Raw genomic sequence first — 54460 nt, 5'->3', positions numbered from 1 at the left:
AGTGCCAGCTTTTCCGGGGTAATGAACCCGCGCACAGTGGATGCGCAATTGGGAGTTGATGGCCGTCTCGCCGAAGATGGCAGGATAGAATTTGCATTGAACCGTGCTGCAAAGGCTAGCGGTGATTTCTCTGGACTGGCGGTGGCCAATCCGATCCGCAGGGGCACCGGGGAACTCGATCGGCTATGGCTCCGCTGGCGTGGGCCGCTTGGCCTTGCATGGCGGCAATCGACAAAGCAGAGCGAGCAAAGTGTTGCGATTGTGCCCAATATTTCAGCGGTCCGCAGCCCGACTGTCCAGATGTTCCTGCGCGATTCCATCTTCGGCTTGCTGGCGCGTAAATTTCGCGGCGAGGGTAGCGAGTTTGAAGCGCTGGCAGAGTACCAACCAGGCATGGACCGGCGCAGTATCGACTGGAAGGGATCGGCGCGGCATAGCAAGTTGCTCGCCAAGGAATATGATACCGAGCGCAACAACCAGATTGTTTTTGCGCTCGATAGCGGGTCGGCGATGTGCGAGCCGATTGATGGCCTGCCCCGCATTGATCGCGCCGTCTCGGCAGCTTTGCTGACCGCTTACATCACGCTCAAATCCGGTGACAAAACCAGCCTGTTCAGTTTCGCCGCCAAGCCGGAACTCTCGACGCCGTTTCTGGCCGGTAGTCGAAATTTTCATCGGTTGCAGAGCGAGGCGGCGACAATCGATTACCGCCATCAGGAAAGCAATTACACATTAGCGCTCTCGACACTGGCAAGCCGGCTGAAGCGGCGTTCGTTGATCATTATTTTTACCGACTTTACCGACCCGACGGCAGCGGATCTGATGCTTGAAGCAGCAGCGCGGTTGATTGACAAGCATCTGGTGCTGTTTGTCGTGCTGGAAGACATGGAGCTAGCAGGAATTATCAATAGCGTTCCTGAAACTGCGCGGGATGTCAGCCGCAGCGTCACTGCACAAAGCTTGCTTGACCAGAAGAAGATGGTGGTCACCCGGCTCCAGCATATGGGCATAGATGTCATTGAAGGCGCGCATGATGTCATCGGCACGCGGCTGATCAACAGCTATCTCAAAATCAAGCGGCGGGGGGCATTGTGACCGATATCGCGTCTGAAAACCTCAACATCGCGGTCGCCGCGCTGCGCAGTGACCGGTTCCGGCTGGAGCGCGAGGCGGACTGGACGCGGCTGGAAACTATTGTCACCCAAATGGAGAAGGGCAAATCAAAACGCCTCTCCGATGAAGACGTGCTGGCGCTGCCGACGCTGTACCGCACCTTGCTTTCGAGTCTTTCCATAGCGCGGGAAAACTCGCTTGATGCGGGACTGATCGATTATCTCGAAGGCCTGTCGCTGCGCAGCTATTTTCTGGTCTATGGCACCCAGACCAGCTTTGGTCGCTGGCTGAAGGAATTTTTTGGCGGTGGATGGAGCCGAGCGGTGCGGGCGATTGGTCCGGAAATCTGGATCGCACTATTTGTCATGATTGCCGGAACGCTGATCGGCTATATTCTCGTCGCGAGCGATAGCGACTGGTTTTACGCTCTGGTGCCGGGCGGTTTTGCTGATGCGCGGGTGCCGGGCGCGTCCGAGGCAGCACTGCGCGAGACACTGTTTGGCACAGAAGAAAATGATGGCCTTGGCGTTTTCGCGGCATTCCTGTTCAGCAATAACGCGCAAGTTGCGATCCTCGCTTTTGCGCTTGGTTTTGCTTTCGCAGTGCCAAGTATCTTGCTGCTGATACACAATATGGCTTTGCTTGGCGCGATGCTGTGGGTGTTCGCCCAGCGTAGTCTGACAGTGGATTTCATTGGCTGGCTCTCGATCCACGGGACCACGGAACTATTCGCGATATTGCTGGCGGGGGCCGCGGGCATACACGTGGGCCGATCCATCGCATTTCCGGGCAACAAATCCCATCTGGCAGCGGCGAGCGCAGCGGGCAAACGCGCCGCCCTGGTGATGGCAGGGGTGGTCATCATGCTCATCTGCGCTGGATTGCTGGAGGGATATGCCCGGCAACTGATTAACAATACCGCGGGGCGATATGCGGTGGGTGGCAGCATGATGCTCTTCTGGCTGATCTATTTCTGCGGTTTTGGCAGGCGCCATAAAGGCGATGTGATATGACCGATAGCACCGCAGCTGATCCCTGGATCCGGCGCTCGGCCAATCCCAAGCTCGACCGCATCATGGTTACGCCCGAGGGCGTACCGCTCAATGTGACGGTGGCGGCAGCGGGCGCGCGCGCAGGCGCTTTGGCACTGGATATTGTGATAATTCTCAGCATGATTGTCGGTATTACCCTGCTCGGGCTGCTGGTGCTTTGGGCATTGGGGACAACGCTGGGTGATAGTGCTGTCGATCCGTCCGGACCTTTGGGCTTTCTGGCGATAATCTGGATCATCACGATGTTCCTGTTGCGCAATGCCTATTTTCTCTATTTCGAATTGGGTGACCGGGCTGCGACATGGGGAAAGCGAGCGGTTGGTATCCGCGTTGCGGCACGTGATGGCGGGCGGCTGTCGGCAGAGGCAGTAATCGCGCGTAATATTGTGCGCGATGTTGAGCTGTTCCTGCCACTGATGTTTCTGTCCGCCGGTGGTGCGCAAGGCAATATGTCAAGCTTTGCTGCCTGGGCCGGGTTTCTGTGGGTGTTGATGTTTCTGTTGTTTCCGTTGTTCAATAAAGACCGTCTGCGCGGTGGTGATCTTATTGCCGGAACCTGGGTGATCCAGAATGTGAAACGCGGGCTGGGAGATATTGTCGCACCCACGGCCGCGGCGCAATCTGCCGATGCTTCCCATCCCGGTGGTCGATACCAGTTTTCCGACGAGGAACTTTCGGTTTACGGCGAATATGAATTGCAAACATTGGAGAACGTACTGCGCACCGGTAGCGACGACGCGCTTGAAACCGTCGCAGCGTCAATCTGCACAAAAATCGGCTGGGAACCGGGCGCTGGCGAAGAGAGATTATTTCTTGAAGCTTATTATACCGCGCTCAGGGCACGTCTGGAACGCGGCATGAGATTCGGCAAGCGGCGCAAGGACAAGTTTTCCGGCTCGGAATAGGTCGGGACAGGCCAGGAATGGAATTGACGCAGCCGTGCCGTAGCGTCACCTTGCACGTTACTTTAACTGGACGGTTAAACTGCTTGTTTCCGGCCATTTTCGGCGTATAGTCCGGTCAAAATTAACAAGGATCAAATTTCCAAAGGAGACGCCCCATGAACTTGGAGTTCACCGTAGAAGAAAATGCATTTCGTGACGAAGTGCGTGAATTTATTGCAAATAATCATCCCAAAAATATCGATATGAACGCCCTGCGTGATGAAGTCACGCCGGAAGACATGGTCGCTTGGCACAAAATTTTGGGCAAAAAGGGGTGGTCGGTTCCGGCGTGGCCAACAGAATATGGCGGCACCGGCTGGACGCCGACGCAACGCTATATCTGGGGTGAAGAAAATGCGCGTGCTAACACGATCATGCCGCTGCCCTTTGGTGTGGCGATGGTTGGACCGGTTATCTATACATTTGGCAATGAAGAGCAAAAGGCAGAGCATCTCCCCGGTATCAAGTCCGGCGATGTGTGGTGGTGTCAGGGTTATTCAGAACCCGGCGCCGGCTCCGATCTGGCTTCGCTGAAAACAACCGCTGTTCGCGATGGCGATGATTATATTCTCAATGGCCAGAAAACCTGGACCACCTTGGCCCAGCATGCCGATTGGGGTTTCTTCCTCTGTCGCACCGATTCCGATGCACCAAAACCGCAAATGGGCATCAGCTTCATTCTGGTTGATATGAAAACACCGGGCATTGAAGTGCGCCCTATCAAGCTGATCGACGGCGGCTATGAGGTCAACGAAGTCTGGCTCACCGATGTGCGGGTTCCGGCCAAAAACCTGATCGGTGAAGAGAATAAGGGCTGGACCTATGCCAAATTCCTGCTTGCGCATGAGCGTTCCGGCATTGCTGGTGTCGCCCGGTCCAAGCGCGGCGTAGAAAAGTTGCAGGAAATTGCAAAATCCGAAATGCTCGACGGCAAGCCGCTAATTGAGGATATGGGTTTCGCGCGCAAAATCAGCCAGCTGGAGATTGATCTCGCGGCGCTGGAAATCACCGAGTTGCGGACTCTGGCCGGCGAGCAGGCGGGTAAAGGCCCGGGGCCGGAAAGCTCCTTGCTGAAAATCAAAGGCACCGAAATCCAGCAGCGGATTACCGAACTGACGTTGGAAGCGGTCGGCTATTATGGCACGCCTGATTTCCGCAGCTTCCCGGATGATGGTTCGAATGATTTTCCGATTGGACCGGATTATGCGCATCACGCAGCGCCAACTTATTTCAACATGCGTAAAACATCGATTTACGGGGGCTCCAACGAGATCCAGCGCAATATTATCACCAAAATGATCCTCGGCCTTTAATCAGACCGACACAGGGGAAACCAAAATGGATTTCGATTTTACCGACGAACAAAACATGGTGCGCGATGGTATTTCGCGCTTGATCCGCGAAGAATATGACTGGGATACGCGCCGCAGCGTGATTGAGAGTGATGCCGGCTGGCGTCCCGAGCTTTGGGCACAATTGGCGGAGTTGGGCATGCTCGCAGCGCCCTTCAGCGAAGAAGATGGCGGCTTTGGCGGTGCGACCGAAGCGATGATCATCATGGAAGAATTCGGCAAGGGACTTGCGGTCGAGCCGTTTGTCCCGAGCGTTATCTGTGCGGGTGGTTTTCTGAAACATGGCGGCAGCGCAGAGCAGAAAGAAGAATATATCGGCGGGATTATTTCCGGCGAGATGATCTTTGCCTTTGCCTACGCAGAACCGCGCGGTCGCTATGATCTGGCGGACTTGCAAACGACCGCAAGGAAAGACGGCAGCGATTATGTCATCAACGGCCATAAAGCGGTCGTGATCGGCGCGCCTTGGGCAACGCATTTTGTCGTGACGGCGCGGACTTCCGGAGACCAGCGCGATGCTGCCGGTGTCTCTGTCTTTGTTGTGGCGCGCGATGCCGACGGCGTGAGTCAGCGCGACTATGGCACGGTTGATGGCCGCCGCGCGTCTGAAGTCTATTTCGAGAATGTTAAAGTCTCCAGCGATGCGCTGATTGGTGAAGCTGACAATGGCCTGCCGCTGATCGAAAAAGTGGTTGATGAAGCCACTGCCGCAGTCTGCGCCGAAGCAGCAGGCGTAATGCAAGTGACCAATGCCATGACGCTGGATTATTCGCGCCAGCGGAAGCAATTTGGCACGCCGATTGGTTCATTTCAGGTATTGCAGCATCGCATGGCCGATATGCTGATGGAGCATGAGCAGTCGGTTTCGATGATGTATCTGGCGACAATCAAACTCGATGAAGATGAAGCGACCCGCAAGAAGAACGTATCTGCTGCAAAGGTTCGCATTGGCCAAGCGGCACGCTTCGTTGGCCAGTCGGCAATCCAGACTCACGGCGGTATGGGTATGACGGACGAGTTGGCAGTAGGCAGCTACTTCAAACGGCTTTCGATCATTGAAGGCGAGTTTGGTAGCGTTGACCATCACATGAGGCGGCATATCAAACTGAGCGCGGCATAATCTAGCGCTGGCGGTATTACCGTTCGGGCTGAGCTTGTCGAAGTCAGTCTCTTTGAGGCAACCAGTCCTTCGACAGGCTCAGGATCAGCGGACAGGAGGTCGGCCTTCACCCTATCACTAAAGCGAGGGCGGAGCCGCTGGCTCTGCCCTTTTTTTCTGTCTACATCTGTCAGTATCTCTTGGAGGGGATGCGCGATGTTATGATGCGACAAGACATCATGGTAAGCGATGGTCGGACATCTGGTGGTGTCTACCGCTATTATGTTTTGGTCTTGCTGATGCTGACTTTCATGTTCAACATCGCCGATCGGTTGGTGATGTCGATCCTGATTGAGGATATCAAAGCTGAATTTGTGTTGAGCGATACACAAATTGGCTTGCTTGCAGGGACCGCCTTTACAGTTTTCTATCTGATTTTGGGCGTTCCGGCCGGGCGACTGGCGGATCGGACGAACAGGAAGAACATGGTCGCCATTGCTTTAGCGCTGTGGAGCCTGATGTCAGCCTTGTGCGGCGCGGCGTTGGGATTCTGGACATTGCTTCTGGCGCGTCTGGGTGTCGGTGTCGGAGAAGCGGGCGGCGGCCCGCCGTCGGTTTCGATTATCACCGACTATTTCGCGCCGCACGAACTGTCGCGGGCCATGGGGATATTCGCCGTAGGTGCCGTGTTGGGGCCGGTGCTGGGCTATATGGCCGGTGGTCTGATCGCAGAAGCCTATGGCTGGCGCTGGACGTTCGTTATTCTGGGGGTGCCGGGAATACTGCTGGGTATCATCCTCTTTCTCACGATCCGGGAACCGAAACGCGGCCGCTATTTCACGCCCGAAGCGAAGCCAACCGGGGCAGACAAGGGAGCGGAAAAACAAGAGCCTTTCATGACCACAATGGGCTCGTTGTGGACCAACAGTGTTTTCTTCCGCGTCGTACTGGCCAATTCCTTCACCAATATTCCTTCCTTCGCTTTTGCGATCTGGCTGGCCCCCATGCTGATGCGCAATTTTGACGTCGGCTCAGGAGAAGTGGGTGTTTATCTGGGTACGGTTTTGTTTTTTGGCGGTGTGCCCGGAATGATCTTGGGGGGTTTTCTCGCCGATTATCTGGCGAAGAAAAACCCGAAATGGCGACCTTGGTATTGCAGCGTTGCGGTGCTGCTGGTCTTGCCGTTCTGGACCCTCTGCCTTTTATCTGACAGTCTCGAAATGACTCTCTTTCTATATATTAGCGGCTATGTCCTCCTGGTTTCGACGCAAGGCGCAGCCATCTCCATGGTGCAATCAGCGGTCCTGCCGACAGAACGCGGCACGGCATCATCAATCAGCAGCTTGTCGATCAACCTGCTCGGCTACGGCATTGGCCCGGCGCTAATCGGGCTGATGAGCGACAATTGGGCGGATGCCTATGGCACTATGTCGCTCAGCTATGCGGTGATTGTGACGGTCGTTTTTAGTCTGGCCATAGCGACGTTTCTGTTCTGGTGGACCGGCAAGGCTGTCAATTCCGGATTGGCCAAAGTCTGATCTACAGCAGTAAACCACCGTCTGCGATTATTGTCTGTCCGACAATATAGCTAGCCAGCGGCGAACAAAGAAACAGCGACAGACCCGCCATATCATCCGGGTCGCCAATCCGCCCGACCGGTATCGAGCGAATTGTCGCCTCGCGCCGTTTGGGATGTTCTGTCGTCACCTTGGTCATTTTGGTCGCGATCAGCCCGGGCGCAATGCCGTTGACACGTATACCATCGGGTGCCCAGGCCTTGCCCAAGGTGCGAGTGAGACCCATCGCGCCCGTTTTGGAAGCGTTATAGGCAGGGTTACCCACTGTCGCATGAAAAGCGGCGGTCGAACTGATGATGATCAACGAGCCTTGTGCTTCTTTTAGCAGATCGTGAAATTGTCCGGCACAGGTCATCAGGCTGTTTAAATTGACTTGAATGACCTTGGCGAAATTTTCCGGTTCAAACTCAGCACGTTTATACATGACCATACCCTGAGAGCAGATCAGCACGTCCAATTTTTCAAACTTCTGCCGAAGCGCGATGATCGCTCCATCATCGGCGGCATCCAATTGGTGATAGGTCAGTCCTGCAAAATCGGAACCATCTTCCATTTTATACTCGCTGTGATCGGCACGCGTGCCCGTGACGTGGACTTCTGCGCCACACTTTCGAAAGGCCTGTGCGGTCGCATTGCCAATTCCTGCTGAGCCGCCAACTACGCAAACGATCTTGCCGTTATAGTCGAGAGAGGTGTCGATCATGATTTATCCCTTGTTTGAGAAACGTTTGAGAAACCCTATGCAAAGCGATATTGGCCGAGCGGGTAGCGATCGTCTAGGCTCGATTTTAGTAACTGTGGAGATATCTGAATATGGAAACCCCTTTCTCGCTTGCCGGACGAACTGCATTCGTTGCTGGCGCATCATCTGGCCTTGGTGCGCGTTTTGCCGAATTATTTGCCAAGGCGGGAGCCAATATCGTCCTTGGGGCACGCCGGACGGACCGGACGGCAGAATTGGTCGCGAAGATTGAACGTCAGGGTGGCAAGGCGCTAGCTGTGCCGCTGGACGTCACGGATGAAGCCTCGATAATCGCTGCATATGACGCGGCTGAGGAGAGGTTTGGAACGGTGCATAGTATCGTCGCGAATGCAGGTGTTGCTGCGACGGGACGTTCGACCGATGTCGCGATAGATCGCGTCCAAACCTTGCTCGATACCAATTTCAAGGGGGTATATCTGGTCGCTCGCGAAGGCGCAAAACGGCTGATTGCCAGTGGCAGCCGCGAGAAAGAAAACGGGCGGATCACAATCATTGGATCAATTACATCGCGGCTCACCGGCGAAGGCGATAGCGTATATGCTGCAAGCAAGGCTGGTGTAACCCACCTTGCGCGCAATCTTGCGCGCGAATGGGTGCGACAAGGTGTGAATGTCAACACCATCCATCCCGGCTATATCCCGACCGAAATTCAGGGCGACTGGTATGATACCGATGGCGGCAAGGCACAAATTGCCGGTTTTCATCGCCGCCGGTTACAGGATATCGCCTCGCTCGATGCGATGATGCTTTATTTCGCGTCTGATGCCTCGCGTTGCGTGACTGGTTCCGATATTATTGTGGACGACGGGCAATCTCTCTAGAATTTTGCAGTTGAAAGGGCGTGAATTTTTCCGCTCACCCTGAGTTTGTCGAAGGATGGTTCAAGATCATAGCCGTCCTTCGAGAGACTCGGGATGAGCCTCGCGGGCCGAACCCGATATTCATACCAACACCCTAATTAAAGAGAGGGTCCCGACGCATCCATCTGCATGGCATAGCGGATCCATGGAAGACGCAGCCTCTGGCAAGCCCGCTTTGGAAGTGACTCGCTCACCAGCGCCATCACGACAAACCAATTATGCGCTTGGCGTGCTTTTCGTTGTCACCATGCTTAATTTTCTGGACCGGCAGATTATTTCAATCGTGGCGGAACCGATCAAGCAGGATCTCGGCCTGACGGACACCCAGCTTGGTTTAATGACCGGCTTGTCTTTCGCGATTTTTTATACGACTTTGGCGATCCCTGTCGCCGCTCTGGCCGATCGCTGGAACCGCAGCAGGATCATCGCCATTGCAATCGCGACATGGTCGGCGATGACTGTGGCTTGCGGTTTGTCGGCTAATTTCATCCAGTTGTTTTTGGCGCGTGTCGGGGTCGGTATCGGCGAAGCTGGCTCTGCTCCTGCATCCCATTCCTTAATTGCGGATTTATTTCCGCCAGACCGGCGCTCGGGCGCGCTTGGCATATTGGGAATGTCGGTGCCGATTGGCGCCTTTCTGGCATATGCTGGCGGGGGCTGGATCACCGAAAACCTTGATTGGCGTTCCGCATTTTTGATTGCCGGTTTGCCCGGAATTATTATCGCGATCGTTATCTGGTTTACGGTTCCTGATCCGCGCGGGAAAATTCCGTTATCAGCGGCTTTCAAAGCCAAACCGAATGAAATTACGTTCAAGGATGCGTTCAAGGAACTCTCATCGAAACCCGCTTATTGGCATTTGGTCGCGGCCGGAGTTCTGGTGCAATTTGTGTCCTATGGGCTTGCCAGTTTTTATGGCGGTCTGTTTGTTCGCGTGCATGGGATCGGCTATGGTGAACTCGGATGGAAATTGGGTGTAATGGTTGGTCTGTCGGGCGGGTTTGGCGCGTGGTTTGGTGGAAAGATTGGCGACATATTGGGCAAGGGCAATCCGCGCTTGCCGCTACTATTGAGCGGCTTGATGCTGGTGATCGCTGCCCCGGGCATGATTTGGGCGATTTACGCTGATAATGTGAATGTTGCGATTGCCTTGCTCGCTTTCCCAACTTTTGGGGCGACGTTTTATTATGGTCCGAGTTTTGCTGCTATTCAGGCGCTGGCCAATGATCGTACTCGGGCTATGGCGGTTGCGATCTATCTTTTGGTCGCGGGGCTGATCGGCCTGGGTATCGGGCCGGTTTTTGTCGGCGGTCTATCTGATTATTTTGCTGGCGGAGATAAACTCCTTGAGGCCAGCGCATTGCAAAAAGCGCTGGCGATTCTGGCGCTGTTCAACATCTGGGCAGGCTTCCACTATTGGCGAGCAGAAGCGAATATAAAAAGATAGAAAAGAAGGATTTGAGGCTATGGGCATATTGGATAATTTCAAGCTGGATGGTCAAGTGGCGGTCGTCGTCGGTGCGGGCAAAGGCATTGGCCGGGCGATTGCTCTCGGTTTTGCCGAAGCGGGAGCCGATGTCGCGGTGGCAGCGCGCACGGCCGGTGATCTGGAAAGTCTGGTGGCAGAAATCCAGGCGATGGGCCGAAAAGCAATTGCCGTACCGACGGACGCAACAAACGTGGATGCACTGGAAAACCTCGCGAAGGCCACGGTTGATCAACTCGGCAAAGTCACGATCTGGGTGAGCAATGCAGGCGGCATTCCCGATGGCCAGCCACGTTATCTCACGCGCACGTCGGAAGCGGAGTGGGATGCGCAGATTAATCTCAATCTCAAAGGTGTCTGGATGGGGGCAGTAGTCGCCACCAAATATATGGGTGAAGATGGCGGCGTAATAATAAACACATCCTCGCGCGCGGCAATGGGCGGGCAACCGAAAAATGGCCCCTATGGCGCAGCCAAGGCGGGTGTTAACAGCCTGACCAGCACCTTGGCGATGGAACTTGCGCCAAAAATCCGCGTCAATGCAGTGGCTCCCGGCCCCGTGCCGACGGAGAATTTTGATGATTGCATGGGTACTGAAACCGAAGAGCAACGCCAGCAATTGCTCAAGATGATGCAGATACCTTTGCAACGCTATGGCACGGAAGAAGATATTGCAGCCGCCGCGATATACATGGCCTCTCCCGCATCGAGTTGGGTTACGGGGCAATGTTTGTACGTAACGGGTGGACGCTGACAGCGAATCCGCTTAGGCCGATATTAGAGGTTGTAAAACGCAACCTATAATAGCGGAGAGACGAACATGACCACCGGCCTTCAAATGCAATCCACCCTTCACGAAAATGGCACTTTAGAACTGGCGCTGGCCAAGGTCGATTTTCCGGCTCCGGCAGAGGGCGAAGTGCTGGTACGGATGGAAGCCTCGCCGATCAATCCTTCTGATCACGGTGTCATGTTTGGCCCCGCTGATGTTGGCAAAGCAACATCAAGTGGCGATGGTGCTGACCGCGTTTTGTCCGCTCCCGTGGCACCTGCGCACATGGCGCGCTTCAAGGCGCGTGTTGGCCAGGCCCTGACAGTCGGCAATGAGGGCGCTGGCGTCGTTGTGGAGGCGGGCTCGAGCGATGCTGCTCAGGCGCTTGTGGGCAAGACAGTCGCCATTTTGGGCGGCGGGATGTACGCGCAATATCGCGTGGTTCCGGCGATGATGTGTTTGCCACTGCCCGATGATGCAACGGCGAAAGATGGCGCATCCTGTTTCGTTAATCCGCTTACCGCGCTTGCTATGGTCGAAACGATGAAGATGGAAGGTCACACCGCGCTGGTGCATACGGCTGCGGCTTCCAATCTGGGTCAGATGCTCAATAAAATCTGCATCGCCGACGGTGTTGATCTGGTGAACATCGTGCGCAAGCAAGAACAAGCCGATATCTTAAAAGGCATTGGCGCAAAATATATCTGCGATAGCAGTTCGGACAGCTTCATGGCGGATCTCACCGATGCGCTGCATGAAACCGGTGCAACCATTGCATTTGACGCCATCGGCGGTGGTGATACAGCCAGCAATATTCTCACGGCAATGGAGCAGGCTGCCGCGCGCACGCCTTCGCAATATAGTATCTATGGCTCGACCCATCACAAGCAGGTTTATCTCTACGGCAGTCTGGATTTCTCGCCGACCACCTTGAACCGCGCTTACGGCATGGCTTGGGGCGTGGGTGGATTCTTGCTCCCGAATTTCCTCGCCAAAGTCGGACAGGATAAAGGCAATGAAATGCGCGCCCGTGTTGCGCGCGAACTGAAAACCACTTTTGCCAGCAGCTACACGCAGGAGCTGAGCCTGGCTGAGGCGCTGGATTCGGACATGGCGCGGCAATATAATGCCAAGACGACCGGTGAAAAATATCTGATGTGCCCACAAAAGGGGGTTTGATTAACCGACGGAACCGCTTGTCCGGAGGCGCGCGATAGCATCCTGATCAAACCCTAGACCGGTGAGCAACATATCCGTATGTGCGCCGGTCTCGGGAAGGGTGTCCGGCGCGTTGAGCCGCGCGCCGCTCATCTCAATCGGCAGCGCGGGAAGTTTGGTCTTGCTGCCGTCCGCCATGGTCACCTCTTCGAGCCCGCCGCTGGCATTGAGATGAGGATCATCAAACATATCTTCCGGCCGCGCGATGGGAGCAAAAGGCAAACCAGTGCCTTCCAGCTTGGCAATCAGCTCATCGCGTTTGTAGGCTAAAACCAGCTCGCGAATTTGTGGCATGATCCGGTCGCGCGCGGCAACGCGGTTGTTGTTTTCTCGGATGCTTTCGTCCGCCCAAAGCTCGTCCAGCGCAAACAGCTTGCAGAATTTCTCCCACAATGCGTCCGTAACAACGCCGATAAAAATCGGATCGTCTTGCGTCTGGAAAACATCGTAAATGGCCCAGGCAGAAATCCGTGCAGGCATCGGGTCAGCGGCTTTGCCGGTCACCGCCATCTGCGCCATATGCTGACCAATGAGATAGATTGTCGTCTCAAATAGCGAGCTTTGTACCCTCTGGCCTTTGCCTGTACGGTGGCGTTCTTCGACAGCAGCCAAGATTGCAATAACGCCGAACATTCCGCCAGTGACATCGATAACGCTGGAGCCCGCGCGTAATGGTTGGCCGGGAGGGCCGGTCATATAGGCAAGGCCGCCCATCATCTGGGCGACTTCGTCCAGCGCGGTGCGGTTTTCATAAGGCCCGGGGAGGAAACCTTTTTCGGATGCGTAGATCAGGCGTTCATTGTCTTTGGAAAGCGCTTCATATCCTAGCCCAAGCCTGTCCATCGCGCCGGGGCGGTAATTTTCGACCAAAATGTCTGCGCCCGCTACCAGTTTTTTCGCCACTTCCAACCCGTCCGGGTCTTTGAGGTTGACCGATATGCTTTGCTTGTGGCGGTTATACATCGGGAAATAACCAGAGCCCGAGCCAACCAGATTGCGGGTACGATCACCGCCAATCGGTTCCACCCGGACCACCTCTGCGCCGAGCGAGGCAAGGATCGCGCCGACTGCTGGTCCCATAACCATATGGGTAAATTCAATAACCTTTAAACCAGCCAATGGGGTTGGTTGAGTCATGCCGCCGCTTTCTGCGATGCTTGTGAAAATCCCAATGGAAGTCCAGCATCGGGCGTAAACCCGTATAAAGGCTCGCCGGGTAATGCCTCTGCAATAATCTCCCGCACTTTCAGGAGTTTTTCGAGATTAATGCCGGTATTGATGCCCATGGCTTCCAGCATGAACACGAGATCTTCGGTGACGATATTGCCCGATGCACCAGGCGCGAACGGGCAACCGCCGAGACCGCCGAGCGACGCGTCAAACGTGGTTATGCCTTCTTCGAGACCGGCCATGACATTGGCGAGCCCTAGTCCCGGGTGTTGTGGAGGTGCAGCGTGTTAAGCTTATCGTTACCGCTTGCTGGCTTACATCGTTGCCCTGTGCGGCGCGGGGGAAGCTCCCTGTGTCGTACACTGACAGGAAATGCATCAGTTTCTGCGGGTCCATCGAGGGTTTGATAAAGCGGGCTCTGAGGTTTGGTTCTTTCATGGCTGCTCCTCTTTTGCCATTCAGATACAATCATTGGACGTGCAAAGTCCAACATTGGTTGTTAGTCGCCTCAAACTAACTCGACTAAGCGGCATTTGGTATTTCTGTTTCGGGAAGTGGAATATGGACGTGAAGCACAAGCCTATGTTGGTGGAGATTATGCCAGCCATGCTGAAACATGCCGGGATCTGGGAAGGCGTTTACCGCCACGTCGATGAAGATAATGTCGAAGTTGATCGCCACAGGGCGCGGGTCGAGTGTATTTTCCCCAATGATGGACCGCTTGCCTATATCCAGAAAAATCATTTCACTTGGGATGACGGGCGGGAATATCGCGCTACTCTGGAAGGCGTGTTACGTGACGGAAAGCTCTGGTGGGATAACGATAGATTTGACGGGTGCAGCTGGGAAACAGAATTTCGCCTGATCTTGCTCAACCTGAACCGGAAAGATGATCCTGGCGCCAATTTCTATGAAATAATCTGTATGGGCGATGATGGAAACCACCGGGCCCGGACCTGGCACTGGTTCAAGGATGGAAAGCTATTCAATCGGACATTGTGTGATGAGCGGAGGATAGCGACGGCTATATAAAAAACCGGGACCCGACTTGATTGGAAGCAGGTCAAAAAAAGAGGCCGGTTTTTACACCGGCCCCAAGGGAGAAAACTCTTCCGATCATTTGCGACTATTTATTGTTCTTCGCCGCTTCGCGCTCCTTGTCGACCATTTTCTTGAACACTGTCCACGTGGTTTCATTGGGACGCGGATCATCTCCGGGCGGAGGCTTATTATACTCCGGATGGTTAAGCGCAATCTCGTCTTTGATGACCTTGGGCAGCTCATCGTAGCTTTTCAGCTTTGCGCCCATCGCATTGAAGACCATCTGGCCCTGCCGCCCGCGCATTTTCATCCACGGCATCCAGTCAGAAATGCGAACCCAGCTGACGGTCGGATAGGCGGTGGGGTTTTTGGTATCCAGCATTTCATCGGCGAGCATCGCAAAATCAAAGATTTCCATGGCGTGATATTTATTTCCAACATAATCCTGATAATCACCGGCGAGAACATTGTGATAGAATAATGGCACTTCAAAGGGCATGAATAGCCACTTTCCCTGACGCCGAAGCGTTGAAATTTGGTGTGGTTTTCCATCTTCCGAGTACGGGTAGTTCGGTCGGCTATTAACCGGATCATTGGCGATGTGCATGACTTTCACGGTTTCCCCGGTCCATGGATTTTCCCATGTCCGCAAAACTTCGTTCGTCTCTGGATCGAGGTAAAACATCACCTCTCGGCTCACTTGCCGATAACCTGTTCCGCGTTTGGGGTCCGTAATTTTCACGCATTGCCGGATGTTCATCCCTTCCCCATTGAACAAATGGCGGTCCGGTTCGCCCTCAACCCGCGAATAAACTTTTCCTGACCAGTGATAAACCGCCGGGACGCCATCAGCCACGCCGCATTGGACCCGTTTGGATATCTCCAGCGCATCTTCGGCTTTGGTTGGGTCCAATGTGCGTGCAGCAACCGATGCACTCGCGGTCATCGCTATTGCCGTAGCCGCAGCGCAACCAGTTGTTAAAAACCGTTTCATATCCCGAATCTCCTTGCAATAAACTACATTTATTTTCAATTTCCGGTTGACTTTAGATTTGTCCGGACAAATTGTGAAGAGGCAATTTGTAATTTCCACGAATAGGCCGCAGATAAGGACAATATGACCAGTTTTACCAACTTTCTTTTTGTGCCGGCGAGTCGCCCGGAACGTTTTGAAAAGTCGGCTTCCAGCGGTGCTGATCTGATTTGCATTGATCTGGAGGACTCGGTGCCGCCAGATCAAAAGGATGAAGCGCGCGCGTGTGTACTGGACGCTTTGGTCAAATTGGATCGCTCAAAAACCGCTGTCCGGATCAACGGACTAAAAACTTTGGCCGGTCTCAAAGATCTTCTGGCATTGTCATCTGCGTCATCTGCGTCATCTGCGGAGGTTCTTCCGTCGCTTATATTTATCCCCATGGTCGAAAGTGCCAGCGAAGTTGAAATCGTTCGGTCCCTATTGGGTGACAGCGTGGATGGGTTGGTACCGCTCATCGAGACGGTGAAGGGTCTGCGAAACGGGGACGCGATCGCAGCAAGCGATGGCGTGACCGCGATGATGTTTGGTGGCGGTGATTTTTCCTCCGAACTGGGAATAAAACTGGAATGGGAGCCGCTGCTTGCAGCGCGGGGTTCTTTTATAATGTGCTGCGCGTCTGCTCAAGTCATGGCCGTTGATGTGCCGTATATTGATATGGGCAACGAAGCCGGACTTGCCGAGGAATGCGCCCGCGCCAAGGCTTTGGGTTTCCACGCCAAGGCGGCCATTCACCCGAAACAACTATCGGCAATTCAGACGGCGATGAAGCCGAGTGAGGCAGAAATTGCAGAAGCGCGTGATGCGATAGCGGCATTTGAAGCCGCTGGCCGCCGTGCGATTAGTCATAATGGCCGTATGCTGGAAGCGCCGGTCATGGCACGATATCGCAAGATTGTTGCTGCGGCGTAATTTGAGTTTGAAATTGATTATTAAGGGAAAAAGATATGCGTGATGGAGTAATTGAAGTTAGCCCGGGTCGGTTCCGGGAAACGTTTGGCCGTTATTTTGAAGATTTCGAAGTGGGACATATCTATGAGCACCGTCCCGGCCGGACGATTACCGATACCGACAATGTGCATTTCACGTTGCTGACAATGAATACGCATCCGGTGCATTTTGATTATGAATTTGCCAAGAACACCGAATTCAAGAAACCGCTTATCTGTTCGCCTTTGACCGTTGCATTGATGGTCGGCATGAGCGTTTCAGATACCAGCCAGAAGGCGGTTGCCAACCTGGGTTGGGACAAGATCAAGATGACCAAGCCTATGTTCCCGGGCGATACGCTTTATGCTGAAAGCGAAGTACTGGAAAAGCGCGAGTCTTCATCACGACCTGAGCAAGGAATTGTGACGATCAAAACTATTGGTAAAAACCAGCATGATGACATTGTGTGCACATTTGAGCGGACAATGCTGATCTGGAAGCGCGGTTTCGGCAATGCCGACGACTAGAAAAGTTCAAGAACGATACCGCCGCTATGATGCGGACAAAAATTGACTTGCAGGAGTAAGACTATGGCCAGTTCAGCGGCTAGTACAGTACAGGTGCCAACTGAAGAATTTATCCCCGGGACAATCGATCCCGACGATGAACGGGCGTTCATGGATGCGATCGAAAAATGGGTTGAGGGCGAAGTCAGACCGGTGGTCATGGAGCATGATCATGGCGATATCTGGCCAGAAAAACTCGTCGGCCAAATGGCTGAAATGGGTCTATTTGGCGCAACCATCGGTCAGGAGTATGGCGGGCTCGGTCTGCCAGCGACAACCTATGCGAAGATTGTGACTTATATATCCTCTTACTGGATGGCGATTACCGGCATCTTCAATTCGCACCTGATCATGGCCGCAGCGGTTGAACGGTTTGGCACCGAAGAGCAGAAGCTGGAATGGTTACCGAAATTTGCAACCGGTGAAATACGTGGCGGATTGGCGTTGACGGAGCCCAATGCCGGAACCGATTTACAAGCGATCCGCACGGTCGCGGTTCGGGATGGCGATGACTATGTCATCAACGGCACCAAGACCTGGATTTCCAATGGCATCAAGGGACAGTGTTTTGCGCTGCTGGTTAAAACCGATCCCAAAGCCGAGCCACGCTACAAGGGCATGAGCCTGATGATCGCGCCAAAAGGCGAGGGCTTTACGGTCGGCAAGAAATTCGAAAAACTGGGCTATAAAGGCATTGATAGCGCCGAGCTGGTGTTTGATAATTACCGCATTCCTGCAACAAACCTGATCGGCGGCGTGGAAGGCAAAGGCTTTTTCCAGGCTACTGGCGGATTGGAACTGGGCCGTATCAATGTAGCCGCACGTGGCGTCGGGCTGGCAAAGGGTTCGCTGCGGCTTGCAACGGAATATGCGCAGCTGCGCGAAACTATGGGTAAGCCGATTTGCGAGCATCAGGCAATTCAGCTCAAGCTAGGCGAAATGGTCACGCGCGCCAGGGCATCAGAACTGCTGACGACGGATGCAGCCGAAACTTATGATCGGGGCGAGCGCTGTGATATGCAGGCCGGCATGGCGAAATATTTCGCTTCTGAATCGGCCGTTCGGAATTCGGAAGAAGCCATGCGCATCCATGGTGGCTACGCCTATTCCAAGGAATATGAGATTGAGCGCTTTTACCGCGATGCGCTGCTGATGTGTATCGGCGAGGGCACCAATGAAATGCAGCGGATGATTATTTCCAAGCAATGGGTTAAGCAGAACCCGGCATGAGCCAAAAATTGAACAAGGCAAAGCAACCTCTCAAAGGCTTTCGCGTCCTTTCTGCAGAGCAATATGGTGCCGGCCCTTACGGCACCATGTTCCTCGCGCAGTTGGGTGCGGATGTTATCAAGATTGAACCGCCCAAGGGCGGCGATACGGCGCGCCATGTCGGGCCGCATTGGCTTCGGGAGCAGGAAAGTCTCTATTTTCAGAGCTTCAATCTCAACAAGCGCTCACTAACGCTTGATCTGCGCTCCGATGAAGGACGCGAAATATTGCATCGACTGGCGAAGGACGCGCACGTTATGGCCAATAATTTGCGCGGCGACGTTCCAGCGAAAATTGGTCTCGATTATGCCAGTCTGAAGGATGTGAATCCCTCAATCGTTTGCGCGCATGTATCAGCCTATGGCCGTGACAATGAGCGCGCCAAATGGCCGGGTTATGATTATCTGATGCAAGCGGAAGCCGGTTTTTGTGCACTGACCGGTGAGCCTGATGGCCCGCCGGTTCGCTTTGGTCTTTCGATGGTGGATTTTATGTCCGGCACGCAAATGGCCGTTGGTTTGCTGGCGGCTTTACTGGATGCGCAGAGATCAGGAGAAGGTTGCGATATCGATGTTGATCTGCTTTCGGCAGCGGTGCACCAGACCAGCTATCCAGCGTTGTGGTATATGAATGAGAATGACGTGACGCAGCGCATCCCTCGCGGCGCCCATCCTTCCGCCACACCAAGCCAAATGTTCAAAGCTGCCGATGGCTGGATGTTCGTGATGGCGCAAATTCCGAAATTCTGGCCGATATTATGCGACAAGATCGGCCATAGTGAACTGATCGACGATCTGCGGTTTGACACAGCGCCCAACCGGCTGACCCACCGAGCGGAACTCGGGAAGATACTGGATGATATCTTTATCCGGCATCCGGTGCAATATTGGCTTGACCTGTTGCAGGGTTTGATGCCGATTGCGCCGGTCCATGGTCTGGATCAGGCGCTTGACAATCCGTGGCTTGATACCATTGGAATGCGCGATACCATCAGCCACCCTGATCGCCCGGAAATGGATGTGCTATCAAGCCCGATCAAGGTCAACGGCGAACGTTTGCCCAATAGAGCCGGCCCGCTGCTCGGTCAGGATAGCGACGATATTCTGGGTGAACTAGGATATAGCGCCGATGCCATCGGCGACCTGCGATCCAAAGGCGTCGTCTGAGTATCAATGGGCAAGCTTTCTGGCATAAAGGTTATCGATCTCTCGCTCTTTTTGCCGGGGCCAATGCTGACGATGATGATGGCGGATCATGGCGCGGACGTGATCAAGATCGAGCCGCCAGCAGGCGACCCAGCGCGGCTGATGGAGCCAATGGAAGCAGGACAATCCGTCTGGTTCCGCAATCTTAATCGCGGCAAGCAATCGCTCGCGCTGGATCTCAAATCAGATCAAGGCCGCGACCAGCTCTGGGCATTGCTCGAACAAGCCGATGTGATGATCGAAGGTTTTCGGCCCGGCGTCATGAAGCGGCTGGGTTTTGATTATGATGCCGTTTCGGCGCACAATCCCAAAATTGTATATTGCTCGATTTCCGCCTTTGGGCAAGACGGTGAAATGGCGCATCATCCTGCGCATGATCTGGCGGTGCAGGCGCTGACGGGGTTTCTCTCGGTGAACGATGGACCAGACGGGATGCCGGTGGTTCCCGGTGTGCCATCGGCAGATATGGCGGCTGGCCTTAACGGCCTGTCGGCAGTGCTGATGGCGCTGATCGGACGGGAGAGAACCGGCACGGGCGATTATATTGATGTTGCGATGTTCGATAGTATGTTGCCGTGGAGCGCGCATATTGCCGGTTCGGCGATAGCAGGCGGAGAAGCGCCGCGTTCGCAGGCGCAACGTTCGCTCGGCGGAGCGGCCTTGTATAATGTTTACAGGACGTTGGATGGAAAACATATCGTCCTGGGCGCGCGTGAGGTGAAGTTTGCAAAGAACCTGCTTACAGCGCTGGACCGCACGGATCTCCTGCCTCTGGCCGAGATGGATGCAGGAAAACCACAGCAGCCGCTGACAGACTTCCTGCGCGGCACTTTCGCAACCTTTACCCGCGCTTACTGGATGAACTGGTTTGCCGACAAGGACGTGGCATTCGCTCCGGTGCTGGATTTTCGCGAAGCGCTGGATCAGACGTTTGTCCGCGAACGCGGGTTGCTGGTGGAGGTGGATGGCAAGCACCAGATTGCCCCGTCATTTCGTTTTGCTTCCGAAGGAAAATGGCAGCCAGCCGATGCGCCGGAGCTGGGAGAATGAGCCGGGCCGGTTCAGTCCACCTCAATATGCATCGAATAGGCAAAGCGTTCGCCCGGGTGATAGCTCGCCGAGATCTCGAAAAGACGGTCGGTCTCGTCATAATAGCAGCGCAAAATGCGCAGCACCGGATCATTCTCTTCAATGCCCAAGTCTCTGGCAAAATGTCTGGACGCCGCGATCGCCTGAATATCCTGCGTTACGCGGGTCACGGTCAGCTTGCCAAGTTCCTCAATCTGGCCAAACAATGTCGCGCCATCGACATCGATTTTGCCGACCGCATCGGCAAGCTCGGGCGTGACCCAGGCCACTGTAACGGCAATCGGACGTTTGCGTCCGGGCTTGAGCCGCTTCCCATGGAAAACAAACCATTTGCGTTTCGGGCTTATTCCAATTTGTTCTGCAATTTTGACAGGAATTTCCTGCGGATCGAGCTTCTCAAAGCTAATTGTCGTATCACGGGCATATTGGAGGATCTCGCCAACATTGCTCAGTGGTTGATGGAGTGCTCCAGCCCGGGCCGTGGCAGGCTGGACAACGGTGCCAGAACCGCGCTTGCGAGCAATCAGCCCTTCGGAGGCCAGCTTGCGCAAAGCTTCGCGCACGGTGAAACGGCTGACTCTGAACTTTTTGCAAAGCACCGATTCCGTGGGGAAATCACCAGGGTCAGGATAATCACCACGAAGAACTTCTTCACGCAATTCATCCGCCAGTTCCAGGTAACGCGGTTTCTTCTTGGAAGACTTGCTCGCCTTCGCGGCGGTCTCGACGGCAGATTGGGTTTGTCCGGACATTATTTGATCTTAAGGCGGACCGCACCATGACGCAAGAGAGCCTGACCGAGAAATTGGCCAAGCATTTGATGCGTCCGGTTGATGAAGCGACCCGGCAGCGGGCGCGGCTGCATTTGCTCGATTGGCTGGGGTGCGTTGCCGGGGCGCGGCAGAGTGATCTGGCAGAACAACAACTCGGTTACAAGGAAGAAAATATTGCCAGCAAAGCGGCTTGGCTTGGCAATATTATGGAAATGGATGATATCCACCGCTCGTCAATATTGCACCCCGGGCCTGTAATTTGGCCAACATTAATGGTTGGCGGCCAATACGCGATGGATGATATTCTGGATGCCGCGATAAAAGGATATGAAGCCACGATTGCTATTGGATCAACGTTTGATGATTGTCATTACCGGTTCTATCACAACACATCGACGGCAGGAGTTTTTGGTGCAGCGGCTGCAGTTTCATCACTCTATGGTTCGGATTTGGACAAGACTGTCTCTGCGCTGGGGTTAGCCGGTTCCGTTTCTGGGGGCTTATGGCAGATGCGCCATGAAAACACTGATGCGAAGCAATGGCACATCGAAAGAGCTTTATCTAACGGCGGAAGCGCCGGGTTTTATGCTGCGCATGGTGCCGTTGGCCCTCGGTTCATACTGGAAGGCCCGCAAGGCCTTTACGCCGCGACTTGCGAAAATCCCAAGCGAATAACTTTCCCGAGAAAGTGGCGCATCCATGAGGTGAGCTTCAAACCCTGGGGCGCTTGCCGCCATGCCCATCCCGCAATTGATGCGGCGCTGGAATTGAAAGCCAAGCTGGGTTCTCTGGACGGCGAAGTTCTTGTCGAGACCTATGCTGATGCGATCACGTTTTGCGACCGGCCAGACCCGCAAACAGTGGTGGACGCAAAATTTTCCTTGCAGCAAGCTGTTGCTGTCGTTGCCGAAAAAGGCGTGCCGGAACTGGCCGATTTTGAGCAGGATGCGATTGCCGCTTTTGCCAAAGCGCGAAGGCGGGTGACAGTCAAAGCGGCGGAGGATGTTACCGCCCGTTATCCTGAACATTATGGTGCGCGCATTACTTGCAGTGGCCAAACCTTTGATTTGGTCGACACACAGGGTGACCCTGAACGACCGCTTTCAAGAGATGGCATTATCGGCAAAGCGCGGGCGCTGATCGCTTGGGGTCGTTTGCCTGATGTGGAAGCAGACCGGGCCATCGATTTAGCCCTAAACGGTGATGATCCGGAAGCGATCCACAAAATGCTGAGAGATTGGCTATCGTGAGCCATACCCGGAAAATCCTTGATTTCGCGGCAGCAAAACATGATTTGCCCGAGGCTACCAAAGCGGCAACATTGCGTCTGCTTGGCGACACTTTGGCCGGCGGTGCGGCAGGCGCGCGTTCTGGTGAAGCGCAGGCCATGCTCCCTGCAGTGAGAGGCTGGGGTAGCGGCGATGACGCGCGGTTGCTGGGTCTCGACATGAGAATGCCATCGCCATCGGCGGCCTGGTTTAACGGGTTTGCCATCCACTGCCTCGAATGGGACGCGGTGCATGAACCTGCCGTCGTCCATGCGATGTCGGTTGTCACCGCCGCGCTGTTGGCAAGCGCAGACCGGATGAGCGGCTGCGATGTTGATGTGTTCTTGGTCGCTCTGTCAGTGGGCGTAGATATTGCCAGCGGCATGGGCGTTGCCGCGACGGGCGCGATGCAGTTTTTCCGCCCCGCAACAGCCGGTATTATCGGAGCCGCTTTGGCCGTTGCGCGTCTCGAAGGCCTGACAGAAAAGCAATATGCCGATGTTTTGGGACTCGCCTGCTCGCAAGCGGCTGGCACCATGCAGGCGCATGTCGAAGCCTCAATTGCTCTGCCCCTGCAAATCGCCAATGCCGCCCGCGCTGCCATCACGGCGGTTGATCTGGTAAAATCGGGAATGAATGGTCCGCATGATGCGCTTGAAGGTCCGTTCGGCTATTTCAAACTATTCGAACCGGGCGATCTCGCGCGTTACACCGACACTATTGGATCCAAATGGTTGATCGAAGAAGTGAGCACCAAACCCTTTCCGTCAGGTCGTGCCAGTCACGGGGTTCTGGGCGCGCTGGATGATATGTTGCGCGATGGGTCGCTTGATCCAGCGCAGGTCATTGCGGTTGATGTCGCCGCGCCGCCGCTGATCCACCGGCTTGTCGGGCGAGCCTATGAAAGAGATATGACACCCAGCTATGCGCGGCTGTGCCTGCCGTTTCTGGTGTCATTGATGCTGCGCGACGGGATCATTGATCCGCGCTGTTTTACGGCGCAAGAATTTGCCAATCCGGCGCTTGCTTCTCTGGGTGAAAAAGTGACGGTCCGGATCGACGACAATCCCGATCACAACGCCCTTGCGCCGCAACAACTGAACATCGTTCTGAAGAACCGCAGCCAGATCGAGAAAAACATCACCGACAATCTCGGAAGCCCGACGGCGCCCATGTCCGATGCGCAAACACAATCCAAACGCGATCTGGCGCACAGTCTGGCCAGCGAAGACTGTGACCCGCGTATTTTTGATAATCCTCTAGCCTATGCAATGGAGCCCCAATGAGTTTCCCAACCTATTTTGAAGCATTTGACGCCAAAGCCATGCTTGACCAATATCCGGTCGGCGATGCGTTTGTCGTACGTTATACGCATATGTCGCGTGACGAGCTTTATGCCATTCAGGACACGCAGTTCCAAAAACTGATGATACGTGGCTGGGAGATTCCATTTTACCGGCGTCTTTGGGGCAATCAGGGCATCGAGCCAGGCGACATAAAAAGCCTCGCAGATATCACCAAGCTGCCGGTCTATGACAAGAGTGACCTGATGGCGTCGGTTAACGATTTTCCGCCCTACGGAGACTTTGACGGACGGGGTGATGATCCGGTGGTTTTCCATACAACCTCGGGCACAACCGGTCGCCCCCAGCCGCTCATGTTTGGTCCCAAGGGTCGCGAGATTACGAATCTGCTTGTGGGCAGAATGTACCGCTGGATGGGACTGGGCCGCGAGGATGTGGTGCAATCGGTTTATGGTCATGGCATGATCAACGGCGGGCATTATATCCGCGAAGCTGTTACGCATTTCACCAATTCATTGTTCCTGAGCGCAGGCACGGGGATTGAAACGCGCTCGGTTAATCAGGTGAATCTCATGGCGGACTTCAACGTCACCTGCATGGTGGGATTTGTCGATTATATTCGCAAGCTGGCGGACACAGCGGCGGCGGAAAAACTGTTTGACCGGATCAAGCTTAAAATGATCATCGGTCATTTGGGGACCGAAGATCGCGCTTCAACCGAAGCTGCATGGCAGGGCGCAAAGGCTTTCGATTGGTACGGTGTGGGTGACACTGGCTCCATCGCCGGCGAAGGTCCGGAACGTGACGGCATGTATGTGTGGGAAGATGCGCAATATCTGGAATTGCTGGATGTTGACGGCGGCGCGCCGGTTGCGCCGGGTGAAACCGGCGATATGGTTGTCACCTGCCTGTTCAAGGACGATATCGCGCCATGCATCCGTTTCAACACCCATGATATTACCGAGGAGCGGACCGACACAAACGCCACCGGGATGGTGTTCAAACGCATCACCGGCTTTAAAGGCCGCAGCGATAATATGGTGAAGCTGCGCGGCATCAATATTTTTCCGCACGCGATTGGCTCGCTGATTGAAAATCAGTCAGAATTGACTGGCGAATATGTCTGCCGGGTGACCCGTGATGATGCCGGTCGCGACGATATGCACGTTACGCTTGAAAGTAGAGGAGGCAGCGACGCTACGGAAATTGCCGATCTCCTACGCAAAGGATTAGGGATAGAAGTGAAAATTTCTCTTGTCGGCGCAGGAGAAACCGCCAAAGATACACAGATCGACACAAGGCAAAAGCCGATACGGTTGATTGATGAGCGGGGTGTCTAGACGGCGGAATGATTAACTGGAAAGATCTTGAAGAGGCGAACGAGACGCTGAAGGCTTTTACGGATTTTAACGCACATGCCTATTTTGGCGAAGGTATATTTGAAGATAATACTCTGGGTGTAAAAGCCAATATTGCTGTCGAGGGATTGCCCTGGACGGCGGGTATCGGAGCCTATCGGGATAGAATAGCGAATAAAGACGCTGACGCCGTCGCAAAACTAAAATCAGCAGGCGCGGCGATTGTTGGTATCCTCAATATGGAAGAGGCTGCGCTTGGAGCCAAAACCGACAATCCGTTTTTTGGCGCTACGCAAAACCCGCATAAAATCGGATATACGCCCGGCGGCTCGTCCGGCGGCAGCGGCGCGGCGGTGGCAGCTGGAATATGCGATATCGCGCTGGGTTCCGATACTATGGGATCAGTGCGTATTCCAGCGGCCTATTGCGGCATATATGGTCTAAAGCCAACGCACGGTGCGATCAGCCAGGATGGTCTGGAGATCGCCGAAGCATCGCTTGATAGCATCGGCCCATTGGCGCGGTCGATGGAGTCATTGGAGGCCTGCTCGCGGGTTCTGATCGATTTTAATGTCCCGCGAACCATTGATAATATTATATTATTGAAAAATCTCGGCGATGTCGAATGTGAAGAGGCCGTTCTTAAGGGGTACGAAAAAGCGAAGCATCTCATGGATGCAAGCACGGAATTTTCCTTGCCTTACCCGCTCACCCGTATCCGCTATGCGGGGTTTATTTTAACATCGCTGGCACTTTCTGAATCGCTCAAGGAAACAGTTGAAACCAATCCGACAGGTGTTTCTGACAGCTTGAAATTTTTGCTCACCTTTGGTCCCGAGCGCAGCGAGGATGACCTTGCAGAAGACAGGAAAATTCTGGCTGAAACACGTGATGCGGTGATCGAAGCCGTTGGAAAATCTGGTGCGATTTTGTTGCCGACTACGCCGCAAGCGGCGTTTAGCCATGAAGACAAGGCGCCTGCCAATCAGGCGGATTTTACCTGTCTGGCAAATATTGCTGGTCTGCCGGCAATCACGATACCTTCAGGGTTGAATGAAGACGGACTTCCGGTGGCCGTACAGATAGTTGGTGCGGCTGGAAACGAAGGCGGTCTGTTTGCACTGGCTCGCAAACTGGATAACCAGCTCTTCGCCTATCGCCAGCCTGAATTTTTCATGAAACAATTTTAAGGAGAGAGATGATGCGCATCATAGTTGTGTTCAATCTGAAGGACGGCGTGAGCGCTGCTGATTATGAAGCCTGGGCCAAAACCGCAGATATTCCCGGTGTGAATGGTTTGGGATCGGTCGAGAAATTTACCGTGCACAAAGCGACTGGCCTGTTCGGCTCGGAAGATGCTTCGCCTTATCAATATGTGGAGATATTGGACATCACCGGGATGGATCCGTTTGTTGCGGATATTTCCACCGATGAATTTCAGGCCATGGCCGCGCCGTTTCAGGACTATGCCGATAACCCGCAGTTCATATTGACCGAAGATTTGTAATCATGGCTGGAAAATTTGACGGAAAGACCATTGTCGTCACAGGATCGGGCAAGGAAAAGGGATTGGGCCAAGGCATATTGCAGCGCTTTGCCGATGAAGGCGCCAATTGTGTCGTTTCTGACCTGAGCATTGGCGCGGAGGAAGAAGGCGTCGCGGAAGAATTGCGCGAGCGCGGTGTGAGGGTCGCTACTATCGCTTGCGATGTGAGCGAATGTGAGACTGATTCTGGTTTAAAATAGGCGAGTATTTGGTTCCATCTGGTTGGTTGATATTAGGCGGCGATCTTGCGGTATTGCAAGCGCCGATGTTCGATGGTTTTTCGTTTGATCCTTTCTCGCTGTTTGATGATGGCTTGCGCTCTGCCGAAGTAGGCATCGGGGGGTGTGACGTTTTTCAGGCTCTCGTGATAGCGCTGATGGTTGTAATATTCGACGAACGCTTCGACCTGCGCCTCCAGATCGCCGAGCAGATAATAATTCTTGAGCAGGATGCGGTTCTTCAAGGTCTGATGCCAACGCTCGATTTTACCCTGTGTTTGTGGATGGAAGGGTGCGCCGCGGACATGGCGCATGTTTCTGTCTTTGAGCCAGTCAGCCAGTTCTCCCGCGACATAGCTGGGACCATTGTCCGATAGCAGCCGGGGCTTATGTAACACATGGGCCTGATCGCAACCTGATGCTGTTAATGCCAGTTCCAGCGTATCGGTAACATCCTCAGCTTTCATCGTCGTGCAAAGCTTCCATGCAATGATATAGCGGCTATAGTCATCGAGTATGATGGAGAGATAATACCAGCCCCAGCCAATGATCTTCAGGTAGGTAAAGTCCGTCTGCCATAGCTGATTGGGTGCAGTCGTCTTGTCCTTAAACTCGCTGGCAGCCTTCATCACGATGAAGTTCGGGCTGGTAATCAGGTCATGCGCCTTCAGAAGCCTGTAAACGCTGGCTTCCGATACAAAGTAGCGCTGCTCATCGGTGTACGTCACCGCCAGCTCTCGCGGGCTCAGTTCGCAGCGTTCCAGCGCCATTTCCAGTATCTGGTCGTGGATATCATCCGGTATCCGGTTCCACGCACGGCGCGGTCCAGGGCGCTTGTCTTCCAGCGCATCTTCGCCGAACCGCTGATACAGATCATACCATCGGTAGAAGGTAGGCCGGGCAATGCCCAGCTTGTCTAGCGTCTGCTTCGCTGGCAGATGTGAGCGCTCCACCAGCTTGATAATCTCCAGCTTCTCAGTGGCAGGGTATCTCATTCCTCTAACTCCCCATCCCCGATCATGCTTTTTTTGAGCAGCCGGTTCTCAAGTGTTAGCTCTGCTACAACTTCCTTCAGATCACGGCCCTCACGGCGAAGCTCTGTCACCTCTTCATTGTTTGCCGCGCGAGCCGTGTCACCAGCAAGCCGCTTCTTCCCGGCCTCCATGAAGTCCTTTGACCATTTATAATAAACACCCTGCGCGATACCTTCACGCCGGCATAGCTCCGTGATACTATCCTCTCCACGCAGCCCTTCCAGCACGATCCGTATCTTCTCTTCCGCGCTATATTGCTTGCGGGTCGCTCTGCGGATATCTTTCACCACCCGCTCTGTGGAGGCTTTTGAGTATTTTGCTTTCATCTTCGTTCCTTACAGTCACTGCAATGAAACCAAAATACTCCCTTATTATATGACGCTAATCTGTCTATCGATCGCTGACGGGGAACAGAACAGCAGAGTTGCGTTGCGGTATGGGATAGGGCTCGGGATCAAAACCACCAAAATCGGGCGACAAAAAACGGTGAGATAGCAAACGCAATTGCTGCGATGAGGACGAGAATGGATTTCATTAATAGAGGCGCCAAATATTCATTGAACAGATCGTTTGACGATCTGCATGACTTCCCAGCGCCTCTGTGCCTGTGGCACACTTGGTCCATCATATCCGGCGACGATCAAAGATGAAGCTGCTTCCAAATCTTCGGCTTTGCGGAAGTCTTCAATTTTCGCAGCAGCTTCCTTAATGAGCGCTTCGGAGCGTGTACCGATGTATCGATAAGCGACGCGTTGTTCGGCCGGAATCTCGGTCAATTCGATCTTGTCATTATCAGGAATTGGTAGCGTATCCATTGTCCATTTCGAAGGCATCGAAAATTGAATTGTATAAGCGCCGTCTTCATTCTTGGAAGTCGTGACAGGCGCCGTCATCGCAATCGTCGTGGAAGCTGATTTCGCCTGCGTTGTAACCGGTGCGGTCATGGCAATTTTGTCTGCGCGCTGGTTGCCGCCGAAGATATATCCGGCCAGTTGCCTGAAGCCCTTGTTGGATGCTTCGTCCGATGACCCCGCCTCTATGGTCACTTCCGCAGCGAGATAAGGCGCATAGTTGCGCAGCTCGACGCCATCGGACTGTTTGATCACGTCGTATTTTGGCTGCTCAATGCTATCCTGTGCATGTGCACATCCCATTACGGCGAAAACTCCGATAGACGAGACTAGCCCCTTACGAATTTTGTTACACATTATCGCGCTCTATATTCCAATTACAGGTTTCAACATTCTCATGACCGGGTTTGAAAATTTCAAGCTGCCTTCGAGGGCGACCAATGTAATGCACGCCTCACCATCATCATCGACAATCGGCTGATGCGTGCAGCTTTCATCCTCTCGATGAAGATCGCCAAGACCATAGCTTTCATCTCCGACTGAATAACCGCCCTGCAGGATGAGAGCCCACTCTTCCCCTTCATGAGTGTGACGGGGCACTTTCAATCCGGGACGGGCTTTGAGCAAATAGAGTTCCTCGCCGTTATCATTGGCTAGCGATGCCCGCTCGACACCAAAGCCAAGCTTCTTCCATTTTAACTCTTGTCCGATGTTTTTTAAAAAATCTTCGAGGGGTGATGGAACCCACGACTTCCCGGCACTATTTTCAGGTTGTGCTTGGCTTGCTCCTGCCTCTTCGGAAACCGGCATAGATTCCATCTTATCCAATACCCGCGCGAAAAAATCGCTCGAAAGAGCTTCTCCCTGCGCAGACTCCAAGAGAGCGCCCCCGACCTGATCCATAGCATCAATACGCGATGACAATTCCGGCTTCAGTGCAGACTGACAGGAAATGAGCAAATGCTTAGCCCGCGACAAGCCTCCGGCGCAATAGGAAGCAAGCCATTCTTCACCGACAGAATGAAAGGCAGTTTGGGTTGAACTATTCATTGGTTAACTCCGCGAAAATTCTCTAATTTTGATTTCATATTTTTAAGCGGCACACGAATACGGCTTTTCACCGTACCGAGTGCCAAACCAGTTCGCTCTGCGATCTGGCTGTGGGACAGGCCTTCGAAAAAGGCCATGTGCAGCATTTGCTTCTGCTCCACCGGCAGTTTCGCCAGTTCAGCCTGAACGGCCATTGCTGCCTGTGACTCGTCTAATTCAGCATCCGCGGCGGCGACGGGGGAATCAGCCATAGTCGAAATGACGTCTGGTGCCGTGGGTTGCATACGATCATGTTTGCGTTTGTGATCGATCCATGTGTTGCGAACCATGCGGAATACCCACGATGAGAATGCGCCCTTGGCCGGATCAAATTGATTTGCCTTGGTCCACACCGAAATCAAAACGTCCTGGACGATGTCTTCTGCTGTGGAGGATTGTTCACCGCGATACGTCAACCAAGCCTTCAAGCGCGGTGCATAGTGAGCAGCGATTTCTTCGAGCGCAGCGCGATCCCGCGATCTACTGATGCGTTCGATAAGAGCAGCATCTTTAATCTCTCTTCCAGGAAGAGCCTTCACAATAGCGGACCGACCGGACAAGTTGTCCGAACCTTTTGTCTCCATTTCACATTGCATTTGGTCACGCATCTCAATCTCCAATAACAAGCATACGGTCAAGCGCTGGTTTTGGATCATCTTCCGGTGAAATTGTTTTGGCTTATTATATGGGCCGAAACCCTTTTGAAGAAATTGTCACAAAAAATGATCCAGTTGGGCAGGTCATTCGTAGTCTGAGGGACAATCGTTTGAACAATCCCCAAAGGAAACTTTATGACCATATCCAAAATCTTCGCCAGCGCATCAGCTGCTGCCATTACATCAATGACCGTATTCGCCTTTGCATTGGCGCCCGTAACGGCAGCCAAGGCAGATCATTACGCCAAAGCTCCATCGGTTGATATCGTGGATACCGCAGTTGCTGCCGGATCATTCAAGACCCTAACTGCCGCTGTTCAGGCTGCAGGCTTGGAAGCGACGTTACGCAGCGCCGGTCCATTTACTGTTTTTGCTCCAACGGATGAAGCATTTGCCAAACTGCCCGCTGGTACAGTTGAGACACTCTTGAAACCAGAGAATAAGGACCAGCTTGTGTCCATCCTTACCTATCATGTCCTATCCGGGAAAGTGTACTCCAAGAGCCTCGCGGGCAAACAAATCGAGGTGGCCACCGTGCAAGGAACAACTGTTTCGGTAGATGGAACCGATGGCGTGAAAGTCGACAATGCAAATGTGGTGAAAGCCGATATCAAAACATCTAACGGCGTCATCCATGTGATTGATACGGTTTTGATGCCCTAACTGGAACAACGTTCAGGGTATCCCGCTCTCCTCCCTCCCTCGATGGGTACCCTTTGCCGCCGCTACTGACATTCAGTGGCGGCGGTTTTTTCTTGGTCAGACCGCTATAGAGAAGCCCTATGCAAAACAACCGTCCGCCTTCAGCAAGCATTCTTGGCTTAGCCGGCTTACTGCCGCAGTTGTTATGTTTGGTCGCGGTATTTGACGACGACACTCGTTACATCGCGCTCAGCGCAGCGTTTCTTTATGCGGCTGTGATCTTCAGCTTTTTGGGAGGTCTATGGTGGGGATTGGCTGTTACCAATCCTAAGGCACCGCAATGGGTCTATGGTATAGCAGTTGTTCCAAGCCTGTTGGCTGTGGTTAGCGGTATTCCATGGATGATCGGTACAACATGGCCCGGGCCATCACTGGCGTTGCTTGGCATAGCGTTGATCGCCGCGTTGTGGATTGATTTCAGATTGAACCGGCTAGGCATGATGCCGGTCTGGATGCTCCGGCTACGGATTATATTATCCACCGGATTGGGATTAACAACCCTGGCCTTGGCAGCGCTTTAACCCTGTATCATCTTTGCAAGCGCCGTCCCTGACAACCACGCACATTCGACTCTTGGTCCGATCAGCCAGTCTCCGCAAACGCCGATCTTTAGATCGTCATTATATAGTGCGCTTTGATCCGTCTTACCCGACCGAGCATAGCGCCACCGGTGCGCGGAAGCGACTAACGGATCCGGGAGAGAAACGCCCAAAAGGTCAGAGAACCGATCAGATAATGCAGAAACGACCTGTTCCTGACTATCTTCCAAATAGTTCACCGACCAATCCGGAGAAGCTTGGATTACCCAACTGTCCGGACCTTTGCGACCCGGTTTGACGGAATTGCGCGCGGCCGAACCAATGACAGCATCGTCGCGAATTATCACTTTGTCTGTTTTTACGGGATGGGCAAAGGCCAGCATTAATGTCCAGCATGGGGCTGATACCGTGTTTCTGGCCAATGTGTGAAATTCGGTGTCCCACGGTTGCAGCAATGACGCCGCCTGCTCTGCCGGTATAGCTAAAACAACGGCGTCAAATAGCGCCACAATAACGTGATCCCCGCATTGCAACTGCCAGCCGTTCTGCTGTTTTACCAAGCCATCGATGCGCATCGACCACGAAACATCATGTCGGGCCGCGAGCGCCTTGATCGGCGCGTTCATGGCGGGCACGCCAACCCATGCTTCCGGTCCAGCGGCGGGCCAAGGCGCAACTGTGCCGGCATTCTGCCACTGTTTGACCCCTGTCTGGAAAGCGTGCTCGCGGGCGGTGAAATATTGGGCACCATGATCAAAGCCGACCTGTCCGAGCGCTGTATCTATCCGCCGAGTTGACATCCGTCCCCCAGGACCGCGCGCTTTGTCGAAAAGGCTAATCTGAAATCCTTCAGCGACTAAATGATCCGCACAAGCAAGGCCAGAAAGGCCAGAACCAATGATCGCAATCTTCATAACTTAGGTCTTTCAGCCGTATGGCATTCAGCGGAACAAGTTAGCATATAAAGCCTATTATCTGGATCCTCTACGATATCGAAAACAAAGCTTTCGTGAAATATGGCAAAATTGCCAATATGTCCCAATGGGCGAGTAAAAATATGAACAAAGTTACAGTTTGGTACGATGGGGGGTGCCCCTTATGTCTTCGGGAGATCGTAATGGTTCGGCGGCTCGATAAAAATGACGCCATAGAGTTTGTTGATCTGATGTCGCCCGATACAACATGTCCGATCAGTCGCCAATTCATGCTGGACCGCTTTCACGCACAGGAAAACGGAGTTCTATTGTCCGGAGCGGCTGCTTTCGTCGCGATGTGGCGCGCGGTACCGTTCTTGCGTCCGCTCGGCGTTGCGGCTCAGCTTCCGGGAGTTTTGCCGATATTGGAATATGGCTATCGGCTGTTCCTGCGCCTCCGTCCGCGCCTGCAACGCTATGCTGGCGGCCGGTTAGAGACATGAGACCTCGACCGAATCCAATTGCACCAGGACAAGAGAGTGTCTGGAATTACCCCCGCCCGGCGGTTGCCGAGCCATGCTCCGCGCGGATCACCATCCAGCATCAAGGACAGATTGTAGCCGACACAAACACCAGCGTTCGTACGCTAGAGACCAGCCATCCGCCTACTTACTATATTCCGGCATCGGACATTACCCCGGGCGTGCTTCAGCACGCGGAAGGAAGCTCCTATTGCGAGTGGAAAGGTGCTGCCGTCTACTATGATATGGTCATCGGCGACACCATATTGCCGCGCATCGGCTGGAGTTATCCCAGTCCCACCAAAGATTTTTTGATATTGCGAGACCATATAGCCTTTTATGCCGGACCGTTTGATCGGTGCAGCGTCGACGGTGAAACCGTGATCCCGCAACCCGGTGCGTTTTATGGCGGCTGGATAACCAGCAAACTCGCCGGTCCGTTCAAAGGCGTACCGGGAAGCAGGGGATGGTAAGACGTGACGGACAATAGCATCAAACATAAAAACCGCGCAGTGCCAAATGGACGATTGTCGCGTCTGAGCCAATTCGGGCGTTTAGCCAGCGGCGTCGCGGGCGGCATGATTGCCGAAGGCGCACGACGATTGGCCGACGGCGAACGTCCAGCTATGCGGGACATGATCCTCACTCCCGGCAACGTGGCGAGGGTCGCGGACCGGTTATCGCATTTACGCGGGGCCGCGATGAAGTTGGGTCAGATGATCTCGATGGACGCCGGAGACATGCTCCCGCCAGAACTGACCGAGATCATGGCACGGCTGCGCGATAACGCCCACCGAATGCCGCCGCAACAATTGCAGCGTGTTTTGGAGCAGCAATGGGGGCAGGATTGGCGCAAGCGCTTTGCCCATTTTGGCGCAACGCCCATTGCGGCAGCATCCATTGGTCAGGTGCACCGAGCAAAGACACCGGATGGCCGTGATCTTGCGATTAAAGTTCAGTATCCAGGCGTCAGGGAAAGCATTGATGCTGACGTAGACAATGTCGCGACACTACTTCGGGTTTCCAATCTGTTGCCGAGTGAATTAGACATTGCTCCGTTGCTGGCGGAGGCCAAAAAGCAGCTTCACGAGGAAGCGGATTATCTGAGGGAAGGTGGATATCTCACCCTGTTTGGCGAGTTGCTTGCTGATGCGTCAGATTATGTCATCCCCGTTCTGGACGAAGAATTTACCACGGATCAGGTACTGGCGATGAGCTTTGTGGAAGGCAAGGCGATCGAGACTTTAGTGGATGCGCCGCAGGACACACGAGACACAGCAATGGGTTTATTGTTTCAATTGGTGATGCGGGAAATATTTGAATTTGGGAGAATACAGTCGGACCCTAATTTTGCAAATTACCGTTATCAACCGGAGACCGGAAATCTGGTGCTGCTCGACTTCGGCGCAACAAGAGAGGTCGATGCTAAAGTGGCTGACGGCTATCGAAGACTTATAATCGCCGCGCTGAATGGTGACCGTGATGGGGTGCGTGAGGAAGCACTAGCAGCTGGCTTTGTTAGCCAGGCAGCAATCACCAGACATGGCGACCGGGTCGCTGCTATGATTGATGTCATTATCAACGAGTTAACGCGTCCCGGAAAATTCGATTTTGGCGATCGCGGCTTCGTCAGCATATTACGCGAACAAGGCATGGATGTCGCAGTGGATAAGGCGGCATGGCATATCCCTCCGACTGATTTACTATTTGTTCAACGCAAAATCAGCGGCATGGCGTTACTCGCGGCTCGGCTGAAAGTCAGAATAGACGTTCGGGCATTGGTGGCAGAACATTTTACCTTAGACGAAGGTGCTGAGGCAGATGCATTGGATACGGAAAGCTAAGCCTTGCCAAAGATGCGAAAGAAAACCAATCTGCCAACCTAAATCTGTGAAGCATGCAGACGACCATTCACATGGGGCAAGAAATGGGAACGGGACTGGGAAAACGTCCGCTACTGTTCGGATGACTGCCGACGTAAGCGTTAGTTCAAGCTCGCCAAAAACCGCTTCGCATCGGTATCAATTTGCGTCTTTTTATCTTCGCTGAATTTGCCATAGCTGCTTACCATCATCGCCATCCTCGGATTGCTCTGAAAACGTCATGCATGTCGCCCGAGAAAACCCCAATAGAGATAGTTAAACGGTCACACGTCTTCGCCTTATTTCGTAACGGGGAAGCCGGGAATTGACATCGACAATCAAACTTTATCGATATTACAAGAATGATATTTTTTGTGGATCGGTCGATTGCTGAAATCAATAATGATCCAATTTGCTTTGGCGCTCGTAATTAACCCGGAGCCCTAGATATGTTTATTAAAAAACAGGTGTCTAAAGGCCAGCAACAGGAGTTTTTGATGCAAAATTACGTTAAGCGGTTCAATGAAAACTCGATTGCCTTTGTGATGAATCCGGATTCAAACCCACTGAATAGCCTTCCGCGCGTTCAACGGTTCCAAATTATGGCAATATTGTCGATCATGTGGTCGACCATCTTTTCTACAGCCCTCGGATCATGGTTTTATTATGGCGAGCTAGTGGTAGGACACTTGGCTGTTCTTCTCGGTATTTTTATAACTGCAGGCGTGTTTAAAACCTCTCAGCAACCATTAAAGACTTATCGCGATCACCCTCGCGAGGACGGAACAGCCCGTTACGATGATGTTTGGGGAGCATGATAGACCAGATATTCAAGCTTGCGTAATGTCACGACCAGTATTTCCCGATAATTTTGTGCCTTCTACGCAGCAGGAAGATAGGGGAACTATATTCACTTCTGAAATTATCGCCATGGCTTGGGCTGATGAAATCAGTTTTGATATGATCCAGGCGTTGTCAGGTCTTCGTGAAAAAGATGTAATAATAGTCATGCGGACCCACATGCGACCGGGTAGTTTTAGGAGATGGAGAAAACGCGTAAATGGCCGTGCCAGCAAACACCGCGCCAAGCACTCTCATGGCCGTAATTGATGTTATTGTGCACCAAGTTTTTGAAAAAATTCTTACAGTCTGATATCATCTTAGCTGCTTCTCCACATCTCCGGATCGTGCCTGATTGTCTCTGCCAAACAACGGATTTTGAATATGAGAGTAGTTTGTGAAAATGTACTTTCCGATTTCAGCCCGCGTAGGGGAAACATGTTCACGCGATGGCTTGGACGTTTTGTGTTGCGGTGCATGGGTTGGAAAATGGTCGGAAAGCTGCCGCCGGAAAAAAAGCTGATCATCGCCGGCATGCCTCATACCTCCAACTGGGATTTCATCCTTGCGATGGCATGTATGAAGTCTGTCGGGCTAAAAGTTTCCTTCATGATGAAAAAAGAGGCCTTTGTCTGGCCGCTCAGTGCTTTCTTCAAATATTTAGGTGGAGTGCCAATTGACCGCTCGTCGCAAAGAGGTGTGACATCGCAAATGGTGGATTGGTTTGATCGTAATGAAAATGTCTGGTTGGGAATGACACCCGAAGGAACTCGCAGCAAAGTGAGCGAATACAAAAAGGGGTACCTACGTATCTCAAAGGCTGCAGGAGTACCGATCACACTGATTGGGATTGACGCTCGGTCAAAAGAGGTGGTCCTGCATGAAGAAATATGGAAATATACGGGCACGAATAATGATGAAGATAATGCAGCTATAAAAAATTTCGTAGATGCTAATTTCTTTGGAATTAATCAGAGAAATCAATGAGATAGTTTTAGATACAGTTGCAGTGTTATCATTTTTTGTTCCCCGGTCCCATTTTCTGATTTAGAGCAAATTATCGACACCTCGGCTGCTAGGAGTCAACAACTTGTTATCTGTATTTTATGCTCTCACTTCGAGATGGAATATCTGGTTTTCGCGCTAATCATTCGAAAAGCGGATAGGCAGAAAACCACCCACTTGTCGCCGTTCTCGAGCGCTTGATGGTTGGCAATGTTCAAGGAACGGCCAAGAAATCGATGGATGAAGCCAAACATGCGATTGCTATTCAAAGTTCCTGTTTATCCAATAGATTTTTCAGCAAATCCGGATTGTAAAGTGACTTGCCTTCGTCACGCCTTAGCGCTTTTTGCTTCGTATAAAAAAGCTTGTCCCAGCGCAGGAGAGCGGAGGAAACGCGTTCGGGTTGTTCGTCTAACTGGTTCTGAATTTGGCCGAGCGATTGCGCCGCATCGGATAAAGCCTTGCGGTGGCGAGCCAGACGCGAACCGGCATAGCGCTCATGGATCAATCCCAATTGATGCCGCGCTGATGCCAGCAGCAGCTTAGCCGCGCCAAACTGCCCCGCACGAGCAGCCGATTTCCCAAGTGATACTGCCGAGTTGATATTGCTCAGTGGTTCGTCAACAGTGAGCATTTTTGAAGGTCGCTTTTCTGCATCGCGAAGGCCGCGGACATAAAAGGCCAGAGCATCAAGTGTCGCACCATCGGGTTCAAGCCCACCAAATTCTTCGACAATCAATCCGCGTATAAACTCTTCGAGCGCCTGACCTTCATGGCTAACTTTGCCCGTTTTTGTTAGATCAGGAATGGGCACCGGATCGAAGGTGCTATTGCCGCGCAGCTTGCTAAAAAAACTGTGGGTTACATCTGCAGTGCCCGGAGCGCTCGACATGCCCGGGAACCGGAAATGCGGATTGGCGGTTCCACCGCTATGGCAGCTTTCACACGAAATACCTGCCTTTGCCGCCTGGCCGCCTAGCAGTATCGGTGTCTGGAATATGGCGCGGCCTACGGCCCATCTTGTGTCGGTTTCTGCTGCTGTTCTGGGAGCGACAACAACCTTTTTACCTAAAGCTTCCAATTGCGCCGATGGTTCGTTTTCTAGCCATGTCACTGCGCGCAGCAAAGGCGCATCGGCTGCAAATGCGACCGCAGACGCCAGAGATACTGCAATAGTGCAAAAACTTAGGAGCGCTTTGCCTCGGTAATCCAACGCCGAAGTTCCTCCGCTTCATAGCAGCCAAATGCGCATAGTTTCTCAAGCCGTGCCAGATGATGTTCGGCACCAACCATGTCGCCTTTTTCAACCTTTAGTTCGCCATAATATTCAATCGCACCCAAATGATCGGGAGCAACCGCGAGCGCGCGCTGGTAATAGTCTTCCGCGATATCAAATCGCTTCAATTTGCGATTGGCGAAGCCGACATAGGTTAGTACATCTGGATGTGGACCAAATTCTTTGCCGGCCTGTTCCAATTCTGAAAGCGCCGCCTCGTAACGTCTTTCATTAATCAGGGAAACCGCACTTAGATAGACCGCATCGCTGGTTTCCCGATCCGACATACCGTAACTATGCGGCAAAATAAATGACGTCTGTTCCCCACCAATTATTGCGTTTTGCACAGCGCTCACGGCCGAGCTCAGTTGGTCTTTTTGTGCGCAGCCATCGCCGCATGCCGTTTGTTTTTCAGTCAACGTGCCGAGTGCGGCATTGGCTTTTTCGGCGTCACCCAGTTTGTGATAGGTAATTGCGAGGTCGCGATGTGCATCTATCAGGTCCGCGTTGTACTTGACCGCTTTCTCAAGTGGATTTTTCGCCTTTTTATGATCACCCATTTTCAAATAGCTGAAGCCCAGCAAATATTGGGCATTGGCGTTTTTTGGGGCGACGCTGAGCGAGCGTTTGAAGGATTTTACCGCGTCCTTGAAATTATCGGCTTTCAAGTAGGCGATTCCCGCCTGATATTCCGCTACGGCGTCGTAACGCGGGGCGCTTTGACTTGGACTGCCGCCACTCATTCCTCCACCGCCACCAGCGGCTTGCAGTCCGGCAGCGCTGAACGAAAGGGCAATAGCTGAACCCATAGCCAGCAATTTTGTTGATCTTTGCATGTTTATCTCCTCGACCGATCAGTCATAACACATTCCAGCAATGAACGTAATATGACCCCGATTCTATTGTTCGAACGCAGCCCGCCCCGAAATCAATGAGATGGAACAAGTTTGAACCGCCCTTATGGATGCAAAGGCCGCCGCAATTTCGTGGTGTCAGCCGATTCTAAAACGTCCATGATTACGCTCAATCGCCGGATCGATGACCAATAGCGTTTAGGTATTGAACACACACATATATTCAGGAACGAATAGGTCCAAACGGTTACAATGAAACAACTATGCTGAACAGACGTCTGACTCGACTCAAAACTAAGAGTATTTACATTGGTTGGTAAGACCCAAGGCTGAAAGATTGCGACTCGCTTTTTCTTGGACCTACACCTGTCCTTCATAGCATATAATGGGCCTCGACTCCACTTGGATCAGGTAAAAGATTGTCAAAGTCACTGTTTACAGATTGAGTGGAGAGCACCATCGATAGCTAATCGATAATTGAAATGAGCTGCGATGGAAACCTGACTTCGACGGACGCAGGGCAGCGTTTCTCCGAGAAATTTGATAGCCGCAACTTCAGCTTTACTGAGAAAAATGGAACCGGAGCACTGCTTACCGTATCTGGACAATATGCTCTCGACGCCACCGGCGAATACACGATACTGCGGCCAAGTGACCTCAGTACGCTGCGCTTCCTAGGTTTTTCCAAGCCATCATTCCAGACATTATGATGCGCAATCCCGACCCTTCCCGTTTCCTATTTGGCAATGATGCATCAGGTGTCACCGGGCTTTGGTCAGGCATCCTCGTCACCAAAGACAATCAGGGCAAGTTCAAGGAACTTAACCTTGAGATTACATTTTATCATACCAGTATCAGCGATCCCGTGAATATTTGGCTTTTGGATGCTCTCCTAGTAGCCAATCGCGGTTTCGATCCAGCAGCGAGCGTCGGGAAACCGGCGCTCCAATTCCGGTAGGTGATTGATGCACAGAAATTTTATTCTGGCCCTGTGCGTGCTGTTCAGAAATCCGTTGATTTGTTGCTCTGCCCATTGTGCGATTTCATCGGCGGAAACATGAATATGGTCGCGTGGTTGGTGAATACGGCCCAGATCGTTTCTGATACAATAGTAGTTGTGCAGACTTTGCGGTAAAAACTGCGCGGTGTCGCGAAATCGAAAAGAGGCGTTTTGTACGAACCGGCCATGATGATCGGCGAATGATTGAGCCATAATCGAGCATTGCATCCGGTGGAGGACATGCGCGCTTGCGAACATATGTTTGGTGCCAAACCCTTCAAGATTGGTCGCCTCAATTTGATTGTAATGATTGAGCAACGCTGCATCGTCCCTGCTATTTCCGCATTCTGGCAGATGCGAGAAATCAATCCATTCGCCGCGCATTACTGGCCCCGTCGTGGTAAAAAAATCAGCAAACTCCACCCTCGAAGTGAGAAATAGGTCGTCGTTAAAATAGATGAAATGTTCGGACAGCCCAGAGATCCGGCACAAAAAGGTTTCGATGGAGAGTGAATTGAAGGTCGGCAATGCCGCTTCATATACCACCTCGCGAAGGCAGCGGCAGAATGTAGAGATGCTGTTTGCGCATCTCAAGCGAATGTTAAAGCTGAACCGCCAACGCCTGCGGGGAACAAATGGCGCAAAAGATAGAGTTCCTCTTCATCGCTACAGCACAAAATCTCGGTAAACTGCCAAAAAATCCTGATGCCAGCCTGATCAGCAAGATTAATCTCCGTTCACCTCAGTACCGGAATAAGAATCATATCGTAAATCAACCGAGTTTTTCAACAAAATCCACCCATTTGCGATCGTTCGCGTCGGTCCGATATAATGTCTGATTCGGACGAAAAAGCGACCATTTAAATTAAGCCAGAATCGGACAAGATCGCGTCTGGAATGCCCATATGCTCTGTTCAATCCCCTTTTGCGCGCATGATCGAGTGCGGCGCGAACCAACTAGGGTCCAGACTCATTATAGCCACCAGATTACGGTAGCAGCTATGGCGATGGTTGCCATAAAGGTTTTGATATTGCGGTCGAAGCGTGTTGCGACACGACGCCAGTCCTTGAAGCGGCAGAACATGCGCTCGACGACATTGCGCTGTTTGTAGATGGCGGGATCGCAGTCAAGTTTGACCTTGCGATGCCGCTTGGGCGGGATAACGGCGGTGGTACCACGAGAGGCGAGCCAGTCGCGCAGATCATTGCTGTCATATCCTTTGTCGCCAACCAGTTCAGCAGACGGTGGCATTGCCGCGATACACTGCTTGGCGACCTTCATATCGTGCACGTTCCCGGGCGTTAGCAGGAGGACACAGGGTCTTCCTTTTATATCGCAGATGGCGTGGAGCTTGGTGTTCCGGCCGCCCCGTGTCTGACCGATACCATTGGCCAAGGCCCCCTTTTGCGCCTCCGGCAGTCCGGTGGACCTTGATGCAACTGCTGTCGATGAACAGCCTGTCTGGTACGCCCTCGGCTCCAGCCAGAGCACTGAAGATATCTTCCCATATCCCGCGCTCGGCCCAGCGTACGAAGCGGTTATAGAGTGTCTTCTTCGGCCCATAAACCGGCGGACAATCACTCCAGCGCCCGCCGCTTTGTAACGCGTGGACAATCCCCGAAAGCACGTGCCGGTCATCGACACGCAGTATGCCGCGCGTCTTCGTCGGCAAAAGCGGCTCAATCCGCGCCCACTGCTCATCCGAAAACCAAAAGAAATCAGACATATCCAATACCTCCTTGCTCAAGGCATTGAATCACAATTATATCACTTTGGGAATCCCGTTAATGGGTCTGGACCCTAGTAAGCCAACTTGCTTTTGCGATATTCTTTTCGCACCGCAAGCCGTTCAACTTTACAAAAGTCTCCAAAATAACGTACTCTGACCGTCCCAGCGGCATCTCCATCAATTGTTCCTAAAAACTGTGACGCGCACAGATCATTGCCATCAAATTCCTCATCAAACGTACAAAATTGTTCCGCTAGATAAGTTGCTGAGCGGACGGCAATTACAACTGGGCGCTGTTTGGAGCTGCCAGTTTTGATATCACTGATACCGTCACGTTGAGCGTCGAAGGGCGTTATGCCGAAGAAAAAGTCGAGCAGTCATCGATCGCACGGAATGCGGGCGGTCCGGCAGTGGCACCGGTGAATGTCGCGGCGACATTCAAAAAGTTCTCACCACGTATCCTACTTGATTGGAAAGTGTCGGCCGACAATCTGCTCTATGCCTCTTTTGCCCAAGGCCAGAAACCGGGTGGCTTCAATGGCGTTACCGCCATTCAGGCAGGCGTGCCTTCTTACCAGGAAGAAGAAGTGGATGCGTTTGAAATCGGTTCGAAAAACGTGTTCTTGGACGGTGCGCTTACCGCTAACTTGGCTGTGTTTTATAACGAAATTCAAGGCTATCAACTCACCCAGAACGTGCAGTCGGCAACGCAGGCAGTGTCAGCTGTTGTTAACGCCGGTGATGCAAGGGTCTTTGGTCTGGAACTCGAACTTGTCGCGCGGCCAAGCGACAACCTGACCTTTACCGCCAATTACGCGCTGGCAGACAGCAAGTTTACAGCCGGTTTTGATGAGAACCAGGGCGTCTTGAACGATGTACTGGATGATCGGCTCGTCAATTGCTCCACCGGAGATCAGTTCCCGAACGTTGCCGGATGCCAGTCCCTGTTCGGCTCGATTGTTGGCAAAAGCATCCCGCGTGCGCCGGTTCATCAAGTATTTGCCGATATTGATTACCGGATGCCGCTGGGCGATGGCGGCTGGAAATTCTTCACCGGGGCGAATGTGAGTCTTGTCTCCTCCAGCTTTGCGCAGGTTCATAATCTCGCGGAAACGGGCGGATCGGCTGTGGCTGATTTCCGGATCGGAATTGAGAACGAAAACTTCAAGATTCAGGGCTATGTGAAGAACTTGTTCGACGAAGATTCGGTAGCGCAGATCATTCGCTATGCCGACGGCAATGATACGTTCAAACGCAACTTCATTGCAAGTTTGCGGCCCGGCCGTCGCTTCGGGGTCGTGCTCAGCGCCCGTTATTGATCGGCTTCTTCTGATACCGATCGGCTTCAATCAAGTTCCCGTGACCACTAGGTTGCGGGAACTTTCGGTGTCGCCTGGAGTCCCGCGCAGCAGACTGGAGCGGCGGTTTAACCTTGGTCGCTATCCCGTCTGGTTTTCTCGATCTTCTGGAATTTGCCCAAACCGCAAGCCGCGCGTTCTTCAATTCGTCCGGCGGTCTGGTCGAGCACCCGAATGATATCGACATTGCACAGCTGGTTTATCGACGTACGGTAGGAGAAGGCCTCTTCAAACGCCAGGCCGCTGCATTTATGGGGCAATGAGTTGCGATAAATATCGCCGCCGCGCATTTTGAAATCAATCGTCTGACTGTCGATTACATCGGTTGAACGGATTTGTGAACGCTGCACGCAGGATTTCGGTTCGCCAACGGTTTTAATGATATATTTGTCATCCTTGGATGATTTGCCGCCAGCATAAGCAGCGCCGCCAGCTGCGACTAGAGAGGCGACGAGAATGGGAGTGATAAAACGCACGGTCTTTCTCCTTGTCCAGATAATCTCCATCAGAACCGCAGAATATGCCTGTTTTCGGATTACACCAAGCTGAACAATGCGCGGCGTGAAAAATGCCTGCGGTCACTTGGTTTTCGGATCGGGCGTCTTTTTCTTGAACCGGCACAAATCAGCCACCGGGCAGCGCCAGCATTCGGGCGTGCGCGCCTTGCAGATATAGCGTCCATGCAGGATCAGCCAGTGATGGGCGCCTACACGGAACGGCGACGGCGTCTGCTTCTCCAGCTTTTTCTCCACCGCCAGCACCGTTTTTCCCGGCGCCAGCCCGGTGCGATTGCCGACGCGGAAAATATGGGTGTCGACTGCAAAAGTCTCCGCGCCAAAAGCACAGTTGAGCACCACATTGGCAGTCTTGCGCCCCACACCGGGGAGTTTCTCCAGCGCATCGCGGTCGGAGGGAACCTCGCCGCCATGCTCGGCGATCAGCATCTCGGCCGCCGCGATCACATTCTTCGCCTTGGTATTATAAAGCCCGATGGTCTTGATATGCTCCTTCAGCCCGTCGAGGCCCAGATCGACCATCTGTTGCGGCGTTGTCACTTTCTCAAACAGCGCCCGCGTCGCCTTGTTCACGCCAATATCGGTGGACTGTGCCGACAGCGCCACCGCGACCACCAGTTGATAGGTGTTGCCCCAATTCAGCTCGGTCTCGGGATCAGGATTATCGGCAGCAAGGCGCGAATAAAATTCGAAGATATCGGCTTTTTTCATGGCGTCCGGTCGATCAATTCCATGAAGTCGCGCGCCGAATTCCGGTCCGCCTCGTCCTCAAACGCACTCTCCAGATCAAGGTGCGTACCGAGCATATAGAGCACCGCCCAAAGCGCAAAGCGACGCCCGCGATCTGTCTCCAGGCCAAAGTCCACCCGCATCCGTTCAATGCCCGCGCCCATCGCCTCGGCGTGAACGGCGGAAAGATCGGCAGTGCCAAAATATCGCCGGAGTTGATCGTCGAAGTTCATCCGGGCGGTCTATGTCGTGGCCGGACGGTTGGCAAGTTGGTCGTGGGATTGGGGTTTGCTTTATCTTGGAAGTTCCGGAAGGAAGGACTTGAACCAATACTAAAAATCGATTTGTTGCCGCAACTTTGTCACCATAATTGAAATATTTTAGGATGGTTGTATATTATAAGGCAGTTTACAATAAATTATGACGGTGATAATGTGGACTTATGGAACTTGTAAAAGACCAACCCGCCAGAGCCTTTCCAACCACGCTTGATGCTTTGACTTTCCGGTTTGAGGATGTGCCGAGGTTACTTCGAAGGACCGTCGATTCCGCGCTGTATGGTTATGAGCTCAGCCGGACACAATGGCGTCTGCTCGCCTATGTTTTGCGCGAAGAAGGCATGACCCAGACAGAACTTGCCCGTTGCCTGGAACTCGAGCGTGCCAGCGTCGGCCAGGCAATTGATGCGCTTGAACGCAAACAATTGCTGGAGCGCACAAAAGAACCCGGAGACCGGCGGGTCTGGCGCATAATGCCGACACGCAAGGCACGGCAACTGCTGCCTGAACTCCGCGACACGATCAACGAAATATATGAACAGATGTTTCGGGGATTTTCCGCTGCCGAGATTGATAAACTGCACAGCTACCTAGACCGGATCATGGTTAATTTTGGAGATTGAAGAAAATGGCAACGCAACTGGACCAAAAAGTAACTGACGCCATTGATCCCAGCGTTCGCGAGCGCTTCGTTGACGGATCGGTTCATGACGTAATGAGGCAGTTGCGCAAGGAAGCACCCATCCACCACTGCGCGGACAGTCCTTACGGGCCCTACTGGTCGATTACCAAGCATCGGGATATCATCGAGATTGAAGCCCTGCCAGCAATTTTTTCGTCCGAAGGCGCGCGTGGAGGCATCTCTATTCTGGACCAGTCGGCGGCAATCGACCAAATGTCGATGGAAACATTCATAGCAATGGACCCGCCGCGCCATACGGCTAAACGCCGTACGGTTTCACCGGCTTTCACACCATCAGAAATGACCCGGCTTTCGGATGAAATTCGTCAACGCACATCAGACCTGCTGGATGAATTGCCACGGAATGAAGAGTTTAACTGGGTAGAACGGGTGTCGGTGCCGCTAACCACCGATATGCTCGCAATTTTGTTCAACTACCCCTGGGAAGAACGACACAAGCTTATCACTTGGTCCGATGCCATCACGTCGTTCGACATGATCGAAAATCTTCCGGAAGAGCGCATGGCGCTGATCTTTGAAATGGTTACGGCGTTTCACCAGCTCTGGGATTTACGATCAAAATCCGAGCAGACGCCAGACCTGCTTTCGATGATGATCCACTCTGACGCCTTGGGCAAAATGGATGCTCAGGAATTTCTTGGCAACATGGCGCTTCTTATCGTTGGCGGCAACGATACGACCCGAAACAGCATGTCTGCTATTCCGGTTGCATTCAGCCAATATCCGGATGAATGGGCAAAAATCCAGAATGATGAAAGCCTGCTTCCCAATGCCGCCAGCGAAGTGATCCGCTGGCAAACGCCGGTCGCTCATATGCGCCGCACTGTGGTTGCAGATGCCGAGTTTCATGGTCACAAATTCCGCGAAGGCGACAAGATTATACTCTGGTACATCTCTGCCAACCGCGATGAAGCCGTTTTTGACAATGCTGACAAGTTTATAGCTGATCGGGAAAATGCCAGACGACATTTGTCTTTCGGTTATGGAGTTCACAGATGCGTTGGAGCTCGCCTTGCGGAGTTGCAGATTCAGATTTTGCTTTCGGAAATGGTGAAACGCAAAATGAGTTTTGAGCTCGAAGGTGATATTGTCCGGGCAAATAACCCGTTTGTGCATGGGATATTGAACGTGCCCGCCCGAATCGGGAGCAATTAGAGGCGCGTCGTTGCGTAAATGCCAAAGCCCGCATTCTTCTTAATCACAACCCCAAAACACCATCCATCCCATAGCGCCCGGCACTCTGCCCGGCCAACCAGCCAGCCGCCTTCACTGCGCCCCGCGCAAAGATCATCCGGTTTTCGGCGCGGTGGGTTAGTTCCAGTCGTTCTTCATCGCTCGCCAATATGACGGTGTGATCGCCCGCGACCGAGCCTCCTCTTAACGCTGCGAAGCCTATCGCGCCTTTGGCTCTTGCGCCGGTGATGCCGTCGCGGCCAGATTCAATATTTGCGCTCAGGTCGACGCCGCGCCCTGCTGCGGCTGCCTCGCCGAGCAATTTGGCGGTGCCGCTGGGGGCGTCGACTTTGTGGCGGTGGTGCATTTCGACGATTTCAATATCCCAGTCATCGCCCAGCTTGCTCGCCGCCTGCTGCACCAGCGCGGCCAGCATGTTGACGCCGAGCGAGGTGTTGCCGGTTTGCAGGATGGGGATGGTCTTTGCCGCCTCGTCGATCAGCTTGTGATGCAATTCCTCCAGTCCGGTCGTGCCGATGACAATAGGTTTTTCATTTTGGGCGCAGCAGACCAGATTGTCGGCCAGTGCAGCTGGCGAGGAGAAATCGACCAGCACGTCACTGGCGCTAACCAATGCGGCGAGATCATCGCCCTGATCGACGCCGCCGGCATGGTGGTGGCCCGCTTCTGCGATGGCGTCCACCAGCGCCTGCCCCATGCGGCCTTTGCTGCCGATAATTCCGATTTTCGTCATCTTTTTCACCCACACTCGTCACCCTGAACTTGGTTCAGGGTCCATTTATCGTCTAGGCAGTTTCTATGAGGCGAAATGGATGCAGAGTCGAGAGACCACCGCAGGTAAACAAGTTCAGCATGACGAGGAAGGAAAATGGGTAAATCAAATTACATCGTTATTGCGAGCGCAGCGCGGCAATCCAGAGCCGTGTTCGCCGCTCTGGATTGCCGCGTCGCTGTCGCTCCTCGCAATGACGGAAAGGGAATATGAGAGACATTCACAACATCGTCATCCTGACCGGCGCAGGCGTGAGCGCCGAAAGCGGGGTCGCCACTTTTCGCGGACCCGATGGCCTGTGGGAAGGCCACCGGGTGGAGGACGTTGCGACGCCGGAGGCCTTTGCGCGCGATCCTGATCTGGTGCAGAAATTTTATGACGAGCGGCGGGCAAAGCTCAAGACAGTGGAGCCTAACGCGGCACATCAGGCTTTGGCCAAACTCGATCAAGCATGGCCGGGTGATTTGTTGTTGGTCACGCAGAATGTCGATGATCTGCATGACCGGGCTGGATCACAACGCCTGCTCCACATGCATGGAGAGCTGAACAGCGCCTGGTGTCTGGCCTGTGGTGAGCGGTCGTCCTTTTTGGATGGACAGATGGCGCTCGATCCTGCCTGTCCGAAATGCGATCAATTCGGGTTTCTGCGACCCGATATCGTCTGGTTCGGGGAAATGCCCTATGAAATGGAGCGAATTGAACTGGCGCTGGCGCAGTGTGATTTGTTCGTGTCGATCGGAACATCGGGTGCGGTCTATCCGGCGGCTGGCTTTGTGCAAAGCGCGCGGCATTATGGCGCGCAGACGCTGGAGATAAATCTGTACCCGTCAGAGGGCAGTTTTCATTTTCACGAAAGCAGGATGGGCAAGGCAGGAGAACTGGTGCCCGACTGGGTAGAGGAGGTTTTGAGCCATGTCTGAAAAGCGGCGTGAAAAGGGATCTGAAAACGGGTCTGAAATGAAAGGCGGATGCCATTGCGGTGCAGTGCGGATTACGGTGCCGGGGCTGCCCGAGCAAGTGTCACAATGCAATTGTTCTCTATGCCGGAAAACCGGCTGGATCGGGGGCTACTGGCATCCTGATGATGTGACGATTGATGCGGCGGAGGGTGCGCTCAATGGCTATGTGCAGGGCGACCGGATGATTACTACATGGAATTGCAAGACCTGCGGGTCGCATACGCACTGGACGCCGATAACCGCGCCGCCGGAGCGGATGGGGTTGAATATGCGGATGTTTGATCTGGCTGACTGGGGGCACCTGCCGGTGACGGAAGTGGACGGGGCGAGTTTTTAAACTAACCCTCAACCGTTCGTGCTGAGCCTGTCGAAGGACAGATGGCTCGAATCCAGATGCTTCGACAAGCTCAGCACGAACGGCACATTGAATTGCCTAGCTCAGCAAATTCACTGTCACGCACAGATAAATGATCCATAGCGCCAGGATCACCATTGTGGTCCAAGTAGTCACCATCGCGATTTGCCGGAATTTTACAGTTTTGCCTGCGTGATGCCGGTGCATGCCAAAGACGTGGAGGAAGCGCCCGATCATGAAGGCGACCGCCAGCACCATGAGCGCCATATGGTTGGCGCTGCTGAGTTCGAGCAGCGCCAGCATGATCAGGGTGACGGGCGTATATTCGATCAGGTTGCTCTGGCAGCCGCGCACCATATCCATATGCTCGTCGTTGCCCGCGCCGAAGGATGTTTCCGTGCGCACGCGCTGTTTGACCACCTGGTAGGACAGATAGATGAAGAACAACGCCAAAATGGCGGCGGTCATTGCGGTTACCGGTAATGTCATGATGGGTCTCCCTGTTGGGCACTAAAAATTTAACTGCTACTATCTGTCAGGCTATGTGAAAAGGCAAGTCAGCTTTGGGAAGGCACTCCGCAACTTTTGCACAGCGGGTCCTTGGGCAGGTTGATGCTGCGCATGGCGGGGCGAGGCCGTCGAACAGTTGCAGTTTTCCGGCGGGATCCTGACCGAATCCGGTGACCACGCGGATCGCCTCCATCGCGGCAAAGCTACCCATGAGTCCCACCATCGCGCCCAACACGCCAACTTCCGAGCAATTGTCGCAGTCATCCGGGTCGAGCGCGTCGCCAACAAAGCAGCGGTAGCAGGGCTTGTCGGCCTCCCACCCGCGGAAGGTGCCAAGCTGCCCCTGAAACTGGCCAATCGCGGCGGAAACCAGCGGGACGCGGTGCGCAACCGACAGATCGGAAACCAGCAGGCGCGTCTGATAATTGTCGGAACCGTCGATAATCGCGTCAAAAGGCGCGAAAAATGCTGCAGCATCTTCGAAAAAATGTTGCGCGGTAAGTCTTTGATTTATGGTATTTATATGAGTATCCGGGTTGATGCGCTCCGCGGCACTTTTGGCAACTTCCACTTTCGCTTTGCCAATGTCCCCACCGGAAAATAAAACCTGCCGCTGCAAATTGGAAAGCGACACCACATCATCATCAATGATCGTCAGTGCGCCAACCCCGGCCGCCGCAAGATATTGGATAGCAGGGCAACCAATACCCCCGGCACCAATGATCAATATATGGGCGTCGAGCAGCTTTTTCTGCCCCGCTCCGCCAATATCCTTCAGGACGATATGGCGCGCATATCGGTCCAGCTGTTCATCGGTAAGTGGGCTCATTCAGGCCAGCGGAAAGTGATCGCCTGACGGTACCATTTCTTGTCGCCATTGCGAACAACCGCGCCATCGCGCCCGGCATATTTTGTCATATGCTCGATGACATATGTTTCGAGCTGCCGACAACCAGTGTCGACCGGAACAACGCGGGTAACTCGTCCTGAGGGGAGACTTCAAGTGCCATATCGACCCGGGCGTGCACCCAGCCAATGTCACTTGGGAGTTTGCAATTGGCCTTCTTGGCGATCCGTTCGGCCTGTCTTTCGTGACGCTCCAGAACAGGAAGTTTTTTCTCAAATTGCGCCAGTTCCAGATTGTAGAAATCAGATGATAATTCCTTAATTTCAATGTCATCGGCAACGGCCAGAGCGCCTGAAAGTACCAAGCCAGCAAAAAACTCAATCATCACAGTACCTCTCGAAAAAAACCATTCTGGTCTCATTCTATACCCCGGTCGAACCAAAACCGCCAGTCCCTCGCTTAGTTTCATCCAGGTCTTTCACTTCGAGCAGGTTTCCGCGCTGGACGGGAGCAACAACAATCTGCGCAATCCGGTCACCAACTCCGACATGGAATGGCTCTTCACCAAGATTGGCAAGAATCACTTTGATTTCTCCACGATAGTCGCTGTCGATGGTTCCCGGTGTATTGAGCACGGATATGCCCTTCTTCAATGCCAATCCTGACCGAGGCCGGACTTGGACCTCATAACCTTCTGGAATCGCGAAGGCGAAACCGGTCCCCACCAATCCGCGCTGGTGCGGGGCAATCGTCAACGCCTCCGCCGCGCGGATATCCATTCCGGCTGAACCGCTGGTTTCATAGCCGGGTAAGGGGAGGTCGCTGGCATGGTCGAGCCGTTTAACCGCGATAGTGATGGGTGCAAACATGACTTAGCTGATCTCTTCGATAATTTTCTGAACAAGTCTTCTGGCGACTTCGGGCTTGGGCAGGCGTTCCCAGATTTCATTGCCTTCCGCGGTCACGATGTGGACGCTGTTGTCCGCGCCGCCCATCACATCTCCGGAAACATCATTGGCGACAATCCAGTCGCATCCTTTTTTCGCCAGCTTTGTCCGAGCATGCTCCGCAATTTTTTCTGTTTCCGCGGCAAAGCCGATCAGCAGATCAGGACGCCGGTCATGTTTTGCCAGGCCGGCCAAAATGTCCGGGTTTTCGGTCAGTTTAAGTGGAGCAGGGGCTTCTCCCTTTTTCTTGATCTTTTGTTCCGCCCGGTTATCCGCGCGCCAGTCGGCAACGGCAGCCACCATGATAGCGACATTCGCAGGCAGCGCAGCCTCTACTGCCGCTTCCATCTCTAGCGCTGTCTCAACATCAACGCGCATCACGCCTGCTGGTGTTGCCAAATGGACGGGACCGGCAACCAACGTAACTTGTGCGCCAGCCTCTGCGGCAGCGGCGGCAATGGCAAACCCCTGTCGACCAGATGATCGGTTGGCGATGTAACGGACTGGATCAATTGGTTCACGAGTCGGGCCGGCGGTGATCAGAACATGTTTACCATGGAGTGGCCTATGTTGATCGGGTGCGAAGGCGGGCTGACCTTCCAACGGATTGGGACCAAGTTCGGATTGCGGCAATCCCGATACCGGTAAAAATGGTGAGCCCAATAAAGACGCGATTTCTGTCATCACCGCTTCTGGTTCAGGCAATCTTCCGGAACCAAATTCTCCGCAAGCCATATCGCCTTCCTCAGGCGGCATTATGATAATTCCGTCATTTTTCAGTTGTGATATATTCCGCCGCGTTGCCGCATGGTCCCACATCCGCACATTCATGGCCGGAACTGCCATCACTTGTGTATCAGTGGCTAGAAGCAGCGTTGTTGCCAGATCATCAGCGATCCCGCCAGCCATTTTGGCAAGCAAATTTGCGGTTGCCGGACAGACGACTACCAAATCAGCTTCGCGCGAAAGCTGGATGTGACCCATTTCGGTTTCATCTTTCAGCGACCAGAGCGTCGTGTGCACTTCATTCTCCGACAGCGCGGCGAGCGTCATCGGCGTCACAAATTGGGCACCCGATTCGGTCAATACGCAGCGCACAGTCATGCCAGCTTTCTTGATCAGGCGAATAAGCTCGCTAGCCTTATAGGCTGCAATCCCGCCACCGATTATCAGCAGAATATGTTTTGGCTTGGTCATAGTTGCTCGCCTTTTGCAGCGCTCAGGCGACCTATGCAAGTGATGGCTGCTGGTAAATTTCGGTTTTTTGTGCATAATATCAAGAAAACCAAAGCCTGTCGCGCATCAGGGTCTATAACGGGGTGTGCAATGAAGAGGATTGTTTCAGCGATAGTATTGGCAGTTGTTGTGGCGCCGTCGGCTGGCCTTCTGAGTTCCTGTGCATCTGTGGAGCCACCGCCTCCACCACCCCCGCCTCCGCCACCCCCTCCTCCTCCTCCAGGTCCTCCACCCGAGTTGCCACCGCAATTCGATATCAACGTGACGCGGGAATTGTGCCGAACTTCGAACGATCCCGTCATATCGGATGCGTGCGCAGAACAGGGGTGGGGTGCCGTTCCCGTGACGATCGGCGGCGGGGGAAGTCTCAATGTGGTTCCACCCAGAAGTGGCCAACTCCAAGGAACAGTTCAAACTGTTGCTTCTGCAAGCAGCCAGAGTCTTCGCAATGAATCAGTGAGTAGATCAGTCAATCTGGTTGAATGCGAAATATTCGACCGGCAGCAGATTTCGGAGAGCAACTGCCGCGAAGCGGAGCGGCAAAATTCAGCTATCGAAGCCGGAATAGCCGGGTTAAATTATGACAAGATAATGTATGTCGATCCGAAGACACCTTATCCCGTCACGCTATTATTGGGTACAAAAGCTGATCCGGAACTGGAAATTGAAACCGCTCCATCTGATGATCAAGTCACCCAGACAATATCAGGATTTCAGCTGTCCGATTTCATGGCGATTGAACTGACCGGCGACGGATTTACAATTGAACCCAGGGGGGAGGTGCAGAAACGGCTGGTCGGCGACCGCCAGGAAAGTTGGCGATGGATGGTCTCACCAACGGTCACCGGCAAAAGACGTCTGGAGGTGAAGATCAAAACCAAGATCTGCATTGACGGGAAATGCGTTGAGAAGAACAAGAAACCCAAATATTATCCGGTTGAAGTGGTCGTGAAGCCCAAGCCGATCAGCGAGAGCATATTAGGCGGCCTTTCGACGCTCCAGAAAATCCTCGTCGCATTGGCATCGGTTGTTGCTGCGGCGGCAGGACTTTGGGCGGCACTCCGCAAATTCAATCAGTCCTGATTAGCGGTGTGGCATTGACGGCCATATCGTAGTTTAAGTCTTTCTGTTGTTCATTGCTCGATAGCCCCTTATTCCGCTGCGATAGAGTGGACCTGCTACCATGGGGCTTAATTTACGGCGGCAGAAATAGATCGCAACGGCTGAGCTGAAAGCAAGTCCAGCACGCGGTATGCCATGCGTGTCTGGAAACGGTCCGTTCCAGATTTCCCAGAACATCCACCCCAGCGCGAGAAATAGGGCGGCGGACAAAAGCCGCCAGCAATGTTCACGCAAATAGAAAGGCAATTTTCTCATCATCGCTCTGTTATAGCGATGTGATTCGATCTTTGCTGTGATCTATATCGCAGGCTAAATTTCGTAGCTGCAATTCAGAATCTAGCGGTAGAGTTTTCTTTGGCAAACCTTAGTCAACCCGGCGGAACATCGTTCGGTTAAACTCGCGCCAGCCATCGTCTTGCAAAATCCAGTCCACGACCTCGATATTGCCATTTTCGTTCAACGTGTAGTTGGAACGCCCCTGCTGCCCGCCGGCCTCACCCCAGATGGTGCTGAGCATTTTTTCGAAATAGCGCGTTACCATCGGATGCAGTGCGCCGCCGGTGTCTGCCCAGAAGCCATCCTTGCTGCCGTTTGTATAATAGCCATGGCCGATAAAGCTTTGGTTCTTGCCATCCCGGTCCATATCGATTTGGTATTTTACCCGGTAGAATTTGTCGGCCGGTCTTTGCTCCAGACCATCGTGGACTTGGAGCGCAGGCCAAAAGAGGTACCTTCGGCTTTCCAGGTGCCGGCAAATTTTTCCATTATTTCTGATTGATGTGCAGTGGGAGAAGGAGGTTCTTCGGCAGCGGCAGGAAACGCGATTAGTAGTGCAGGAGTCATCAGGAATCCGGCGAAAATAAGTCTCAATCGCATGGTATTGTCTCCTATTTGCTAGTGGCATACCGGATTAGTCAGGGAAAATCATCCCCACCACCAAACCACGCTCGCTCCAATGACTGCTGCAATCACCGCCGTCAGCGTATAGCGCCAGAATCCAACGCCTGCGCCTTTTTTCCGTTTTTCCCACATCAACTCCACTTCTGCCACCGGCAG

65 protein-coding genes and 3 pseudogenes (2 of these 68 running past the window's edge) are annotated in these 54460 nt (G+C 53.4%); 41 read left to right on the top strand and 27 right to left on the bottom strand.

Annotated features, from left to right (window positions below; genetic code table 11):
• The 6 genes from HF685_RS09575 to HF685_RS09550 form a co-directional block, all read left to right on the top strand.
• Positions 1-1095, top strand: partial view of a DUF58 domain-containing protein gene (locus tag HF685_RS09575; protein WP_246218568.1) — the 3' portion only. 225 nt of this gene lie to the left of the window's left edge; only the last 1095 of its 1320 coding nucleotides appear in the window; its start codon lies off the left edge, out of view; its stop codon occupies positions 1093-1095.
• Positions 1092-2126, top strand: a complete 1035-nt coding sequence (locus HF685_RS09570; RefSeq protein ID WP_246218567.1) for a stage II sporulation protein M — start codon at positions 1092-1094, stop codon at positions 2124-2126. The genes HF685_RS09575 and HF685_RS09570 overlap by 4 nt, the downstream gene beginning before the upstream one ends.
• On the top strand, positions 2123-3070 hold the full coding sequence (locus HF685_RS09565) for an RDD family protein (protein ID WP_168819577.1): 948 nt from the start codon (positions 2123-2125) through the stop codon (positions 3068-3070). The genes HF685_RS09570 and HF685_RS09565 overlap by 4 nt, the downstream gene beginning before the upstream one ends.
• Positions 3071-3225: 155 nt before the next feature.
• Entirely contained in the window at positions 3226-4422 is a 1197-nt protein-coding gene (locus HF685_RS09560) for an acyl-CoA dehydrogenase family protein (protein ID WP_168819575.1), read from the top strand.
• A 25-nt stretch (positions 4423-4447) separates the two neighbouring features.
• Entirely contained in the window at positions 4448-5581 is a 1134-nt protein-coding gene (locus HF685_RS09555) for an acyl-CoA dehydrogenase family protein (protein ID WP_168819573.1), read from the top strand.
• Positions 5582-5781: 200 nt separating this feature from the next.
• Complete coding sequence (locus HF685_RS09550; RefSeq protein WP_168819571.1) at positions 5782-7098, top strand: spinster family MFS transporter; 1317 nt, start codon at positions 5782-5784, stop codon at positions 7096-7098.
• A 1-nt stretch (position 7099) separates the two neighbouring features.
• Here the strand turns inward: HF685_RS09550 and HF685_RS09545 are convergent, their stop codons facing one another.
• Positions 7100-7840, bottom strand: coding sequence for an SDR family NAD(P)-dependent oxidoreductase (locus tag HF685_RS09545; protein ID WP_425500156.1), 741 nt, complete (start codon positions 7838-7840; stop codon positions 7100-7102).
• A gap of 110 nt (positions 7841-7950) precedes the next feature.
• Here HF685_RS09545 and HF685_RS09540 point away from each other — a divergent pair, with 110 nt between their 5' ends.
• The 4 genes from HF685_RS09540 to HF685_RS09525 all read left to right on the top strand — a co-directional run bounded on the left by HF685_RS09540 (position 7951) and on the right by HF685_RS09525 (position 12197).
• Positions 7951-8721 carry an SDR family NAD(P)-dependent oxidoreductase gene (locus HF685_RS09540; protein WP_168819569.1) on the top strand — a complete coding sequence of 257 codons (771 nt, stop codon included), beginning with the start codon at positions 7951-7953 and terminating at the stop codon, positions 8719-8721.
• A 184-nt stretch (positions 8722-8905) separates the two neighbouring features.
• Positions 8906-10207, top strand: a complete 1302-nt coding sequence (locus HF685_RS09535) for a spinster family MFS transporter (RefSeq protein WP_168819567.1) — start codon at positions 8906-8908, stop codon at positions 10205-10207.
• Positions 10208-10226: 19 nt separating this feature from the next.
• Positions 10227-11000: an SDR family NAD(P)-dependent oxidoreductase gene (locus HF685_RS09530; protein ID WP_168819566.1), complete on the top strand. Its 774-nt coding sequence runs from the start codon at positions 10227-10229 to the stop codon at positions 10998-11000.
• A 66-nt stretch (positions 11001-11066) separates the two neighbouring features.
• Positions 11067-12197, top strand: a complete 1131-nt coding sequence (locus HF685_RS09525) for a zinc-binding dehydrogenase (protein ID WP_168819565.1) — start codon at positions 11067-11069, stop codon at positions 12195-12197.
• Here the strand turns inward: HF685_RS09525 and HF685_RS09520 are convergent, their stop codons facing one another.
• Positions 12198-13373, bottom strand: coding sequence for a CaiB/BaiF CoA transferase family protein (locus tag HF685_RS09520; RefSeq protein WP_168819564.1), 1176 nt, complete (start codon positions 13371-13373; stop codon positions 12198-12200).
• The gene (locus HF685_RS09515) at positions 13370-13648 is read right to left on the bottom strand and encodes a beta/alpha barrel domain-containing protein (protein ID WP_343040041.1); all 279 of its coding nucleotides are present in this window, start codon (positions 13646-13648) and stop codon (positions 13370-13372) included. Before HF685_RS09515 ends, HF685_RS09520 begins: the two co-directional genes overlap by 4 nt.
• A 319-nt stretch (positions 13649-13967) precedes the next feature.
• On the opposite strand from HF685_RS09515, the gene HF685_RS09510 reads away from it, so the two are divergent.
• Positions 13968-14438, top strand: a complete 471-nt coding sequence (locus HF685_RS09510; RefSeq protein WP_246218566.1) for a hypothetical protein — start codon at positions 13968-13970, stop codon at positions 14436-14438.
• 94 nt (positions 14439-14532) lie between these two features.
• Here the strand turns inward: HF685_RS09510 and HF685_RS09505 are convergent, their stop codons facing one another.
• On the bottom strand, positions 14533-15441 hold the full coding sequence (locus tag HF685_RS09505; RefSeq protein WP_168819563.1) for a DUF1838 family protein: 909 nt from the start codon (positions 15439-15441) through the stop codon (positions 14533-14535).
• A gap of 123 nt (positions 15442-15564) precedes the next feature.
• Here HF685_RS09505 and HF685_RS09500 point away from each other — a divergent pair, with 123 nt between their 5' ends.
• The 5 genes from HF685_RS09500 (at position 15565) to HF685_RS09480 (ending at position 20500) form a co-directional block, all read left to right on the top strand.
• Positions 15565-16392, top strand: coding sequence for an HpcH/HpaI aldolase/citrate lyase family protein (locus HF685_RS09500; RefSeq protein WP_168819562.1), 828 nt, complete (start codon positions 15565-15567; stop codon positions 16390-16392).
• Positions 16393-16427: 35 nt separating this feature from the next.
• Positions 16428-16937, top strand: coding sequence for a MaoC family dehydratase (locus HF685_RS09495; RefSeq protein WP_168819561.1), 510 nt, complete (start codon positions 16428-16430; stop codon positions 16935-16937).
• A gap of 63 nt (positions 16938-17000) precedes the next feature.
• The gene (locus tag HF685_RS09490; protein WP_168819560.1) at positions 17001-18206 is read left to right on the top strand and encodes an acyl-CoA dehydrogenase family protein; all 1206 of its coding nucleotides are present in this window, start codon (positions 17001-17003) and stop codon (positions 18204-18206) included.
• Positions 18203-19411: a CaiB/BaiF CoA transferase family protein gene (locus tag HF685_RS09485; RefSeq protein ID WP_168819558.1), complete on the top strand. Its 1209-nt coding sequence runs from the start codon at positions 18203-18205 to the stop codon at positions 19409-19411. Before HF685_RS09490 ends, HF685_RS09485 begins: the two co-directional genes overlap by 4 nt.
• A gap of 6 nt (positions 19412-19417) precedes the next feature.
• Positions 19418-20500: a CaiB/BaiF CoA transferase family protein gene (locus HF685_RS09480; protein ID WP_168819556.1), complete on the top strand. Its 1083-nt coding sequence runs from the start codon at positions 19418-19420 to the stop codon at positions 20498-20500.
• Positions 20501-20511: 11 nt separating this feature from the next.
• On the opposite strand, the gene HF685_RS09475 is transcribed toward HF685_RS09480, so the two are convergent.
• Complete coding sequence (locus HF685_RS09475) at positions 20512-21291, bottom strand: GntR family transcriptional regulator (protein ID WP_168819554.1); 780 nt, start codon at positions 21289-21291, stop codon at positions 20512-20514.
• A gap of 26 nt (positions 21292-21317) precedes the next feature.
• On the opposite strand from HF685_RS09475, the gene HF685_RS09470 reads away from it, so the two are divergent.
• From HF685_RS09470 to HF685_RS09445, 6 genes are read left to right on the top strand one after another with little or no spacing between them, the layout of a single operon-like run.
• Positions 21318-22562 carry an MmgE/PrpD family protein gene (locus HF685_RS09470; RefSeq protein ID WP_168819552.1) on the top strand — a complete coding sequence of 415 codons (1245 nt, stop codon included), beginning with the start codon at positions 21318-21320 and terminating at the stop codon, positions 22560-22562.
• On the top strand, positions 22559-23866 hold the full coding sequence (locus HF685_RS09465) for an MmgE/PrpD family protein (RefSeq protein WP_168819551.1): 1308 nt from the start codon (positions 22559-22561) through the stop codon (positions 23864-23866). The genes HF685_RS09470 and HF685_RS09465 overlap by 4 nt, the downstream gene beginning before the upstream one ends.
• Entirely contained in the window at positions 23863-25224 is a 1362-nt protein-coding gene (locus HF685_RS09460) for a phenylacetate--CoA ligase family protein (RefSeq protein WP_168819549.1), read from the top strand. The genes HF685_RS09465 and HF685_RS09460 overlap by 4 nt, the downstream gene beginning before the upstream one ends.
• Positions 25225-25232: 8 nt before the next feature.
• Positions 25233-26432 carry an amidase gene (locus tag HF685_RS09455; protein ID WP_168819547.1) on the top strand — a complete coding sequence of 400 codons (1200 nt, stop codon included), beginning with the start codon at positions 25233-25235 and terminating at the stop codon, positions 26430-26432.
• 8 nt (positions 26433-26440) lie between these two features.
• Entirely contained in the window at positions 26441-26749 is a 309-nt protein-coding gene (locus HF685_RS09450) for an REDY-like protein HapK (RefSeq protein ID WP_168819545.1), read from the top strand.
• A 2-nt stretch (positions 26750-26751) separates the two neighbouring features.
• Positions 26752-26988, top strand: coding sequence for an SDR family NAD(P)-dependent oxidoreductase (locus HF685_RS09445; protein WP_168819544.1), 237 nt, complete (start codon positions 26752-26754; stop codon positions 26986-26988).
• Positions 26989-27020: 32 nt separating this feature from the next.
• On the opposite strand, the gene HF685_RS09440 is transcribed toward HF685_RS09445, so the two are convergent.
• The 4 genes from HF685_RS09440 to HF685_RS09425 form a co-directional block, all read right to left on the bottom strand.
• Positions 27021-28366 (bottom strand): IS3 family transposase gene (locus HF685_RS09440; RefSeq protein WP_168819542.1). Its coding sequence is split into 2 segments (ribosomal slippage): positions 27021-28036 and positions 28036-28366, totalling 1347 coding nucleotides; the frame shifts between segments, so codons are not numbered across the junction.
• Between the two features lie 228 nt (positions 28367-28594).
• Positions 28595-29194, bottom strand: a complete 600-nt coding sequence (locus HF685_RS09435) for an SOUL family heme-binding protein (protein ID WP_168819541.1) — start codon at positions 29192-29194, stop codon at positions 28595-28597.
• 63 nt (positions 29195-29257) lie between these two features.
• On the bottom strand, positions 29258-29941 hold the full coding sequence (locus HF685_RS09430; RefSeq protein WP_168819540.1) for a ChrR family anti-sigma-E factor: 684 nt from the start codon (positions 29939-29941) through the stop codon (positions 29258-29260).
• Positions 29938-30588, bottom strand: coding sequence for a sigma-70 family RNA polymerase sigma factor (locus HF685_RS09425; RefSeq protein ID WP_168819539.1), 651 nt, complete (start codon positions 30586-30588; stop codon positions 29938-29940). Before HF685_RS09425 ends, HF685_RS09430 begins: the two co-directional genes overlap by 4 nt.
• 183 nt (positions 30589-30771) lie before the next feature.
• Between HF685_RS09425 and HF685_RS09420 the strand changes: the two genes are divergently transcribed.
• Entirely contained in the window at positions 30772-31299 is a 528-nt protein-coding gene (locus HF685_RS09420) for a fasciclin domain-containing protein (RefSeq protein ID WP_211051098.1), read from the top strand.
• A 188-nt stretch (positions 31300-31487) separates the two neighbouring features.
• Positions 31488-31859, top strand: coding sequence for a DUF3429 domain-containing protein (locus HF685_RS09415; protein WP_246218565.1), 372 nt, complete (start codon positions 31488-31490; stop codon positions 31857-31859).
• Here the strand turns inward: HF685_RS09415 and HF685_RS09410 are convergent.
• Positions 31856-32791, bottom strand: a complete 936-nt coding sequence (locus tag HF685_RS09410; protein WP_168819537.1) for an NAD(P)/FAD-dependent oxidoreductase — start codon at positions 32789-32791, stop codon at positions 31856-31858. The two genes, HF685_RS09415 and HF685_RS09410, sit on opposite strands and share 4 nt — an antisense overlap.
• 203 nt (positions 32792-32994) lie before the next feature.
• On the opposite strand from HF685_RS09410, the gene HF685_RS09405 reads away from it, so the two are divergent.
• The 7 genes from HF685_RS09405 to HF685_RS09375 all read left to right on the top strand — a co-directional run bounded on the left by HF685_RS09405 (position 32995) and on the right by HF685_RS09375 (position 37001).
• A complete protein-coding gene (locus HF685_RS09405; RefSeq protein ID WP_246218564.1) occupies positions 32995-33294 on the top strand; it encodes a DCC1-like thiol-disulfide oxidoreductase family protein in 300 nt (99 codons plus the stop codon).
• A complete protein-coding gene (locus HF685_RS09400; protein ID WP_168819533.1) occupies positions 33291-33785 on the top strand; it encodes a DUF427 domain-containing protein in 495 nt (164 codons plus the stop codon). Before HF685_RS09405 ends, HF685_RS09400 begins: the two co-directional genes overlap by 4 nt.
• Positions 33786-33788: 3 nt before the next feature.
• On the top strand, positions 33789-35156 hold the full coding sequence (locus HF685_RS09395; RefSeq protein WP_168819531.1) for an ABC1 kinase family protein: 1368 nt from the start codon (positions 33789-33791) through the stop codon (positions 35154-35156).
• Between the two features lie 42 nt (positions 35157-35198).
• The gene (locus HF685_RS09390) at positions 35199-35300 is read left to right on the top strand and encodes a DUF2256 domain-containing protein (RefSeq protein ID WP_246218825.1); all 102 of its coding nucleotides are present in this window, start codon (positions 35199-35201) and stop codon (positions 35298-35300) included.
• A 323-nt stretch (positions 35301-35623) separates the two neighbouring features.
• Positions 35624-35992 (top strand): hypothetical protein, encoded by a 369-nt coding sequence (locus HF685_RS09385; protein WP_168819529.1) that lies wholly within the window; start codon positions 35624-35626, stop codon positions 35990-35992.
• Positions 35993-36017: 25 nt separating this feature from the next.
• On the top strand, positions 36018-36284 hold the full coding sequence (locus HF685_RS09380) for a TIGR03643 family protein (protein ID WP_168819527.1): 267 nt from the start codon (positions 36018-36020) through the stop codon (positions 36282-36284).
• 219 nt (positions 36285-36503) lie between these two features.
• Positions 36504-37001, top strand: a complete 498-nt coding sequence (locus tag HF685_RS09375) for a 1-acyl-sn-glycerol-3-phosphate acyltransferase (protein ID WP_211051096.1) — start codon at positions 36504-36506, stop codon at positions 36999-37001.
• 283 nt (positions 37002-37284) lie between these two features.
• On the opposite strand, the gene HF685_RS09370 is transcribed toward HF685_RS09375, so the two are convergent.
• Positions 37285-38232: a hypothetical protein gene (locus HF685_RS09370; RefSeq protein ID WP_168819525.1), complete on the bottom strand. Its 948-nt coding sequence runs from the start codon at positions 38230-38232 to the stop codon at positions 37285-37287.
• Positions 38205-39131 (bottom strand): tetratricopeptide repeat protein, encoded by a 927-nt coding sequence (locus tag HF685_RS09365; RefSeq protein WP_168819523.1) that lies wholly within the window; start codon positions 39129-39131, stop codon positions 38205-38207. Before HF685_RS09365 ends, HF685_RS09370 begins: the two co-directional genes overlap by 28 nt.
• A 500-nt stretch (positions 39132-39631) precedes the next feature.
• Here HF685_RS09365 and HF685_RS09360 point away from each other — a divergent pair, with 500 nt between their 5' ends.
• Complete coding sequence (locus HF685_RS09360; protein WP_168819521.1) at positions 39632-39859, top strand: hypothetical protein; 228 nt, start codon at positions 39632-39634, stop codon at positions 39857-39859.
• Positions 39856-40107, top strand: a complete 252-nt coding sequence (locus HF685_RS09355) for a hypothetical protein (RefSeq protein ID WP_168817422.1) — start codon at positions 39856-39858, stop codon at positions 40105-40107. Before HF685_RS09360 ends, HF685_RS09355 begins: the two co-directional genes overlap by 4 nt.
• Positions 40108-40151: 44 nt before the next feature.
• On the opposite strand, the gene HF685_RS16370 is transcribed toward HF685_RS09355, so the two are convergent.
• On the bottom strand, positions 40152-40391 hold the full coding sequence (locus HF685_RS16370; protein ID WP_246218563.1) for a hypothetical protein: 240 nt from the start codon (positions 40389-40391) through the stop codon (positions 40152-40154).
• Between the two features lie 16 nt (positions 40392-40407).
• On the opposite strand from HF685_RS16370, the gene HF685_RS16365 reads away from it, so the two are divergent.
• Complete coding sequence (locus HF685_RS16365) at positions 40408-40590, top strand: hypothetical protein (protein ID WP_246218562.1); 183 nt, start codon at positions 40408-40410, stop codon at positions 40588-40590.
• A 12-nt stretch (positions 40591-40602) separates the two neighbouring features.
• On the opposite strand, the pseudogene HF685_RS16715 reads toward HF685_RS16365, so the two are convergent.
• Positions 40603-40695 (bottom strand): annotated as a pseudogene (locus HF685_RS16715) (hypothetical protein); the annotation flags it as partial.
• On the opposite strand from HF685_RS16715, the pseudogene HF685_RS16360 reads away from it, so the two are divergent.
• A pseudogene (locus tag HF685_RS16360) lies at positions 40694-40847 on the top strand (transposase); the annotation flags it as partial. The pseudogenes HF685_RS16715 and HF685_RS16360 overlap by 2 nt on opposite strands.
• 275 nt (positions 40848-41122) lie before the next feature.
• On the opposite strand, the gene HF685_RS09340 reads toward HF685_RS16360, so the two are convergent.
• Positions 41123-41876, bottom strand: a protein-coding gene (locus tag HF685_RS09340) for an IS5 family transposase (RefSeq protein ID WP_168819517.1) whose coding sequence is annotated in 2 segments (ribosomal slippage) — positions 41123-41546 and positions 41545-41876 — 756 coding nt in all. Because the reading frame shifts where the segments join, the coding sequence is not laid out codon by codon here.
• A 338-nt stretch (positions 41877-42214) separates the two neighbouring features.
• Here HF685_RS09340 and HF685_RS09335 point away from each other — a divergent pair.
• A complete protein-coding gene (locus HF685_RS09335) occupies positions 42215-43198 on the top strand; it encodes a TonB-dependent receptor (protein ID WP_246218561.1) in 984 nt (327 codons plus the stop codon).
• Between the two features lie 107 nt (positions 43199-43305).
• Here HF685_RS09335 and HF685_RS09330 read toward each other — a convergent pair whose 3' ends face one another.
• From HF685_RS09330 to HF685_RS09320, 3 genes are all read right to left on the bottom strand, one after another.
• Complete coding sequence (locus HF685_RS09330) at positions 43306-43713, bottom strand: hypothetical protein (protein ID WP_168819515.1); 408 nt, start codon at positions 43711-43713, stop codon at positions 43306-43308.
• 102 nt (positions 43714-43815) lie between these two features.
• Positions 43816-44463 (bottom strand): endonuclease III, encoded by a 648-nt coding sequence (gene nth, locus HF685_RS09325; protein ID WP_168819514.1) that lies wholly within the window; start codon positions 44461-44463, stop codon positions 43816-43818.
• Entirely contained in the window at positions 44460-44714 is a 255-nt protein-coding gene (locus HF685_RS09320; protein WP_168819513.1) for a hypothetical protein, read from the bottom strand. Before HF685_RS09320 ends, nth begins: the two co-directional genes overlap by 4 nt.
• A gap of 209 nt (positions 44715-44923) precedes the next feature.
• On the opposite strand from HF685_RS09320, the gene HF685_RS09315 reads away from it, so the two are divergent.
• A complete protein-coding gene (locus HF685_RS09315) occupies positions 44924-45382 on the top strand; it encodes a MarR family winged helix-turn-helix transcriptional regulator (RefSeq protein WP_168818103.1) in 459 nt (152 codons plus the stop codon).
• A gap of 5 nt (positions 45383-45387) precedes the next feature.
• A complete protein-coding gene (locus tag HF685_RS09310; RefSeq protein WP_168819512.1) occupies positions 45388-46617 on the top strand; it encodes a cytochrome P450 in 1230 nt (409 codons plus the stop codon).
• Between the two features lie 43 nt (positions 46618-46660).
• On the opposite strand, the gene dapB is transcribed toward HF685_RS09310, so the two are convergent.
• A complete protein-coding gene (dapB, locus tag HF685_RS09305; RefSeq protein ID WP_168819511.1) occupies positions 46661-47389 on the bottom strand; it encodes a 4-hydroxy-tetrahydrodipicolinate reductase in 729 nt (242 codons plus the stop codon).
• Between the two features lie 248 nt (positions 47390-47637).
• On the opposite strand from dapB, the gene HF685_RS09300 reads away from it, so the two are divergent.
• Both HF685_RS09300 and HF685_RS09295 read left to right on the top strand, forming a co-directional pair.
• Positions 47638-48348 (top strand): NAD-dependent deacylase, encoded by a 711-nt coding sequence (locus tag HF685_RS09300; RefSeq protein WP_168819510.1) that lies wholly within the window; start codon positions 47638-47640, stop codon positions 48346-48348.
• Positions 48341-48724 (top strand): GFA family protein, encoded by a 384-nt coding sequence (locus HF685_RS09295; RefSeq protein ID WP_168819509.1) that lies wholly within the window; start codon positions 48341-48343, stop codon positions 48722-48724. Before HF685_RS09300 ends, HF685_RS09295 begins: the two co-directional genes overlap by 8 nt.
• Positions 48725-48820: 96 nt before the next feature.
• On the opposite strand, the gene HF685_RS09290 is transcribed toward HF685_RS09295, so the two are convergent.
• The 5 genes and pseudogenes from HF685_RS09290 to HF685_RS09270 form a co-directional block, all read right to left on the bottom strand.
• Positions 48821-49231 carry an MAPEG family protein gene (locus HF685_RS09290; RefSeq protein ID WP_168819508.1) on the bottom strand — a complete coding sequence of 137 codons (411 nt, stop codon included), beginning with the start codon at positions 49229-49231 and terminating at the stop codon, positions 48821-48823.
• Positions 49232-49299: 68 nt separating this feature from the next.
• Positions 49300-50081: pseudogene (locus HF685_RS09285) on the bottom strand (HesA/MoeB/ThiF family protein).
• Between the two features lie 85 nt (positions 50082-50166).
• Positions 50167-50484, bottom strand: coding sequence for a hypothetical protein (locus HF685_RS09280; protein WP_168819506.1), 318 nt, complete (start codon positions 50482-50484; stop codon positions 50167-50169).
• Between the two features lie 37 nt (positions 50485-50521).
• Positions 50522-50968: a dUTP diphosphatase gene (gene dut, locus HF685_RS09275; RefSeq protein ID WP_168819505.1), complete on the bottom strand. Its 447-nt coding sequence runs from the start codon at positions 50966-50968 to the stop codon at positions 50522-50524.
• Between the two features lie 3 nt (positions 50969-50971).
• Positions 50972-52243, bottom strand: coding sequence for a bifunctional phosphopantothenoylcysteine decarboxylase/phosphopantothenate synthase (locus HF685_RS09270; protein ID WP_168819503.1), 1272 nt, complete (start codon positions 52241-52243; stop codon positions 50972-50974).
• Between the two features lie 495 nt (positions 52244-52738).
• Between HF685_RS09270 and HF685_RS09265 the strand changes: the two genes are divergently transcribed.
• A complete protein-coding gene (locus HF685_RS09265) occupies positions 52739-53365 on the top strand; it encodes a hypothetical protein (RefSeq protein WP_168819501.1) in 627 nt (208 codons plus the stop codon).
• 403 nt (positions 53366-53768) lie between these two features.
• On the opposite strand, the gene HF685_RS09260 is transcribed toward HF685_RS09265, so the two are convergent.
• The 3 genes in view from HF685_RS09260 to ubiB are tightly spaced (at most 48 nt apart) and all read right to left on the bottom strand, a layout consistent with a single transcriptional unit that may run on beyond the window.
• Positions 53769-54047, bottom strand: coding sequence for a hypothetical protein (locus tag HF685_RS09260; RefSeq protein ID WP_168819499.1), 279 nt, complete (start codon positions 54045-54047; stop codon positions 53769-53771).
• Positions 54048-54061: 14 nt separating this feature from the next.
• Positions 54062-54280: a hypothetical protein gene (locus HF685_RS09255; protein ID WP_168819497.1), complete on the bottom strand. Its 219-nt coding sequence runs from the start codon at positions 54278-54280 to the stop codon at positions 54062-54064.
• Between the two features lie 48 nt (positions 54281-54328).
• On the bottom strand, positions 54329-54460 hold the 3' end of the coding sequence (gene ubiB, locus HF685_RS09250; RefSeq protein ID WP_168819495.1) for a 2-polyprenylphenol 6-hydroxylase. Its footprint extends 1422 nt past the window's final position; only the last 132 of its 1554 coding nucleotides appear in the window; the start codon falls outside the window, past its right edge; it ends in the stop codon at positions 54329-54331.

The organism is Parasphingorhabdus halotolerans, assembly GCF_012516475.1.
Taxonomy (GTDB): domain Bacteria; phylum Pseudomonadota; class Alphaproteobacteria; order Sphingomonadales; family Sphingomonadaceae; genus Parasphingorhabdus; species Parasphingorhabdus halotolerans.
Note: the sequence above shows the minus strand (reverse complement) of the source record. Positions and strands in the feature narration are given on the sequence as shown.

Excerpts from the sequence above, each read along its gene's own strand:
- HF685_RS09380 (WP_168819527.1), top strand. The coding sequence starts at position 36,018 with ATGTCACGACCAGTATTTCCCGATAATTTTGTGCCTTCTACGCAGCAG.
- HF685_RS09410 (WP_168819537.1), bottom strand. The coding sequence starts at position 32,791 with ATGAAGATTGCGATCATTGGTTCTGGCCTTTCTGGCCTTGCTTGTGCG.
- HF685_RS09555 (WP_168819573.1), top strand. The coding sequence starts at position 4,448 with ATGGATTTCGATTTTACCGACGAACAAAACATGGTGCGCGATGGTATT.
- HF685_RS09470 (WP_168819552.1), top strand. The coding sequence starts at position 21,318 with ATGACGCAAGAGAGCCTGACCGAGAAATTGGCCAAGCATTTGATGCGT.
- HF685_RS09290 (WP_168819508.1), bottom strand. The coding sequence starts at position 49,231 with ATGACATTACCGGTAACCGCAATGACCGCCGCCATTTTGGCGTTGTTC.
- HF685_RS09495 (WP_168819561.1), top strand. The coding sequence starts at position 16,428 with ATGCGTGATGGAGTAATTGAAGTTAGCCCGGGTCGGTTCCGGGAAACG.
- HF685_RS09355 (WP_168817422.1), top strand. The coding sequence starts at position 39,856 with ATGATGCGCAATCCCGACCCTTCCCGTTTCCTATTTGGCAATGATGCA.
- HF685_RS09565 (WP_168819577.1), top strand. The coding sequence starts at position 2,123 with ATGACCGATAGCACCGCAGCTGATCCCTGGATCCGGCGCTCGGCCAAT.
- HF685_RS09545 (WP_425500156.1), bottom strand. The coding sequence starts at position 7,840 with ATGATCGACACCTCTCTCGACTATAACGGCAAGATCGTTTGCGTAGTT.
- HF685_RS09525 (WP_168819565.1), top strand. The coding sequence starts at position 11,067 with ATGACCACCGGCCTTCAAATGCAATCCACCCTTCACGAAAATGGCACT.
- HF685_RS09550 (WP_168819571.1), top strand. The coding sequence starts at position 5,782 with ATGATGCGACAAGACATCATGGTAAGCGATGGTCGGACATCTGGTGGT.
- HF685_RS09270 (WP_168819503.1), bottom strand. The coding sequence starts at position 52,243 with ATGACCAAGCCAAAACATATTCTGCTGATAATCGGTGGCGGGATTGCA.
- HF685_RS09315 (WP_168818103.1), top strand. The coding sequence starts at position 44,924 with ATGGAACTTGTAAAAGACCAACCCGCCAGAGCCTTTCCAACCACGCTT.
- HF685_RS09420 (WP_211051098.1), top strand. The coding sequence starts at position 30,772 with ATGACCATATCCAAAATCTTCGCCAGCGCATCAGCTGCTGCCATTACA.
- HF685_RS09260 (WP_168819499.1), bottom strand. The coding sequence starts at position 54,047 with ATGGACCGGGATGGCAAGAACCAAAGCTTTATCGGCCATGGCTATTAT.
- HF685_RS09515 (WP_343040041.1), bottom strand. The coding sequence starts at position 13,648 with ATGGCCGGTCTCGAAGAAGGCATAACCACGTTTGACGCGTCGCTCGGC.
- HF685_RS09435 (WP_168819541.1), bottom strand. The coding sequence starts at position 29,194 with ATGGGATGTGCACATGCACAGGATAGCATTGAGCAGCCAAAATACGAC.
- HF685_RS09475 (WP_168819554.1), bottom strand. The coding sequence starts at position 21,291 with ATGTCCGGACAAACCCAATCTGCCGTCGAGACCGCCGCGAAGGCGAGC.
- HF685_RS09310 (WP_168819512.1), top strand. The coding sequence starts at position 45,388 with ATGGCAACGCAACTGGACCAAAAAGTAACTGACGCCATTGATCCCAGC.
- HF685_RS09425 (WP_168819539.1), bottom strand. The coding sequence starts at position 30,588 with ATGCGTGACCAAATGCAATGTGAAATGGAGACAAAAGGTTCGGACAAC.
- HF685_RS09480 (WP_168819556.1), top strand. The coding sequence starts at position 19,418 with ATGGGCAAGCTTTCTGGCATAAAGGTTATCGATCTCTCGCTCTTTTTG.
- HF685_RS09445 (WP_168819544.1), top strand. The coding sequence starts at position 26,752 with ATGGCTGGAAAATTTGACGGAAAGACCATTGTCGTCACAGGATCGGGC.
- HF685_RS09560 (WP_168819575.1), top strand. The coding sequence starts at position 3,226 with ATGAACTTGGAGTTCACCGTAGAAGAAAATGCATTTCGTGACGAAGTG.
- HF685_RS09295 (WP_168819509.1), top strand. The coding sequence starts at position 48,341 with ATGTCTGAAAAGCGGCGTGAAAAGGGATCTGAAAACGGGTCTGAAATG.
- HF685_RS09385 (WP_168819529.1), top strand. The coding sequence starts at position 35,624 with ATGTTTATTAAAAAACAGGTGTCTAAAGGCCAGCAACAGGAGTTTTTG.
- HF685_RS09505 (WP_168819563.1), bottom strand. The coding sequence starts at position 15,441 with ATGAAACGGTTTTTAACAACTGGTTGCGCTGCGGCTACGGCAATAGCG.
- HF685_RS09535 (WP_168819567.1), top strand. The coding sequence starts at position 8,906 with ATGGAAGACGCAGCCTCTGGCAAGCCCGCTTTGGAAGTGACTCGCTCA.
- HF685_RS09280 (WP_168819506.1), bottom strand. The coding sequence starts at position 50,484 with ATGATTGAGTTTTTTGCTGGCTTGGTACTTTCAGGCGCTCTGGCCGTT.
- HF685_RS09460 (WP_168819549.1), top strand. The coding sequence starts at position 23,863 with ATGAGTTTCCCAACCTATTTTGAAGCATTTGACGCCAAAGCCATGCTT.
- HF685_RS09530 (WP_168819566.1), top strand. The coding sequence starts at position 10,227 with ATGGGCATATTGGATAATTTCAAGCTGGATGGTCAAGTGGCGGTCGTC.
- HF685_RS16365 (WP_246218562.1), top strand. The coding sequence starts at position 40,408 with ATGTTTGGTGCCAAACCCTTCAAGATTGGTCGCCTCAATTTGATTGTA.
- HF685_RS16370 (WP_246218563.1), bottom strand. The coding sequence starts at position 40,391 with ATGTCCTCCACCGGATGCAATGCTCGATTATGGCTCAATCATTCGCCG.
- HF685_RS09365 (WP_168819523.1), bottom strand. The coding sequence starts at position 39,131 with ATGCAAAGATCAACAAAATTGCTGGCTATGGGTTCAGCTATTGCCCTT.
- HF685_RS09455 (WP_168819547.1), top strand. The coding sequence starts at position 25,233 with ATGATTAACTGGAAAGATCTTGAAGAGGCGAACGAGACGCTGAAGGCT.
- HF685_RS09485 (WP_168819558.1), top strand. The coding sequence starts at position 18,203 with ATGAGCCAAAAATTGAACAAGGCAAAGCAACCTCTCAAAGGCTTTCGC.
- nth (WP_168819514.1), bottom strand. The coding sequence starts at position 44,463 with ATGAAAAAAGCCGATATCTTCGAATTTTATTCGCGCCTTGCTGCCGAT.
- HF685_RS09450 (WP_168819545.1), top strand. The coding sequence starts at position 26,441 with ATGATGCGCATCATAGTTGTGTTCAATCTGAAGGACGGCGTGAGCGCT.
- HF685_RS09400 (WP_168819533.1), top strand. The coding sequence starts at position 33,291 with ATGAGACCTCGACCGAATCCAATTGCACCAGGACAAGAGAGTGTCTGG.
- HF685_RS09510 (WP_246218566.1), top strand. The coding sequence starts at position 13,968 with ATGGACGTGAAGCACAAGCCTATGTTGGTGGAGATTATGCCAGCCATG.
- dut (WP_168819505.1), bottom strand. The coding sequence starts at position 50,968 with ATGTTTGCACCCATCACTATCGCGGTTAAACGGCTCGACCATGCCAGC.
- HF685_RS09300 (WP_168819510.1), top strand. The coding sequence starts at position 47,638 with ATGAGAGACATTCACAACATCGTCATCCTGACCGGCGCAGGCGTGAGC.
- HF685_RS09500 (WP_168819562.1), top strand. The coding sequence starts at position 15,565 with ATGACCAGTTTTACCAACTTTCTTTTTGTGCCGGCGAGTCGCCCGGAA.
- HF685_RS09375 (WP_211051096.1), top strand. The coding sequence starts at position 36,504 with ATGGTCGGAAAGCTGCCGCCGGAAAAAAAGCTGATCATCGCCGGCATG.
- HF685_RS09430 (WP_168819540.1), bottom strand. The coding sequence starts at position 29,941 with ATGAATAGTTCAACCCAAACTGCCTTTCATTCTGTCGGTGAAGAATGG.
- HF685_RS09360 (WP_168819521.1), top strand. The coding sequence starts at position 39,632 with ATGAGCTGCGATGGAAACCTGACTTCGACGGACGCAGGGCAGCGTTTC.
- HF685_RS09520 (WP_168819564.1), bottom strand. The coding sequence starts at position 13,373 with ATGACTCAACCAACCCCATTGGCTGGTTTAAAGGTTATTGAATTTACC.
- HF685_RS09490 (WP_168819560.1), top strand. The coding sequence starts at position 17,001 with ATGGCCAGTTCAGCGGCTAGTACAGTACAGGTGCCAACTGAAGAATTT.
- HF685_RS09540 (WP_168819569.1), top strand. The coding sequence starts at position 7,951 with ATGGAAACCCCTTTCTCGCTTGCCGGACGAACTGCATTCGTTGCTGGC.
- dapB (WP_168819511.1), bottom strand. The coding sequence starts at position 47,389 with ATGACGAAAATCGGAATTATCGGCAGCAAAGGCCGCATGGGGCAGGCG.
- HF685_RS09320 (WP_168819513.1), bottom strand. The coding sequence starts at position 44,714 with ATGAACTTCGACGATCAACTCCGGCGATATTTTGGCACTGCCGATCTT.
- HF685_RS09255 (WP_168819497.1), bottom strand. The coding sequence starts at position 54,280 with ATGCGATTGAGACTTATTTTCGCCGGATTCCTGATGACTCCTGCACTA.
- HF685_RS09405 (WP_246218564.1), top strand. The coding sequence starts at position 32,995 with ATGGTTCGGCGGCTCGATAAAAATGACGCCATAGAGTTTGTTGATCTG.